This is a genomic window from Rhodanobacter sp. A1T4, from assembly GCF_014207185.1.
Taxonomy (GTDB): Bacteria; Pseudomonadota; Gammaproteobacteria; order Xanthomonadales; family Rhodanobacteraceae; genus Rhodanobacter.
On the sequence record NZ_JACHCP010000004.1, the window covers coordinates 172,095 to 229,765 of the forward strand.

Annotated in this window: 50 protein-coding genes and 1 tRNA gene (2 of these 51 cut by a window edge); 37 read left to right on the top strand and 14 right to left on the bottom strand. The window is 59.9% G+C overall.

Translation table 11 applies throughout. The features are described from left to right. The 3 genes in view from mlaD to HDE80_RS09470 are tightly spaced (at most 24 nt apart) and all read left to right on the top strand, a layout consistent with a single transcriptional unit that may run on beyond the window. Positions 1 to 740, top strand: the 3' portion of a protein-coding gene (gene mlaD / locus HDE80_RS09460) for an outer membrane lipid asymmetry maintenance protein MlaD (RefSeq protein ID WP_184670244.1). The gene continues 166 nt to the left of window position 1, outside the view; 740 of the gene's 906 nt are visible here — the last part of the coding sequence; its start codon lies beyond the left edge, outside the window; its stop codon occupies positions 738 to 740. Between the two features lie 24 nt (positions 741 to 764). Continuing rightward, positions 765 to 1,442, top strand: coding sequence for an ABC transporter substrate-binding protein (locus HDE80_RS09465; protein ID WP_184670246.1), 678 nt, complete (start codon positions 765 to 767; stop codon positions 1,440 to 1,442). Next, on the top strand, positions 1,439 to 1,750 hold the full coding sequence (locus tag HDE80_RS09470) for an STAS domain-containing protein (RefSeq protein WP_345776434.1): 312 nt from the start codon (positions 1,439 to 1,441) through the stop codon (positions 1,748 to 1,750). Before HDE80_RS09465 ends, HDE80_RS09470 begins: the two co-directional genes overlap by 4 nt. Before the next feature lie 81 nt (positions 1,751 to 1,831). On the opposite strand, the gene HDE80_RS09475 is transcribed toward HDE80_RS09470, so the two are convergent. Then, positions 1,832 to 2,662, bottom strand: a complete 831-nt coding sequence (locus HDE80_RS09475) for a VacJ family lipoprotein (RefSeq protein ID WP_255483665.1) — start codon at positions 2,660 to 2,662, stop codon at positions 1,832 to 1,834. A 214-nt stretch (positions 2,663 to 2,876) separates the two neighbouring features. Here HDE80_RS09475 and rpoZ point away from each other — a divergent pair, with 214 nt between their 5' ends. The 7 genes from rpoZ (at position 2,877) to HDE80_RS09510 (ending at position 11,150) form a co-directional block, all read left to right on the top strand. Continuing rightward, positions 2,877 to 3,167 carry a DNA-directed RNA polymerase subunit omega gene (gene rpoZ / locus HDE80_RS09480; RefSeq protein ID WP_184600549.1) on the top strand — a complete coding sequence of 97 codons (291 nt, stop codon included), beginning with the start codon at positions 2,877 to 2,879 and terminating at the stop codon, positions 3,165 to 3,167. 141 nt (positions 3,168 to 3,308) lie between these two features. Further along, positions 3,309 to 5,477, top strand: a complete 2,169-nt coding sequence (locus HDE80_RS09485; RefSeq protein ID WP_184600550.1) for a bifunctional (p)ppGpp synthetase/guanosine-3',5'-bis(diphosphate) 3'-pyrophosphohydrolase — start codon at positions 3,309 to 3,311, stop codon at positions 5,475 to 5,477. Positions 5,478 to 5,575: 98 nt separating this feature from the next. After that, positions 5,576 to 5,959, top strand: a complete 384-nt coding sequence (locus HDE80_RS09490) for a RidA family protein (RefSeq protein WP_184600551.1) — start codon at positions 5,576 to 5,578, stop codon at positions 5,957 to 5,959. Between the two features lie 94 nt (positions 5,960 to 6,053). Then, positions 6,054 to 8,174 carry an ATP-dependent DNA helicase RecG gene (recG, locus tag HDE80_RS09495; protein ID WP_184670248.1) on the top strand — a complete coding sequence of 707 codons (2,121 nt, stop codon included), beginning with the start codon at positions 6,054 to 6,056 and terminating at the stop codon, positions 8,172 to 8,174. A 137-nt stretch (positions 8,175 to 8,311) separates the two neighbouring features. After that, complete coding sequence (locus HDE80_RS09500; protein ID WP_184670253.1) at positions 8,312 to 9,247, top strand: nucleoside hydrolase; 936 nt, start codon at positions 8,312 to 8,314, stop codon at positions 9,245 to 9,247. An 81-nt stretch (positions 9,248 to 9,328) separates the two neighbouring features. After that, positions 9,329 to 9,583: a type B 50S ribosomal protein L31 gene (locus tag HDE80_RS09505; protein ID WP_184600554.1), complete on the top strand. Its 255-nt coding sequence runs from the start codon at positions 9,329 to 9,331 to the stop codon at positions 9,581 to 9,583. Positions 9,584 to 9,854: 271 nt separating this feature from the next. Beyond that, a complete protein-coding gene (locus tag HDE80_RS09510; protein ID WP_184600555.1) occupies positions 9,855 to 11,150 on the top strand; it encodes a citrate synthase in 1,296 nt (431 codons plus the stop codon). 92 nt (positions 11,151 to 11,242) lie between these two features. Here the strand turns inward: HDE80_RS09510 and HDE80_RS09515 are convergent, their stop codons facing one another. Then, a complete protein-coding gene (locus HDE80_RS09515; RefSeq protein ID WP_184600556.1) occupies positions 11,243 to 11,917 on the bottom strand; it encodes a hypothetical protein in 675 nt (224 codons plus the stop codon). A 70-nt stretch (positions 11,918 to 11,987) separates the two neighbouring features. Beyond that, complete coding sequence (locus HDE80_RS09520; protein ID WP_184670254.1) at positions 11,988 to 14,516, bottom strand: penicillin-binding protein 1A; 2,529 nt, start codon at positions 14,514 to 14,516, stop codon at positions 11,988 to 11,990. A gap of 251 nt (positions 14,517 to 14,767) precedes the next feature. Between HDE80_RS09520 and HDE80_RS09525 the strand changes: the two genes are divergently transcribed. From HDE80_RS09525 to HDE80_RS09575, 11 genes are all read left to right on the top strand, one after another. Continuing rightward, positions 14,768 to 15,826, top strand: coding sequence for a pilus assembly protein PilM (locus HDE80_RS09525; RefSeq protein WP_184670255.1), 1,059 nt, complete (start codon positions 14,768 to 14,770; stop codon positions 15,824 to 15,826). Beyond that, positions 15,826 to 16,470, top strand: coding sequence for a PilN domain-containing protein (locus HDE80_RS09530; protein ID WP_184670256.1), 645 nt, complete (start codon positions 15,826 to 15,828; stop codon positions 16,468 to 16,470). Before HDE80_RS09525 ends, HDE80_RS09530 begins: the two co-directional genes overlap by 1 nt. Next, positions 16,467 to 17,132 carry a type 4a pilus biogenesis protein PilO gene (gene pilO, locus HDE80_RS09535; protein WP_184670257.1) on the top strand — a complete coding sequence of 222 codons (666 nt, stop codon included), beginning with the start codon at positions 16,467 to 16,469 and terminating at the stop codon, positions 17,130 to 17,132. The genes HDE80_RS09530 and pilO overlap by 4 nt, the downstream gene beginning before the upstream one ends. Beyond that, positions 17,129 to 17,662 carry a pilus assembly protein PilP gene (locus tag HDE80_RS09540; protein WP_184670259.1) on the top strand — a complete coding sequence of 178 codons (534 nt, stop codon included), beginning with the start codon at positions 17,129 to 17,131 and terminating at the stop codon, positions 17,660 to 17,662. The genes pilO and HDE80_RS09540 overlap by 4 nt, the downstream gene beginning before the upstream one ends. 55 nt (positions 17,663 to 17,717) lie before the next feature. After that, positions 17,718 to 19,883 (top strand): type IV pilus secretin PilQ, encoded by a 2,166-nt coding sequence (locus HDE80_RS09545; protein WP_184670261.1) that lies wholly within the window; start codon positions 17,718 to 17,720, stop codon positions 19,881 to 19,883. Positions 19,884 to 20,062: 179 nt separating this feature from the next. After that, complete coding sequence (locus HDE80_RS09550) at positions 20,063 to 21,058, top strand: MoxR family ATPase (protein ID WP_184670263.1); 996 nt, start codon at positions 20,063 to 20,065, stop codon at positions 21,056 to 21,058. Positions 21,059 to 21,066: 8 nt separating this feature from the next. Continuing rightward, positions 21,067 to 21,987: a DUF58 domain-containing protein gene (locus HDE80_RS09555; RefSeq protein WP_184670265.1), complete on the top strand. Its 921-nt coding sequence runs from the start codon at positions 21,067 to 21,069 to the stop codon at positions 21,985 to 21,987. Then, entirely contained in the window at positions 21,984 to 22,538 is a 555-nt protein-coding gene (locus HDE80_RS09560) for a DUF4381 domain-containing protein (protein ID WP_345776435.1), read from the top strand. Before HDE80_RS09555 ends, HDE80_RS09560 begins: the two co-directional genes overlap by 4 nt. Then, the gene (locus tag HDE80_RS09565) at positions 22,535 to 23,524 is read left to right on the top strand and encodes a VWA domain-containing protein (RefSeq protein WP_184670267.1); all 990 of its coding nucleotides are present in this window, start codon (positions 22,535 to 22,537) and stop codon (positions 23,522 to 23,524) included. The genes HDE80_RS09560 and HDE80_RS09565 overlap by 4 nt, the downstream gene beginning before the upstream one ends. Further along, complete coding sequence (locus tag HDE80_RS09570; protein ID WP_184670269.1) at positions 23,517 to 25,532, top strand: tetratricopeptide repeat protein; 2,016 nt, start codon at positions 23,517 to 23,519, stop codon at positions 25,530 to 25,532. The genes HDE80_RS09565 and HDE80_RS09570 overlap by 8 nt, the downstream gene beginning before the upstream one ends. Beyond that, positions 25,529 to 27,229: a BatD family protein gene (locus HDE80_RS09575; RefSeq protein ID WP_184670271.1), complete on the top strand. Its 1,701-nt coding sequence runs from the start codon at positions 25,529 to 25,531 to the stop codon at positions 27,227 to 27,229. The genes HDE80_RS09570 and HDE80_RS09575 overlap by 4 nt, the downstream gene beginning before the upstream one ends. Here HDE80_RS09575 and HDE80_RS09580 read toward each other — a convergent pair. Then, positions 27,216 to 27,737 (bottom strand): O-acetyl-ADP-ribose deacetylase, encoded by a 522-nt coding sequence (locus tag HDE80_RS09580; protein WP_184670274.1) that lies wholly within the window; start codon positions 27,735 to 27,737, stop codon positions 27,216 to 27,218. The two genes, HDE80_RS09575 and HDE80_RS09580, sit on opposite strands and share 14 nt — an antisense overlap. Before the next feature lie 56 nt (positions 27,738 to 27,793). On the opposite strand from HDE80_RS09580, the gene HDE80_RS09585 reads away from it, so the two are divergent. Further along, on the top strand, positions 27,794 to 28,252 hold the full coding sequence (locus HDE80_RS09585; RefSeq protein WP_184670276.1) for a MarR family transcriptional regulator: 459 nt from the start codon (positions 27,794 to 27,796) through the stop codon (positions 28,250 to 28,252). A 220-nt stretch (positions 28,253 to 28,472) separates the two neighbouring features. Here the strand turns inward: HDE80_RS09585 and HDE80_RS09590 are convergent, their stop codons facing one another. The 3 genes from HDE80_RS09590 to HDE80_RS09600 all read right to left on the bottom strand — a co-directional run bounded on the left by HDE80_RS09590 (position 28,473) and on the right by HDE80_RS09600 (position 31,235). Further along, positions 28,473 to 29,909 carry a M20/M25/M40 family metallo-hydrolase gene (locus HDE80_RS09590; protein WP_184670278.1) on the bottom strand — a complete coding sequence of 479 codons (1,437 nt, stop codon included), beginning with the start codon at positions 29,907 to 29,909 and terminating at the stop codon, positions 28,473 to 28,475. Positions 29,910 to 30,055: 146 nt separating this feature from the next. Further along, on the bottom strand, positions 30,056 to 30,466 hold the full coding sequence (gene mscL / locus HDE80_RS09595; RefSeq protein ID WP_184600571.1) for a large-conductance mechanosensitive channel protein MscL: 411 nt from the start codon (positions 30,464 to 30,466) through the stop codon (positions 30,056 to 30,058). An 82-nt stretch (positions 30,467 to 30,548) separates the two neighbouring features. After that, complete coding sequence (locus HDE80_RS09600) at positions 30,549 to 31,235, bottom strand: fumarylacetoacetate hydrolase family protein (RefSeq protein WP_184670280.1); 687 nt, start codon at positions 31,233 to 31,235, stop codon at positions 30,549 to 30,551. A 291-nt stretch (positions 31,236 to 31,526) separates the two neighbouring features. On the opposite strand from HDE80_RS09600, the gene HDE80_RS09605 reads away from it, so the two are divergent. The 4 genes from HDE80_RS09605 (at position 31,527) to HDE80_RS09620 (ending at position 36,053) form a co-directional block, all read left to right on the top strand. Then, positions 31,527 to 32,789 carry an efflux RND transporter periplasmic adaptor subunit gene (locus HDE80_RS09605; protein WP_184670282.1) on the top strand — a complete coding sequence of 421 codons (1,263 nt, stop codon included), beginning with the start codon at positions 31,527 to 31,529 and terminating at the stop codon, positions 32,787 to 32,789. Between the two features lie 69 nt (positions 32,790 to 32,858). Next, complete coding sequence (locus HDE80_RS09610) at positions 32,859 to 33,545, top strand: ABC transporter ATP-binding protein (protein ID WP_184670284.1); 687 nt, start codon at positions 32,859 to 32,861, stop codon at positions 33,543 to 33,545. Between the two features lie 10 nt (positions 33,546 to 33,555). After that, positions 33,556 to 34,722: an FtsX-like permease family protein gene (locus HDE80_RS09615; RefSeq protein ID WP_184670286.1), complete on the top strand. Its 1,167-nt coding sequence runs from the start codon at positions 33,556 to 33,558 to the stop codon at positions 34,720 to 34,722. 11 nt (positions 34,723 to 34,733) lie between these two features. Next, on the top strand, positions 34,734 to 36,053 hold the full coding sequence (locus tag HDE80_RS09620) for an ABC transporter permease (protein WP_184670288.1): 1,320 nt from the start codon (positions 34,734 to 34,736) through the stop codon (positions 36,051 to 36,053). 85 nt (positions 36,054 to 36,138) lie between these two features. Here the strand turns inward: HDE80_RS09620 and HDE80_RS09625 are convergent, their stop codons facing one another. Further along, positions 36,139 to 37,578 carry an MFS transporter gene (locus tag HDE80_RS09625; protein WP_221437504.1) on the bottom strand — a complete coding sequence of 480 codons (1,440 nt, stop codon included), beginning with the start codon at positions 37,576 to 37,578 and terminating at the stop codon, positions 36,139 to 36,141. Between the two features lie 42 nt (positions 37,579 to 37,620). Continuing rightward, positions 37,621 to 38,001 carry a tautomerase family protein gene (locus HDE80_RS09630; RefSeq protein WP_184670292.1) on the bottom strand — a complete coding sequence of 127 codons (381 nt, stop codon included), beginning with the start codon at positions 37,999 to 38,001 and terminating at the stop codon, positions 37,621 to 37,623. Between the two features lie 100 nt (positions 38,002 to 38,101). Between HDE80_RS09630 and HDE80_RS09635 the strand changes: the two genes are divergently transcribed. Next, a complete protein-coding gene (locus HDE80_RS09635) occupies positions 38,102 to 38,959 on the top strand; it encodes a LysR family transcriptional regulator (protein ID WP_255483666.1) in 858 nt (285 codons plus the stop codon). A gap of 40 nt (positions 38,960 to 38,999) precedes the next feature. Here HDE80_RS09635 and yedA read toward each other — a convergent pair whose 3' ends face one another. Together yedA and HDE80_RS09645 are read right to left on the bottom strand one after the other, a co-directional pair. After that, positions 39,000 to 39,917: a drug/metabolite exporter YedA gene (yedA, locus tag HDE80_RS09640; RefSeq protein ID WP_184670296.1), complete on the bottom strand. Its 918-nt coding sequence runs from the start codon at positions 39,915 to 39,917 to the stop codon at positions 39,000 to 39,002. Between the two features lie 344 nt (positions 39,918 to 40,261). Further along, positions 40,262 to 40,537 (bottom strand): hypothetical protein, encoded by a 276-nt coding sequence (locus HDE80_RS09645; protein WP_184670298.1) that lies wholly within the window; start codon positions 40,535 to 40,537, stop codon positions 40,262 to 40,264. Between the two features lie 78 nt (positions 40,538 to 40,615). On the opposite strand from HDE80_RS09645, the gene HDE80_RS09650 reads away from it, so the two are divergent. Beyond that, positions 40,616 to 40,972 (top strand): Rieske (2Fe-2S) protein, encoded by a 357-nt coding sequence (locus HDE80_RS09650; protein WP_184670300.1) that lies wholly within the window; start codon positions 40,616 to 40,618, stop codon positions 40,970 to 40,972. A gap of 54 nt (positions 40,973 to 41,026) precedes the next feature. Here the strand turns inward: HDE80_RS09650 and HDE80_RS09655 are convergent, their stop codons facing one another. The 3 genes from HDE80_RS09655 to HDE80_RS09665 form a co-directional block, all read right to left on the bottom strand. Then, positions 41,027 to 42,844 carry an SLC13 family permease gene (locus HDE80_RS09655; RefSeq protein ID WP_184601095.1) on the bottom strand — a complete coding sequence of 606 codons (1,818 nt, stop codon included), beginning with the start codon at positions 42,842 to 42,844 and terminating at the stop codon, positions 41,027 to 41,029. A 194-nt stretch (positions 42,845 to 43,038) separates the two neighbouring features. Next, complete coding sequence (gene trmB / locus HDE80_RS09660; RefSeq protein WP_184670759.1) at positions 43,039 to 43,743, bottom strand: tRNA (guanosine(46)-N7)-methyltransferase TrmB; 705 nt, start codon at positions 43,741 to 43,743, stop codon at positions 43,039 to 43,041. Between the two features lie 293 nt (positions 43,744 to 44,036). Continuing rightward, positions 44,037 to 46,331, bottom strand: coding sequence for a DUF6600 domain-containing protein (locus HDE80_RS09665; protein WP_184670302.1), 2,295 nt, complete (start codon positions 46,329 to 46,331; stop codon positions 44,037 to 44,039). Between the two features lie 304 nt (positions 46,332 to 46,635). Here HDE80_RS09665 and HDE80_RS09670 point away from each other — a divergent pair. The 9 genes from HDE80_RS09670 to HDE80_RS09710 form a co-directional block, all read left to right on the top strand. Beyond that, positions 46,636 to 46,709, top strand: a tRNA-Gly gene (locus tag HDE80_RS09670). 34 nt (positions 46,710 to 46,743) lie between these two features. Continuing rightward, positions 46,744 to 47,211: a RimK/LysX family protein gene (locus tag HDE80_RS09675; protein WP_184670304.1), complete on the top strand. Its 468-nt coding sequence runs from the start codon at positions 46,744 to 46,746 to the stop codon at positions 47,209 to 47,211. Further along, complete coding sequence (gene rimK, locus HDE80_RS09680; RefSeq protein ID WP_184670306.1) at positions 47,208 to 48,089, top strand: 30S ribosomal protein S6--L-glutamate ligase; 882 nt, start codon at positions 47,208 to 47,210, stop codon at positions 48,087 to 48,089. Before HDE80_RS09675 ends, rimK begins: the two co-directional genes overlap by 4 nt. A gap of 152 nt (positions 48,090 to 48,241) precedes the next feature. Beyond that, the gene (locus tag HDE80_RS09685) at positions 48,242 to 48,730 is read left to right on the top strand and encodes a hypothetical protein (protein WP_184670308.1); all 489 of its coding nucleotides are present in this window, start codon (positions 48,242 to 48,244) and stop codon (positions 48,728 to 48,730) included. 65 nt (positions 48,731 to 48,795) lie between these two features. Beyond that, positions 48,796 to 49,191 (top strand): BlaI/MecI/CopY family transcriptional regulator, encoded by a 396-nt coding sequence (locus HDE80_RS09690; RefSeq protein ID WP_184670310.1) that lies wholly within the window; start codon positions 48,796 to 48,798, stop codon positions 49,189 to 49,191. Continuing rightward, positions 49,191 to 50,909: a M56 family metallopeptidase gene (locus HDE80_RS09695; RefSeq protein ID WP_184670312.1), complete on the top strand. Its 1,719-nt coding sequence runs from the start codon at positions 49,191 to 49,193 to the stop codon at positions 50,907 to 50,909. Before HDE80_RS09690 ends, HDE80_RS09695 begins: the two co-directional genes overlap by 1 nt. A gap of 345 nt (positions 50,910 to 51,254) precedes the next feature. Next, on the top strand, positions 51,255 to 51,941 hold the full coding sequence (locus HDE80_RS09700; RefSeq protein ID WP_179477853.1) for a response regulator transcription factor: 687 nt from the start codon (positions 51,255 to 51,257) through the stop codon (positions 51,939 to 51,941). Continuing rightward, positions 51,925 to 53,208, top strand: a complete 1,284-nt coding sequence (locus tag HDE80_RS09705; protein ID WP_184670314.1) for a HAMP domain-containing sensor histidine kinase — start codon at positions 51,925 to 51,927, stop codon at positions 53,206 to 53,208. Before HDE80_RS09700 ends, HDE80_RS09705 begins: the two co-directional genes overlap by 17 nt. A 563-nt stretch (positions 53,209 to 53,771) precedes the next feature. Continuing rightward, on the top strand, positions 53,772 to 57,671 hold the 5' portion of the coding sequence (locus HDE80_RS09710; protein ID WP_184670316.1) for a non-ribosomal peptide synthetase. Its footprint extends 159 nt past the window's final position; the window shows 3,900 of its 4,059 coding nt (coding positions 1-3,900); its start codon is at positions 53,772 to 53,774; its stop codon lies beyond the right edge, outside the window.

Below are 57,671 nucleotides of genomic sequence, written 5' to 3' on the forward strand. Positions count from 1 at the left end.
AGCGCGCGCCGGTGAAGATTGCCGGCGTGCGCATTGGCCAGGTGCAGTCGATCACACTGCAGCCGGGTGCCGAAGTGGCCGATGTGAAGCTGGCGATCGACAAGAACTACGACAAGATTCCGCTGGACTCGGTGGCGACGATCTTCACCAGCGGTCTGCTGGGCGATCAGTACGTCGGCATTGTCTACGGTACCTCCAAGAAAACGGTTGCCGAGGGTGGCACGCTGGCGCTTACCAAACCGGCAGAGCAACTGGAAGACATGCTGGGCAAGTTCTTCGGTGCGGGCGGTATGGCCGACAATCTTGGCGGTACCTACACGGTGACGGCAGACTTCACCAATGTCGGCACGCTCTCAGCCGGTGCGGCGGTGAAGATGGCCGGTGTGCCGATCGGCAGCGTGCAATCGGTGGTTGCCGATCCGGTGAAGCTCGACGCCAAGGTTACCCTGGCCATCGACAACCGCTACAACCAGATTCCCGATGATTCGTCGGCGGCGGTATTCACCAGCGGCTTGATCGGCGCGCAATTCGTCGCCATACAACCGGGTGGTTCACCTGACGCACTCAAGAATGGTGATGAGATGGTGCTGACGCAGTCCGCCATGCAACTGGAGGATTTAATCGGCAAATTCCTGGTCAATGGTTCGTCAAGCGATCAGAAAAATGCCGGCAATGGCACGTCGCCGGGTAAATCGTCATCCGACAAACCGTCTTCCCCTACCCCCACCGGCAAACAGTAGCCGGTCATGTCCAAGGAGTTCTCCATGTTGCGCAGACTGGCTCTTGCCACCGCTATCGCTATGGGCACCATCGTCGCCACTCCGTCGTTCGCCCAGGATCCGGCGCCGGCGGCGGCCCCTGCTTCCCAGCAGACGCCCGAACAGATCATCCAGTCGATTGCCGATCAGCTGGCCAGTGCCATCGACGGTCATCGTGACGAGCTGAAGCAGAATCAGGACAAGCTGATCAGCATCATCGACGAGGTGCTGCTGCCGCATTTCGATATCGACTACGCGTCGATCCTGGTGCTGGGTCAGCATGCCCGTGAGGCAACGCCGGCGCAGCGCGAGCGTTTTGCCAAGGCGTTCTACAACTCGATTACTCATCGCTACGCCGAAGGTCTGCTCGACTACACGCGTGGCCGCGTCAAGGTGCTGCCGTTCAGCGGTGACCTCAACGACAAGCGCACCGTGGTTCGCACGCAGGTAACGATGGATGACGGCAAGCTGGTCTCTATTGATTACGCTTTCCGCAAGAGCCGCTCGGGCGACTGGAAAGCCTATGACGTGATCATCGAGGGCATTTCCTATGTCACCAACTATCGCAATCAGGTGGATGCCGAAATCCGCAAGAGTAGTATCGATGCCCTGATTACCAACCTTGAATCCAAGGGTGGCAGCGCGCTCGATGCGATGGCAAAGGACAGCAAGGGCGGGCAGTGACAGCGATCATCACCGAACCCGGATTTGAGCTCGTCACCAGTACGCCGGGTGTTCTCGGCGTCACTGGTCTGCTCAACTTCAACACGGCGACCGCCGCCATGCAGGCGATCGAATCTGCGTTATCGGATCGCTCGATCGCGCAACTTGATCTGGCCGGCGTGAAGCACGCGGACAGCGCCGGGCTTTCCTGCCTGGTCGCGGTCATGGCTGAGGCTGCCCGGCAAGGTCGGTCGCTCAAGGTCATACATATGCCCAGCGGTATGCAGGCACTGGCCAAGGTGTCCGAGGTCGATCGGTTGATCGATTAGTCAGCATGATTTTCGCCAATAAAAAAGGGGCCGTTGGCCCCTTTTTCATGTCGCTTGATCATATGTCTCGGATCAAACGTGCTATTGCTTGCTGCCTTCATTCGTCTGGCCAGGATGGCTGTTTTCCCATTTGTGCTGCTGATCCAGCAGTTCGTCAGGGTCAAAATTCTTGTCGTCGAGTCCCTGCATATGCTGGATAACGCTGTCCGGCGGATTGCCGTCGTAAATGTCGTAAATGCGCTGCTGACGATACGCGTCGCGAAGGAATACGTACGGGTCGTAAGCCGAGTTGAGGAAATTCTCCGCATCGATGGCACGCGCGCGAAGATTGACCAGATAGATGACCTGCGGCAGATACTGCAAGCCATGATCGTGATTGTTCTGCGCGTAATAGCTGAGCGGATCCAGGAAATAGCTGTCTACAGGTATGCGCCAGATATCACGAGCCGTACTCGGACCGAACAGTGGCAACATGAGATAGTCGCCCTCCGGCAGTCCCCAGCGCGCCAACGTGATGCCGAAATCGTTGGTTTCGAGCGGGATGCCGAACTGGCTGGCTGGATCAAACAAGCCAACGAATCCAATGGTCAGATTCACCACCATGCGACCGGTGCTCTGCACCGCTTGCTTCGGGCGAGCTTGTAGCAGATCGTTCACCACGGTGATCGGCATGCGAATCGTGGTGAAAAAGTTGTTCACCGACGTTCGCACCGGCGCATTCGTCACGTCGCGGTAGCCAACAGCTACCGGACGAATAATCGCCTTGTCCAGTGTGTCGTTGAATTTGTATACCTTGCGGTTGTACTTCTCGAGCGGATCATCGGTGCGCGGCGGCGCGATGGTGGCGCAACCGGCCAGCAGCACGATCGCAAGCAAAAGCAACCAGCGGCTCAAGGACATGGATCGGGGCATGGGGGGCATCGGTGCTGATCGTTCGCGTGCAGGGAGGGGTGACATAATTGTACTGACTAGTTTTATATCTTGCACGGCTTTCAGTGTGCTTTCAGTGTCATCAAGCCTGTGTGTAGGGCAGCCGGCCATCATACGCGCTGGCCACATTGCCAGCAAAGCGCCCGCTGGCTACACTACTCAGCCATATAAGTCATTTATTTTTTGAGGATTTCGCATGGCACGTATCACCGTTGAAGACTGCCTCGAGGTGGTCAACAACCGTTTCGAGCTGGTGCTTATGGCTACCAAGCGCGCGCGCCAGCTGGAAAAGGGCGCCGAGCCTGCCGTCAATCCCGAACAGGACAAGCCGACTGTGCTGGCCCTGCGCGAGATCGCCGAGCGCCGTATTGACCAGACCATGATCGACCAGATCGACACGGCCGAGCGTGAGCGCGCCGAGCGCGAGGCGCTGGAGTGGGCTGCTGCCGAGGTTGACGACGACCTGTCCAAAGGTGGCGATGACTGATGGATGCCGGCTGTCGACAGCGAGCCTTCCGCACTGTTTTTTCTAGTGCTGCCGGTCACGCGCGTGCAGCCACCATCAAGTCATTCGTAGCCGGTTATTCCTTTGATGTCGAGGTGGGCGCCTGAGCTGGCGCCGGCTTCCATGACAGCGGCCACGCACCCCGGTCCGGTCGACATGTCCGTGTTGCCACCCTATGTGCTGGCTCTCAAAGAGCGCGTCGCTTATTTATCCGACGTGCAAATCGCCAAGGTGATTCGCGCATTCCAGGTTGGCGCCGACGCGCATGCCGGGCAGGAGCGCAAAAGCGGCGAACCGTACATCACTCATCCCGTGGCAGTGGCCGGCATTCTGGCTGAGCTCGGTCTGGACGCTGAAACGGTTATCGCTGCGATCCTGCATGACACGCTGGAAGACACCGAGCTGAGCCGTGAAGCCCTGTCTGCTGAATTTGGTGAAGTGGTCGCCGAACTGGTCGACGGCGTCACCAAGCTGGACAAGATGCAGTTCGGTACCCGGCAGGAAGCCGATGCGGAGAGTTTCCGCAAGATGCTTCTCGCCATGGCACGGGATCTGCGTGTGATCCTGATCAAGCTGGCCGACCGTCTGCACAACATGCGAACGCTGGGTGCCAAAGACGCTGCTTCGCGTCGCCGCATTGCCCGCGAGACGCTGGAAATCTACGCGCCCATTGCACAGCGCCTGGGCATGAACAAGTTCAAGGCGGAACTGCAGGACCTGGGCTTTCGCGCGCTTTATCCGGATCGCTATCGTGTGATCAGCGAGCGCATCCGCGCTGCCATCGGTAATCGCCGTGAAGCGATGGGCAAGATCGAGACCGCTCTGACAAGCCGGCTCAGCACCGAGCATATGCAGAGTACGGTGGTGGGGCGGATCAAGTCGCCGTGGAGCATCTATTCCAAGATGCACGACGAGCACAAGAGCTTCGCCCAGTTGATGGACGTCTACGGTTTTCGCGTGATCGTTGACAGTGCGATGAGTTGCTATATGGCACTTGGCGCCGCGCATGCTTTGTATAAACCGGTCGATCGACGCTTCAAGGATTTCATCGCGATTCCCAAAGCGAACGGCTACCAGTCATTGCACACCGTTCTGCTTGGCCCGTTTGGCGCCCCAATTGAAGTTCAGATACGCACGGCCGAAATGGACTCGGTAGCCGAGCGGGGTGTGGCAGCACACTGGGCTTATAAAACCGACAGCGGTCCGGCCAACAGCGCGCAGGCGCGCGCGCGCGAGTGGCTCTCCTCACTGGCTGACAGCTCGGCTAACACGTCGTCGTCGGCGGAATTTATCGAAGCGGTAAAGATCGATCTGTTTCCGGACGAGGTTTACCTTTTCACACCACGTGGCGACATTCTTTCACTGCCACGGAACGCCACGGCGCTGGACTTCGCCTACGCGGTGCATACCGATGTCGGCGACCACGCGGTGGCAGCGCGGGTCGACAAGAAGCTGCTGCCATTGCGCACGCGACTGGCATCGGGGCAACTGGTGGAAATCATCACCGCGCCATCAGCGATGCCGAATCCGGGGTGGCTGGAGTCTGTCGTTACCAGCAAGGCGCGCACCGCGATTCGTCAGTATCTGAAAAATCTTCAGCACGAAGATGCGGTGGACTTTGGCCATCGCATGCTCGATCGCGCGCTGGGCGCGCAGGGCAGCAGCCTGGATGGCGTGCCAACGGCGGTGCTGGATCTGTTTCTCGAAGCGTCCAAATTCAATCGGCTGGAAGAATTGCTATCCGATATTGCGCTGGGTAACCGCATGCCCGATGTGGTTGCCGGTCAGTTGCTTGCGCTGCGTGGTGAGCGTGCCGACGGCGCGCCACAGGCCTCCAAGCGTGTGCACGAAAAAATTCGTATCACCGGTGCCGAGCGCGGCGTTCTGAGTTTCGCCAATTGCTGCCATCCGCTGCCTGGTGATGACATCGTTGGTTATCTGTCGTCGGGCAAGGGCATCGTGGTACACCGTGAGGAATGCCCCAACGTGATCGAGCTGCGCAAGTCGCCCGAACGCTACGTGCCGATCGAGTGGGATCGTGGCGTACAGGGTGATTTTCGCGCGCAGTTACGCATCGAAGTCATCAACCGTCCCGGCGTGCTGGCGACCGTGGCGGCGGCGATCGCAGCGGCGGATTCGAACATCGACAACGTGGAATACGTCGAGCGCGATGCCGCTGCGGCAACGCTGCTGTTCTCGATGGAAGTGAAGAGCCGCAAGCATCTGGCCGAAGTGATCCGCCGTGTGCGGCGCACCGGCGTGATCAGCGGCGCGCATCGTTATCCTTTGTAAGGCGAGTAGCGAGAAAGTCGCTACATCTTTGCGAACTTGCGCCGTCGCTATTCGCCTCTAAGCTTTACACTCGCGTTTTCAATCTCGCGAGGTTCCCCATGTCCCGCAGCATCATCGCTACTGAGCTTGCGCCTGCCGCTATCGGTCCGTATTCGCAGGCCGTGCGTGCCGGCAATACGGTGTACTTCTCCGGTCAGATTCCGCTCGATCCTGCCACTGGAGCGCTGGTCGATGGCGACATCGCGGCACAGACGCGGCGGGTGTTCGACAACCTCACAGCGGTGGCGAGCGCAGCGGGCGGTTCTCTGGCTCAAATCGTACGCGTCGGCATCTATGTGACCGATCTGGCGAATTTCGCTACGGTCAATGCGGTGATGGCCGAGTACTTCCAGACGCCGTATCCCGCGCGCTCCACGATCGAGGTTTCCGGGTTGCCGAAAGCCGCGCAGGTCGAAATCGATGCGGTGATGGTGCTGGACTGATCGTTCATCGCGGCGTATGCCGACGGCTGTTGTCGGGATTGTGTAAGGATTCCGGCTTACGGCGATGGGGTGTGCTCGGTTAGGCTTGGGCGTCATGAGCGCGCGCATTCCTCGTCCTTCTTCCACGGTAACCACTGATCCCGGTATTGCGCCCGTCAGTGCGCTGAGCGGTGTGGGTCCGGCGTTGGTCACCACGCTGGCGAAGCTCGGATTGGAACGCGTACAGGATCTGTGGTTTCACCTGCCGCTGCGCTATGAAGACAAGACCCGCGTTACCGCGATTGCGGATTTGCGCGTCGGTGAGCGAGCCCAAGTCGAGGGCGTCATCGAAGCGGTCGAACGCGGCTTCCGTTTTCGCCCGCAGCTTAAGGTGGCCATTGGCGATGTAAGCGGTCAGACCTTGATGCTCCGCTTTTTCCATTTCAGTCGCGCCCAGGCCGAGCAGTTGCGAGTTGGTGCGCGCGTGCTCTGCTATGGCGAGGTTCGCCACGCCGCGCAAGGTCTGGAGATGGTACACCCGAGCTATCAGCGGCTGAGCGTTGACGAGCTGGCTGCGGTGGATGAATTGCTGAGTCCGGTCTATCCGACGACCGAAGGACTGGGCACGAAGCGGCTCGCTGGCGTGATCGCGAAGTCACTGGCGTTGCTGCCGCCTGCCGCGCAGTTGGAGCTGATTCCGCCGGAACTGTGCGCAGAGCACGGACTTGCCTCGTTGCGCGATGCATTGCTTTACGTGCATCGACCGCCGCCGGATGCCCACCTCGGCCAGTTGATGCTTGGCCGTCACCCTGCGCAGCAGCGGCTGGCCTTTGAAGAGTTGTTGACCCAGCATCTGAGCCTGAAGCGCATGCGTGCGGCCGTGCGCCGTCGGCATGCGCCGGTGCTGGGCGGCGATGGGAACTTGCGCCAACAACTGCTGAAAGAACTGCCGTTCTCATTGACCGCCGCGCAGCAACGTGTAACTGCAGAGGTGGCGCGCGATCTCGCCCAGCCGAAGCCGATGCTGAGACTGGTGCAAGGCGACGTCGGCAGCGGCAAAACCGTGGTGGCTGCACTGGCTGCGCTGGCTGCCATTGAGGCCGGTCAGCAGGTCGCACTGATGGCGCCGACCGAGTTGCTGGCCGAACAGCATCTGCGCAATTTCCGACACTGGCTGCAGCCGCTCGGTGTCGCTGTCGAATGGCTGGTTGGCAAGCAGCAGGGCAAGGCGCGGCAGCAGGCTATGCAGCGGATCGCCGAGGGTGCGTCGATGGCGATCGGCACGCATGCGTTGATGCAGGAAGGCGTGGCCTTTGCGCAACTGGGACTGGTGATCGTCGACGAACAGCATCGTTTCGGCGTGCAGCAGCGGCTTGCCTTACGTGACAAGGGTGCCGATCACATCAGCGGTCTGGTGCCGCATCAGCTGGTGCTGACCGCCACGCCCATTCCACGCACGCTGGCGATGAGCGCCTACGCCGACCTGGATGTTTCTTCCATTGATGAGCTGCCGCCCGGTCGCACGCCGGTGCAAACGATTGCGATCTCCAACGCGCGCCGGTTCGAGGTGATCGAGCGCATCCACGCCGCGTGCGGAGAAGGGCGACAGGTCTATTGGGTGTGCACGCTGATCGAGGAATCCGAGCAATTGCGCGCACAAGCGGCCGAAGTAGCACACGCTGAGCTGTCGGCTGCGCTGGTTGGCTTCAAAGTTGGCTTGATTCACGGTCGCATGAAGCCGAAAGAAAAGCAGGCGGCGATGGATGCATTCAAGGCCGGGGAATTGTCTGTGCTGGTGGCTACCACGGTGATCGAGGTGGGCGTCGATGTACCCAATGCCAGTCTGATGGTGATCGAGAACAGTGAGCGGCTTGGCTTGGCGCAGTTGCATCAGTTGCGTGGGCGCGTCGGGCGTGGAGCGGTCGCGTCCAATTGCGTGCTGCTGTATCAACCGCCGCTCGGACAGCTGGCGCGGGAGCGACTGCAGGTCATGCGCGAAACCAACGACGGTTTTCGCATCGCCGAGAAGGATCTGGAGCTGCGTGGCCCGGGTGAAGTACTCGGCACGCGTCAGACCGGACAGCTCAGCTTCCGCATCGCCGATCTGGCTCGCGACGCGCATCTGTTGCCAGCGGTGCAGCAGGTTGGCGAGCGCATGCTGGCCCAACATCCAGCACAGACCGAGCGGTTGATAGAGCGCTGGATCGGTGGCGCCGCGCTGTATGTGCATGCGTGAGCGTGGAGAATAGGGAGCCCTGAAAAAGGATTCCTTTCGGTCACGGGTAACAGGAATCAAGGCTTGAGAGCGTTCGCGAGATCTGGCCTGCCTGTTACCTCTAAACTACGAAGCTCTTTCATCCTCGACTTGTCCCCATGACCAAGCCCCAGCTTCTAATCGACACCGACCCCGGCGTGGACGACGCGCTCGCTATCCTCATGGCGCACGCACATGCCGATGTTGCGGGCCTGAGCATCGCTGCAGGCAATGTCGGCCTGGGCCATACCGTGCGTAACGCACGCACCCTTGTTGATCTGCTGGATGCCGCGACACCCATCTTTGCCGGTTGCGCCACACCGTTGGTCCGTGCACCGGAAGAAGACGCGGCATTTGTGCACGGTCAGGATGGTTTTGGTGATGTGGGATTTGCGTCGCCACGAGCCATGCCTGCGGATGAGCCCGCCGCGCTCGCATTGCTGCGTCTCACCCGCGAACGGCCGGGTGAGCTGACACTCGTCGCGCTGGCGCCGTTGACGAACCTGGCGTTGGCGCTGCGGATCGATCCCAGCTTGCCCGAGCGGGTTGCCCGGCTGGTGATCATGGGTGGCGCGGTCACCGGTCACGGCAATACCGGCAAGGTGCCGGCCGAGTTCAATATTGGCTTCGACCCGGAGGCGGCGCATGTGGTGTTCGAGGCGTTTCCACAGTTCGAGCTGGTCGACTGGGAGGCCACGTTGCGGCATGCGTTTGACGACGCAGAGTTTGAGGACTGGTTGAAGGCCGGTGATCAGCGCGCAAAGTTTTACGACAGCATTGTGGGTACCGCACGTGCCTACAACCTGACGCACGGGCGGCAAGGCGTCATTGCCGCCGACGCGCTGGCGATGGCTGTGGCCATCGATCCGTCGATCGTCACCCGTCGCGAAAAGCGTGCGGTTTCGGTTGAGCTCGACGGGCGTCTGACCCGCGGCGCTACCGTGGTTGATTGGGCTGGCCGACTTGGCCGGCCGATCAACGCCGACATCGTGCTGGAGGTCGATCAGGCCCGCTTTGCCGCTATGGTACGGCGTGCCTTGGGCGTCGTCGTTTGAGGCGGACAAGCTCCGGGGTTGCAGTGACGGGCAAACGACCGTTACAATACCGCTCTTGTTTCCATCGCTTTAGAGTCTGTCATGAAGCCTGATATCCATCCGAACAACAAAGCGGTCGTTTTCCAGGACCTGTCGTCCGACTTCGCGTTTCTGACCAAGTCGACCATGTCCAGCAAGGAAACCATCAAGTGGGAAGACGGCAACGAGTACCCGCTGATCAAGGTGGATATCTCCAGCCACTCGCACCCGTTTTACACCGGCAAGCAGAAGACGCTTGACGTTGGCGGCCGCGTGGACAAGTTCCGTCGCCGCTATGCGGGTTCGACAAAAGAATAATTCGCTGTCGGGCCGTCTCCATTGAAAGGCCTGCAGATACGATTCGAGATACGGGGTGAGCGCAGGCTTGCCCCGTATTTTTTTGTGCTCGCTGAGCTCCCATTCGCGATCGAATGTTCACAAGGCCTTATGCGATAATTCGCGTTGAACAACGCCCAGGCGTTCGAAGCACCGCATGCTTTCCCCGGCATGCAAACCAAGCATTCCCCTCGCCGACCGGTGTCGCCCCAGCGGCTGCTCCTGGTGGTGATCCACATGTAAGGAGATTCCCGTGTCCGATACCAAGATCGTCAAGCTGGTGGATGAGTCGAACCAGCGCAGTAGTGAGCTGCCATTGATCAGCGGCACGCTTGGGCCCGCGTGCATCGACATCGGTACGCTTTACAAGGACACCGGGCACTTCACCTACGATCCCGGCTACGGCAGTACCGCCAGCACCAAGAGCGCGATCACGTATATCGATGGTGACGAGGGCGTGCTGTTGTATCGCGGTTATCCGATCGACCAGCTGGCAGAAAAATCCAGCTTCCTCGAAGTGTCCTATCTGCTGCTCAACGGCGAGCTGCCGACCAAGGCCGAGTTCGACGCGTTCGACCACGAGATCACGCATCACACGATGATGCACGAGTCGCAGAAGAATTTTTTCCAGGGTTTCCACCACGATGCGCATCCGATGGCCATGCTGGCGGCTTCGGTGGCGTCGCTGTCGGCGTTCTATCATGACGATCTGGATGTCGATGACCCGGCCGATCGCAAACTCGCGGCGATTCGCCTGATTGCGAAGATGCCGACCATTGCCGCGTCCTGCTATCGCTATTCGATCGGCTGGCCTGCCCGCTACCCGCGCAACAACCTCGCCTACGTCGACCGCTTCCTGCACATGATGTTCGAAGTGCCAAGTGAGCCGCTGGAGATGAGTCCGGTGGCAGCGAAAGCACTCGATCTACTGTTTATCCTGCATGCCGACCACGAGCAGAATGCCTCGACGTCGACTGTTCGACTGGTCGGTTCCACCGGTGCGAATCCTTACGCCTCCATTGCCGCTGGCATTACCGCTTTGTGGGGTCCAGCGCATGGTGGCGCCAACGAAGCGGTGCTGAAGCAGCTGAAGGAAATCGGCACACCAGACAAGGTCGAGACTGCCGTCAAACGCGCCAAGGACAAGAATGACAGCTTCCGCCTGATGGGCTTCGGCCATCGCGTTTACAAGAACTTCGACCCGCGCGCGAAGATCATCCGCGAAATGTGCCACAAGGTGCTCGAGGAACTGGGCGTCAACGATCCCCTGCTCGATGTGGCGATGAAGCTGGAAGAAGCGGCGCTGAAGGACGATTATTTCGTCGAGCGCAAGCTCTACCCGAACGTTGATTTCTATTCCGGCATCATCTACAAGGCGCTGGGCATTCCGACCGAAATGTTTACGGTGATGTTCGCCATCGCGCGGACCTCCGGCTGGATTGCTCACTGGATCGAGCAGCACGAAACACCCGGATCGCGTATCGGTCGTCCGCGCCAGATCTATACCGGTGCCGACGTGCGTGACTATCTGCCGGAAGCGAAGCGCTAAGCCTGTCTGTTGCGCTCAATCGATAGGAAAGAAAAAGCCCGGGTTTATCCCGGGCTTTTTCTTTAGCGTCGCCAGATACGGCACGTCGACGGTCAGCGCAAGGCCGCCGACAGTCTCTGCTCGAACGCATCGTCATCGTTTTCCGCGAGCAGAATTTCCACCTGGGTAAGCGTCGCCCGCCGCATGGGCGTGTCATCGGCGCGCCGATCGAGCGGTGCCTGACGCAGGCTGTCGCGCGGCAGAACGGTGAGATCGAACGGCAACTCGTCGGCGGCAAATAGCAACACGGGATATTCCGATTGCTCATCGCGTTTGGTTCGCAGCCGGCGGGTCTGTGTTTCGATCGGCACACCGTTGTCGAGCAGATATCGACCTACCGCATCGGGGTCATCGCTGAACACATGCAGACAAACGGCCGAGTGGGTATCAGCCGTACCTTCGAGCACGGCGCCGACCAGGCGCGGTTCGTACGCGGAGAGAAAACGCATAGCTTCGACCGCCGCTTCCCGACGCTGACGCAATGATCTTGGCTGACTATCGGCAAGAAACAGACGCTGATGCTCACGTAGCGCTTCTTCGATTTCCAGGTTACGTGGCAAGGCCTGTGTATCGAGAATGCCCAAGCGCTCGGCGGCCTTGAGCTTGGCATGGTGAAAGTCGCGGATGCCGTGCTCGCTCATCAAGCGAGCGGCTTCCTGGGCAATGCGCAAACGGCTGCGCTGTAGCCGGTCGTGCGCGTGGATGCGGTGGTGTTCGCCTCGGGACATGACACGCTCCTCATCGGTAGATTGCCTGCAGTGCGGCGCTATCTGGATGGCGACACGCTGCATGGGCGATTTAGAAAATATCGTAGGCGTGCTGCTGGTCCTGTTCCTTCTGCTGAGTGGCCTGGGTACGCAGGCGGTCGACGTCCTCCACCTTGAAGATTTCGTTCATGCTGTTGGGGTCATCCGACGAGGTCGGCAAACCGCTGTCGCGGTTGATCAATACCGTACTGATCCCGGGCGGCATTGGCAACGTGTTCATGGGCAGGCCTTTCAGCACCTCGCCCATATAGTCCATCCAGATCGGCAGTGCGGCTTTGGCGCCAAACTCGCCATGACCCAGCGACGCGTAATCGTCGAAGCCAACCCATACCGCCGTGGAAAGATCGCCGTTGAAGCCGACGAACCAGGCATCGCGATGGTCGTTGGTGGAGCCGGTCTTGCCGGCCAGATCGGTCCGGTTGAGTGACTTCGCGGCTGAACCGGTGCCGCGCAGGATCACGTCCTTCATCAGTGAAGTGAGCAGATAGTCGTTACGAATGTCGATGACAAGCGGCGCCAGCACCGGAGGATGCGCATTCTGATTGTGCACGTCGGCAGGCAAGACAGCGATGCCGACGCCATCGACGCTGCTGGCCGATGCAGGGGCTGCCGTGGTGGCTACCGGAACATCGTTGGCCGGCGTCTTGATCATGTCGGCTGGCGGTGGTCCCGGGGGGCTCGTATCCAGCAGACGCTCCTGGCAGTCGCGACAGGCGCGGGCGGGATTGGCCACGTAAACCGGCTTGCCGCTGCGGTCGTCGATCTCACTGATGAAGTACGGCGTGACTAGGTAGCCGCCGTTGGCGAACACCGCGTAGCCACGCGCCATGCTCATCGGCGAAACCGACGCGGTGCCGAGTGCCATTGACAGGTTGGGTGGGATGGAGTCGAGCGAGAAGCCGAAGCGGGTGACGTAATCGCGTGCATAGCGAACGCCGATGGCATCGAGCAGACGTACAGAAACCAGATTCTTGGACTGCACCAACGCCTCGCGCAGACGCATCGGGCCAGCGAACTTTCCATCGTCGTTGGACGGCGTCCAGATGCCACCGGGTCGCGATGGATCAGGCAATGCCAGCGGCGCGTCGTTGATGATCGATGCCGGCGTGAACCCGCGTTCGAACGCGGCCGAGTAGAAGTACGGCTTGAAACTCGAGCCAGGCTGGCGTGCGGCCATCACGGCACGGTTGAATTTGCTCAGCGAGAAATTGAAGCCGCCGACCAGTGCACGGATTGAGCCGTCCTCCGGATCGATCGAGGTCAATGCGGCCTGCGCACGGGGAATCTGGTCGAGCTGCCATTCGCCCTTTTCATCGCGAGAAAGGCGGATCACGTCACCGCGCTTGAGTACCTTGCTGACCGTGGTCGGCGCCGCGCCAACACGATCGTCGTCGATATGCGGGCGTGCCCAGCTCATTGCGGCCAGTTCGAGTTTCGCGCTCTGGTGATCGGCCAGATAAACCGTGGCCTCGGTCGCGTCGGCAGCAGTGACCAGCCCCGGCTGCATGCCCGAGATGCTGAAATAGCTGGAGAGCACGCGGTCGTAATCGGCTTCTCCGGCATCGGCCGCCAGATCCTGATGCGCCTCCGGGCCGCGCCAACCATGACGGTGGTCATAGATGCCTAGCCCGTTGCGCAGTGCTTCCACGGCCGCCTTCTGACGATCGCTTTGCAGGGTGGTCTTGACGACATAGCCCTCGGTCAGCGCCTCGTTGCCCAGTCGATCCAGCGCCTGCCGACGTACCATTTCGGCGAGATAAGGGGCGTCGACCTCGATGGTTTGCTCGTGCGGGAAAGCGTGGTTCGGCTCATCGATCGCCTGTTGATAGACCGGCTGGGTGATGTAACCGTGCTTGAGCATCTCACCCAGCACCCAGTTCCTTCGGGCGATGCCGCGTGCGGGGCTGTTGATGGGGTTCACCACTGACGGCAGCTGGAAGGTCGAGGCCAGCATGGCGCACTCGGCCACCGTCAGCTGATCCAGCGTCTTGCCGTAGTAATACTCCGCGGCTGCACCAACGCCATAAGCGCGATGTCCGAGAAACATCTTGTTGAGATAGAGCTCGAGGATCTGGTCCTTGCTCAGCTCGTGCTCGATGCGCAGGGCGATGAAAATCTCGGTGAGCTTGCGCGAGTAGAGCTTTTCCGGACTGAGGAAGATGTTGCGCGCCACCTGCTGGGTAATCGTCGAGCCGCCAGGGCCCTTGTCACCGCCGGTTGCGATGACGTGCCAGCCGGCACGGGCAAGACCGTGCCAATCCACGCCAGGATGATGGTAAAAGTCGGCATCTTCAGCCGACAGCACCGCGTGCTTGAGCTGATCGGGAACATTGGCGATCGCTACCGGGATGCGCCGGGTCTCGCCGAAACTGGCGATCAATTTGCCGTCTGCGCTCAGCACACGCAGCGGTACCTGCATGTGGTAGTCCTTCAGAACGGCTACGGCTGGAAGCCTTGGCGCGATCAACCAATACGCCACGCCAACCGCGATAACAGCAAGCAGCAGACCGGAAAAAGCCAGGATCAGAGCCCAGCGCAACAATCGCTTGAGAATTCGCATGGTGTGGGGATAGCGAGACCTGAGTCAAAACATGCCAGAGTATAGATGTAGCAATATCCCCGAATGAGCACGTCGCCGCCAAGCAAGGCGCGCGCCAAACAAGGCAAGGTCGCAATTGTGGCGGACATCACGACAATTAGTTGAGAAAGTGCACGTAGACCGTTGCTATTGCGTTAATTTTTCGATTTAATGCCATTGCGCATCCCTCCAGGATTCTGGTTAGGGGCGCCAAGTGGCAAGGGGGAAACACCGTGGGGCTTTTTACACCCAAGAAGCCGGCACTGATTGGTGTCGACATCAGTTCGACTGCCGTCAAGCTGCTGCAGCTCAGTCAGGCGGGCGGCCGTTTTCGCGTGGAACATTACGCGGTCGAGCCCCTGCCACCCAATGCCGTGGTCGAGAAAAACATCGTCGAGGTCGAAGCGGTAGGCGATGCGATCCGTCGCGCACTGGCTCGTTCCGGCTCCAAGCTCAAGCACGGTTCGGCAGCGGTGGCCGGCTCAGCGGTGATCACCCGCGTCATTCCGATGTCCAGCGATCTCTCTGAAGATGACCTCGAAGGTCAGATCCAGATCGAGGCAAACCAGTACATTCCTTACCCCATCGACGAAGTCAGTCTCGATTACGAGGTGGTGGGTCCGGTGCGTGACAACCCGGACATGAACAATGTGCTGCTGGCTGCCTCGCGTACCGAGAACGTTGACATGCGCGTGGCGGCCCTCGATCTCGGCGGCCTGATTGCCGGTGTGATTGATGTTGAAGCATTCGCGATGGAAAACGCGTTTGCGATGATGGCTGATCAGCTGAGCGTGGGGCGCGATGCGCTGGTGGCGGTGGTGGACATCGGCGCCACCATGACTACGCTGTCGGTACTGCGGAATCAACGCACCATCTATTCGCGCGAACAGGTTTTTGGCGGCAAGCAGCTTACCGACGAGATCATGCGTCGCTTCGGCCTGTCTTACGAGGAAGCCGGTCGTGCCAAGCGCAAGGGCGGCTTGCCCGAATCCTACGAAAGCGAGGCACTGGAGCCGTTCAAGGAATCGCTGATCCAGCAGATCAGCCGTCTGCTGCAGTTCTTCTTTGCAGGCAGCGAGTACAGCAAGGTCGACCAGGTCGTGCTGGCCGGTGGTTGTGCCTCGATCGAAGGGTTGGGTGCGATGCTGGAAGAACAGCTCGGCGTGCCATGCATCGTTGCCAATCCGCTGGCGCGGATGTCGCTATCGCCGCGGGTACAGGCGCAGTCGCTGGCTCAGGATGCGCCCGCGTTGATGATTGCGGTCGGCCTCGCCCTGAGGAGCTTCGACTGATGGCACACGTCAACCTACTTCCGCATCGTGCTGCTCGACGCAAGCAGCGCGAACGCGAGTTCTACATTCAATTGGGCGTCTCCTTTGCAGCGGCAATTGCATTTTTGCTGCTCTGGGGATGGTGGATGGGTGAGCGCATCGATAACCAGAACGATCGCAACACCATGCTGCAGAACGAGATAACCCAGGTCGACGTGCGCATTGCCAAGATCAAGGATTTGGAAAAAGTGCGTGACCATCTGTTGGCGCGTAAGCAGATCATCGAACAGCTGCAGGCCGATCGCTCGCAGATGGTCCACCTGTTCGACGAGCTGGTCAAAACGATCCCGTCCAGTGGGCGGCTCACGGGCATGAAGCAGGATGGCCAGTCGATGTCGCTCGATGGCGTGGCGCAGTCCAATGCCAGCGTCGCTGAGTACATGCGCAATATCGAAGCCTCTCCATGGCTGGGTCATACCGACCTTCGCAAGACCGAGAAAAGTGTGGAGGCAACGCGCATGCCTTACACATTTGGCTTGGATGTCGCGCTGAGTCGACCGAAACCCGATCAGGTGGATGACTCCAGTGCACCAGCTTCCGCAGGCTCTGCCGCCGCACCGGCCAAGTCAGCCAGTGTCCCTGCGACGGGAGGGGCGAAGCCATGAAGTTCTTCAATGACCTGCGTAATCTCGATCGCAACAACGTCGGTGGCTGGCCGCAGTCGATCAAGATGTTCTTTACCGGACTGGTGTTTGCCGTCATCGTACTCATCGGCTGGTATACGTATATAAGCGGCCAGCAGGATACTTTGACGACGCTAGCCGGCAAGGAAGATCAGTTAAAGCAGGAGTTTTCGACCAAACAGGCCAAGGCCGTCAATCTGGAAGCGCTGCAACAGCAGCTCGACGAGATGCAGGACATGCTTCGTCAGCTGCTTCGTCAGCTGCCCGGCAAGACCGAAATGCCGGAATTGCTCGTCGATATCTCGCAGACCGCGCAGAGCGCCGGCTTGCAAACGGAACTATTTCAGCCGGGTCCGGAAACACCGAAGGATTTTTACGCGGAAAAGCCAATCACCTTGCGTATGACCGGCACCTATCATCAGTTCGGTACCTTTATCAGCGGTGTGGCTTCGTTGCCACGGGTAGTGATTCTGACCTTGCACGATGTTTCGCTGACGCCGAAGGCAGCGTCGAAAGGGGGCGTAGCCAGCGATGGCCAGCTCGTCCTGCAGGGTACGGTCAAAACCTATCGTTACCTCGACGATGAAGAGAGCACCAGCACCATCAAGGCATCGGGCAACACCCAGGCGGGAGGGCAGAAATGAAAATGTTTGCTGCCATCAATCCGCTACGTGTTGTGCTGATGCTCGGGCTCGCCTTGGTTCTCAGTGGCTGCACGCGCGGCACCTCGGATTTACGCGACTGGATCGCGCAGGAAAAGGCCAAGAAGGGCGCGCCGATCACGCCGCTGCCGGTCATCAAGACTTTCGAGACATTCAAGTACGACGATCAGGACAAGCGCGATCCGTTCAGCCCGAGCTTGGCCGAAACCGAGCCGAGTTCCGGCAATAGTGGTCCGCGCCCAGATGCAAACCGCGCCAAGGAGCCGCTGGAAATGTTTTCGCTGGACAGCTTGAAGATGGTCGGTACGGTAGGCACCGGCGTCGGTACCGAAGTGCTTATCAAGGATCCGGGTGGAGTGATCCATCGTATCCACAAGGGTGAATACATGGGCCAGAACTACGGGCACGTCATCACCATAAGCGATGATCACATCGATCTGGTCGAGCTGGTATCTAACGGTAATGGTGGCTGGATGGAACGTCCCGCCAGCATCGCCCTTGCCGGGCAATAGGAATACAGGGGCTGATGCTATGACCAATCCAATCCAATCCTTTCGGGGCCGTGTCATGCGCCATGCGAGTCACTACGTATTGATAGGCTTGCTGCTTGCCAGCTCCGGCTGGGCCAGCACCGCTGTGGCAGCGGGCACCACGTTAAAGAACATCAGCTACCAAGCTTTGCCAGGTGGCAACGTCGAGCTGAAGATGGACTTCGGTAACGGACCTGTGCCGCAACCAAAGATATTTACGACAGGCAATCCGCCCCGTATAGCGGTTGACTTTGCCGACACTGATAACGCATCCGCACGGCATCTGAACATCGGGCAGGGTTCGACTTCGGGCGTCTCGGCGGTAACCGCTGGCGGCCGCACTCGCGTCGTGGTCGAGCTGATGCGTGAATCGACCTACCGCACTCGCGTCGAAGGTCACAGCCTGCTGCTGACCATCAATAACGGCGCTGCGGATCAATCCGTCACCACGGTTGCCACCATCGATCCGTCCAAGGCGCTTCCTTCGTCGATGAATGGTCCGGCGATTTCCAATATCGATTTTCGCCGAGGCCCCAACGGTGAAGGTCGCGTACTGATCAGCTTCAGCGGTTCCGGTGCCAACGCCCAGATGACGCACAAGGGCGGCATGGTGCTGGTCAATATCGATCACGCCAATCTGCCGGCCAACTTGGCGCAACGTCTGGATACGCTGGATTTTGCGACACCGGTGCAATCCATTGTCACCAAGGCGGCCATAGGTGGTGGCGCGCATATCGAAATCGCCGTAAAGGGTGACGCTGATACATCGGGTTATCAGACTTCCGATCAGTATGTGGTTGAGGTGTCGCCCAAGAAAACCGATGCCAAAACCGAAGCGTTGGCCAAGGCGGGTCAGGAGCCGGTTTATACCGGCAAACGGGCGACATTCAATTTTCAGGACATTCCCGTACGTTCGGCGCTGCAACTGATCGCCGATGAATCCGGTCTCAATCTGGTCGCTTCGGATAGCGTCAGCGGTGGTGTCACGCTTCGCCTGGATAATGTGCCGTGGGATCAGGCTCTGGATGTGATCTTGCGTGCCAAGAGCCTGGATAAGCGTCGCGATGGCAATGTCATCTGGATCGCGCCACAGGCTGAACTCGCAAAGTACGAGCAGGACATCGCCGATGCGAAGCTGAAGGCACAGGATACAGCTGAGCTGGTCACCGATTACGTGCCAATTAGCTACGGCAAAGCGTCTGATATAGCCAAGCTCTTGACTAGCGGCAGCTTGCAGTCAACCAGTGGCAGCGGCACCAGCAGCAGTCAGCATGGCTTTTTGTCGACGCGCGGCAGCGTCTCATTTGATATCCGTACCAATACGCTTTTGCTTAACGACACGCCCGAAAAAATCAAGCAATTGCGTGAACTGATTGCTGTTCTGGACAAGCCGGTTCAGCAAGTGCTCATCGAATCACGTCTCGTGGTCGCCAACGACTCATTCACCAGAGACCTTGGTGCCCAGTTGGGTGTAAGCGGCTCGCGTGCTATCGGTAACAAAAGTGTGATTGTGGGAGGAGGTATTCCAACCGTCACTGGCAACAGCAGTGAATACTTCAACAACGCGGCTGGCACGACTTATACAACGAATGGCCTCAACGTCAATTTGCCACTCACCAGCGCGGCGGGCAGCATTGGCGTGGGTATCATCGGCAAGAATTTTGCACTCGATCTGGAGCTGCAAGCAGCGCAGACCGAGGGCCGCAGCGAAGTGATTTCAAGCCCGCGTGTGATTACGGCAAACCAGCAAGAGGCAGTGATACGTCAGGGTCAGGAAATTGGCTATGTCACCTATCAGAATTCCGCAAGTGGCGGCGCTAGCACCGGCACGGCAACTGTGGCCTTCAAGGATGCCGTGTTGGAGCTCAAGGTGACTCCGACGATCACCGCGGATAACCGCATCTACCTGCTGATCAACGTGACCAAGGATGCACTCGCCGGCTACATTACGGTGCCTGGCAGTGGTCAAGTTCCTACCATCAATACAAGTTCAGTCAATACCTCCGCGCTGGTCGATAATGGACAGACGGTGGTCTTGGGCGGCATCTATGAGATCAACAATTCCAACACGGTCACCAAAGTGCCGGGTTTGGGCGATATCCCTGGGATTGGTATTTTGTTTCGAACTACGTCGCGCAGCAACACCAAGGCAGAACTGCTGATCTTTGTGACGCCGCGCATTCTTAGTGAGACCTTGCAGTAAGGCCTCAATGCGTTTGAAAAAGAGGCGGCTTAGGCCGCCTCTTTTTTTGCTGGAACCGTTACTTTTGTCGGTCGATTAAACTTACGACGAAGATGATGGTCTGAAGGGCACCGCTCAATGATGCATTCAATACCTCTCTATTGATTGACTATCGGGCCCGTTTTGGAAATGGAGTGAACATGGCTACAGTTGAAACTTCGTCGATTAGCCCACTGCAGCAAGCGTTTACGGTACTGCGCGAGGACTTGCAGCGGAGCATCATCGGGCAGCCGCATTTGATCGACTGTCTGCTCGTTGCCTTGCTGGCGGATGGGCATCTGCTGGTCGAGGGAGCCCCCGGTCTGGCCAAGACGACGGCAGTAAAAGCACTGGCGGCGCGGATCGAGGCGGATTTTCATCGAGTACAGTTCACCCCCGATCTGCTGCCTGCCGATCTCACCGGCACTGACGTGTTCCGCCCGCAAAGTGGCAGTTTCGAGTTCGAACGTGGCCCGCTGTTTCACAACATCGTGCTGGCGGATGAGATCAATCGTGCGCCGGCCAAGGTGCAGTCGGCGTTGCTTGAGGCAATGGCAGAGCAGCAGATCACCGTGGGTCGCAGCACCTGGCATTTACCTGAATTATTCATGGTGATGGCAACCCAGAATCCCATCGAACAGGAGGGGACATTCGCTTTGCCCGAGGCCCAACTCGATCGTTTTCTGATGCACGTGACCATCGGCTATCCCGATGCAGCGGCTGAACTGGCCATTCTCAGATTGGTGCGCGGGCAGGCCAGCCGTCGCGGTCAGGCGCCGGCAACGTCGCCTGCATTGCTGAGCCAGGCAGATGTCTTCGCCGCGAGGGAAGCGTCCATGGCGGTACACATGGCGCCGGCGTTGGAGGAATACCTGACACAGCTGGTGTTGGCGACGCGCGACGCTGGTCGTTATGGTCCGGAGCTGAAGCGCTGGATCGCCTGGGGCGGTAGCCCACGCGCTACCATTGCACTCGATCGCTGCTCGCGTGCCCGCGCTTGGTTGGCTGGTCGCGATTACGTTCTTCCAGAGGACGTGCACGGCATCGCACATGAGGTTTTGCGGCACCGTGTCTTGCTCAGTTATGAAGCCGAAGCCGAGGGCGTGCGTCCTGATCGCGTGATCGATCGTCTGTTGGATCTCGTGCCGCTGCCGTGAGTGCTGTGATGTTGCAATCGAACGATGGCGATGGTCGCACTCGGGTTTCACTGGCTGAGCTGATCGCGCTGCGCACACGAGTAGGACGTGCGAAGCTGGCAACACTGGTCAGTCGTTCAGCGCGAAGCGGTCAGCAGTCCAGCCGTTTATACGGCCGCGGCATGGATTACGCCGAATCCCGTGTTTATCAGGCGGGTGACGATGTGCGTCGACTCGACTGGCGTCTCACTGCCCGAAGCGGAAAGCTGCACACCAAACTTTTTCAGGAAGATCGCGAGGGGTCATTGCTGATCCTCGTCGATACCCACGCCAGCATGCGCTTCGGCACACGGGTGCGATTCAAATCGGTGCAGGCGGCCAGATCAGCGGCATGTGCAGCGTGGTATGCAGCGCGTGCCGGTGAGTGGGTTGGCGTGATGGCGTTTGGTCAGGCTGATTCGCTACTGCGTCCACAGGCTGGACCTCGCGGCGCATTGGCCGTGTGTGGAGCGCTGGCAGAGTGGGATGCAAGGCCGACGTCCGATCGAACAGAATCACTGGCCGATGCATTGATGCGTGCAAACCGTCTGCGCTGTGGTGCCAGTCGCGTGCTGTTGATCAGCGACGGATTCAGTGGCGACGTGTCCACGCGGCAGCGACTTCTGGATCTCAGCCGGCACACTGCTGTAAGTGTTCTGGTGGTTGCCGACGCGCTGGAACTTGCACTGGTGCCACCCGGTCGTTATCCGTTGGAACAGACGGGTGAGCGTACTGAAGTGATCCTGCAATCCGAGCGTCAGCGTCGCGATTTTCAGCGTGCCATCGGTGCCGGACCAGCGCGACTCGGCGAGTTGGCGCATTCGCTTGGCCTGCGCTGGGGCAATGTCGACACTACCGCTGATCCGTTCGATGTAGTGGTCGGTGTGCTTGGCGCCAGGAGATCGGCGTGATAACTCTTCCATCCGCATCATCATCATCGACAGCAGCGGCAGCGCCGGGCCCGGTCTTGCGTGATATCCATTTGCCACCCGATCCATCATGGTGGCCACCTGCACCGGGCTGGTGGATGCTGGCGGGGCTTCTGCTCATGATAGCGGCGCTCTGCGCTTGGTTGTGGCGGCGATATCGTAGCCAGGCTCAAAAACGTGAGCGCGTGTTGGCTGAACTCGATCAGCTGATGCAGCAGTACCAGCGAGACGGCGATCCGTCGGCGCTCGCGAGCGGTATGCATCAGCTGCTGCGTCGCGTCGCGCGCCGGCACGATGTACTCGCCGCGCAACAGCGAGGCAACGCATGGCGGCAAACGTTGGCGCGCGTTCCGGTCGATGCAGGGACGCTGGATCGGCTGATGGCGCTGGAGCAAGTGATTTACCGCGCGCCCGTACCGTTTGATCAAGCGGCTGCATCCGCGGCGGTTCGGCAATGGTTGCGACTGGCATTGAAGCCCACCAAATGGAAGCACGCTACGAGTGCACCGAGCAATGACGGAGCGCGGTCATGACGACGTTCGCGTGGCCGTGGATCATCGTGCTGTTGCCGTTGCCCTGGTTGTTATGGCGCTGGCTGCGGCCGGTGGCGCCGGGGCAGGCCTTGCATCTGCCACAGCCGGGCATCCGGTTGGCGCAGGCGAACAGCCAGTCGGCAAAAAGTATCGGTCCGTGGCTGCTGGTGTTGGCCTGGTTGAGCCTGCTTGTTGCTGCCGCTCGGCCGCAGTGGATCGGGCCGCCAGAGGCACAGCAGCACAGCGGGCGCGCGTTGATGTTGGCAGTGGATTTGTCCGGGAGCATGCGTACCGAGGATATGCAGTTGGCAGGCCAGGCGGTCAGCCGTTTCGGTGCGGTCGAGGCGATTGCCGGCGACTTCATCAGTCGTCGGCGCGGCGATGAAATGGGTTTAATCTTGTTCGGCAGTCAGGCCTTTCTGGTGACGCCACTGACGTTTGATCTTTCCGCCGTGCGGGCGCAGCTCGAGGGTGCGACGGTAGGGCTGGCTGGCACGGAGACGGCTATTGGTGACGCGATCGCCGTGACCGTAAAGCGCCTGTCGGCATTGCCGCAGCAGGCGCGTGTGCTGGTGTTGCTTACCGATGGCGTGAACAATGCGGGTAGCATTGCGCCGCGCGAAGCGGCGCGTGCTGCCAAGGCCGCCGGTGTGCGTATTTACACTATCGGCATCGGCGCCACCCAGATGCGCGTCGCGGGACTTTTTGGCAGTCAACTGGTCAACCCGTCGGCCGATCTGGATGCCGACATGCTGACCACCATCGCCAACGAAACCGGCGGGCGATTTTTTCGCGCTACCGACAGCAATGCGCTGGCCGATGCCTATCGCGCCATCAACGCACTGGAGCCGATGCCTCAACACGGACCGCCACTGCGACCACGGCATGAGTTGTTCCGCTGGCCGCTAGGCGTTGCAATTGCGCTTTTACTGATCGTGATCTTGCCCCGCCGGCTCAATGTAATGCGAGGCATCGCGCATGAATGAAGCGTTGCAACAGTTTCATTTTTTGCGACCACTGTGGCTCGTCGCGCTTGTCGCGCTGCCGCTGCTGTTCTGGTTCGGTATGCGGCGGAGTTCGGTGCCGCTTGAACTTTCCCGGTTGGTCGATGCCGAACTGTTGCCGCATCTGTTGCGTGGTCGCGCAGCCAATCGTTATATGCCAGCTGGTCTGTTCGCCGTGGGTTGGACACTATGCGCATTGGCGTTGGCCGGCCCGACCTGGAATCGTGTGGCGCAGCCGCTTTACGCCAGTCGAGCAGCCCAGGTCGTGGCGATATCGCTGTCGCAGCACATGCTGTCGCGCGACGTGGCACCGAGCCGGCTGGATCGAGCGCGCTACAAGGTGCATGACTTGCTGGCCAGCAATCGAGATGGCCTTAACGCGTTGATCGGTTACGCGGGCGAGGCTTTCGTGGTGGCACCATTGACCGCCGATGCCAACAGCCTCGGCGATTTGCTCAATGCCATGAGCCCCGACACCATGCCGGTGGACGGCAACGATGCGGCGCTGGCGATCCAGCGTGGCGCGGCGTTGATTCACGATGCCAATGTACCCGGCGGTTCGCTGGTATTGATTACCGATCAGGCCGATGCCGCCGCCGACGCGGCGGCTCGCGTGGCTGATGCCGCGGGTGTGCGGGTGTCGGTGCTCGGTGTGGGAACAGCGCAGGGTGGCCCGATACCCCAGGCCAGCGGCGGTTTTTTGCGCGATGAGCAGGATCGCATCGTTATGGCCGATCGCGATGATGCAGCGTTGGCGGCACTGGCTGCTGCGGGCGGTGGCCGCTACGCGCCGATGACGACGGATGCCGGCGACATCGATGCGTTGAAAAGCGAGCTGCGTGCCGGTCCGTCAATAGCCGCAGCCGGGCAAGTGGGTGACGAATGGCAGGATCGCGGTCCGTGGTTGCTGCTGCCGCTGCTGCTGGTTGTGGCGATGGCTTTCCGACGCGGTTGGCTGCTGTTGCTGCCGCTGATCCTGCTACCCATGCTGCCTGGTCGCGCCGAGGCTACCGACTGGCGCGACCTGTGGCAACGCCCAGATCAGCAGGCTGCGCAGACATTACGTCAGGGTGGCCCGGCCAAACAGGCGCAGCAGCTTGCACGTGATCCCGCCTGGCGCGGTGCGGCCGACTATCGCGCAGCCGACTATGCTGCTGCCGCCAAAACTCTGCAGCCGCTGCCTGGCACAAACGCGGCGTACAACCGCGGCAACGCATTGGCCAAGCAGGGGCAATACAACGAGGCGATCGATGCCTACCAACAGGCGTTGAAAATCGATCCGGCCAACGCCGATGCAGCCGCGAATAAAAAGGCCGTCGAGGACTGGCTGAAACAGCAAAAGCAGCAGGACCAGAACCAGAAAAACGAGAATCAGCAGAATAAAAACCAGCAGCAGAAGCAGGATTCGTCAAATTCGAAAAAGCCTGACAGTGATGGCAACCAAGGTCAGTCGAAGCCAGATCAAGAGGGAAAGGACGGCAAGTCCGATGCCTCACAAAAACCGGATCAAAAGCCAGCACCGGATGCCGGAAAGCCATCGGATAAATCGGGACAGAATGGCCAGCCTGATTCGCAGAAGCAGCCGTCGCAAGACCCATCCAAACTGGATCAGTCCAAGCCGGATCAATCCAAACCAGATCAAACGGGCGAGGATTCATCTGCAAAGAGCCAGTCCGCTGAGCAACCCAAGCCATTGACTCCACAGCAGCAAGCCGAGCAGAAGGCCAGTGCTGACAAGGCGCAGCAGGCTTTGCAGAAGCAGATGGATCAGGCGCTGGCTGGCCAGTCCAAAGATCAGCAGAGCAAGTCGCCGCCAACCCATCAGCTCGGCGAGATGTCGAAAGACGATCCGGATTCCAAGTTGCCGGCCGATCTGCGACAGGCCATACAGCGTGTGCCGGATGATCCTGGCGCGTTGTTGCGACGGAAGTTTCAACTGGAATACGAGCAGCGCCACGGCGGCGTGCCGAACGAGGATGATCAACCGTGATCTATCGACGACTCATTGCATGGTGCTTGCTCGCCTTGATGCTGATTCCGGCATTCGTCCATGCGGCCGACGTGCAGGCTACGCTGGATCGCAACAGTGTGGCGTTGGGTGAAACGGTGACGTTGAATCTGCGCATCCAAGGCGATGCCAGCAATCTCGCCATGCCCGATCTCGGCGTTTTGGGCAGCGACTTCGACATGCTAGGTACATCGCAAAACAGCAGCGTCAGCGTGATCAACGGTGCTGCGACGTCCGAGCTGACGTTGGGTGTGGTATTGCGACCCCGCCATACCGGCACTTTGCAGATTCCCTCGCTTGATATTGCCGGAAGTCGAACGGCGCCCCTGCAACTGGAAGTAACGGCGGCGGATGCTTCGGATAATGTGGCCGCGCATCGTGATGTTTTCATGGAGTCGCAGGTCGAGCCGAATCAGGGCTATGTCGGCCAGCAGCTGAGCTACGTGGTGCGGTTGTTTTTCGCCACCACCATCAGCGATGGCTCGCTCGAAGCACCGCAACTCAATGGCATCCAGTTCAACAAGATCGGCGACGATACCAACTACTCGGTTGAGCGTGGTGGGCGTCAGTACCATGTACTGGAGCGGCGTTATGCGTTGATTCCACAGCATGCCGGTCGTGTCGAGATTCCCGCGCTGAATTTTCAGGGCGTGGCAATCGATCCGGCGGACCCGGACAGTTTCTTCGGCGCGCGCAAACCGGTGTCGGCCAGGGCGCCCGCAGTAACGATCGACATCAAGCCGACGCCCGTCGACTGGGGCGGTACGGCGTGGCTGCCGGCACGCCAAATGAGTCTTACGCTGGATGGTTTGCCGGATGCGCAGACTCCGGTGCGCGTGGGCCAGCCGCTGAATCTCACGATGAACCTGCAGGCGACCGGCTTGCCAGCGGAGGCGCTGCCAACGCTCAGCATGCCGCCGCTGGATGGAGCAACGGCATATCCGGACAAACCGACCACCACCAGCCGCAACGATGGCCCGTGGATCGTCGGCCAACGGCAGCAAGCCTTTGCGATCGTTCCCAACCGTATCGGTACGCTGACGATCCCCGCAACAACGCTCAAGTGGTGGAACGTGTTGGCCGATCGCATGGAGGTTGCGCAGATTCCGGCGCACAGTTTTTCCGTGTTGCCAGCGAGTAGTGGTTCGGACGTCCATACGGCCAATCCGACGACCGCAGCGATGCCAGCTTCAGCTCTCGCGCCAGTTACGTTAGCGAATGCACCAACGACACCATGGCGCTGGATCGCCATCGGCAGTATTACCTTGTGGTTGCTCAGCGTGATGGCATGGCTGATCTGGCGTCGCTATCAGCGTGAGCGTCCTGCATCGGTGGCGATTCCAAACGCGCCCAATGCATCGGCGCGCGAGCGTCAGCAAGCATTCCTCGTCGCCGCGCGCGGCAGCAATACGTCAGAGCAGGTGCGTAGCCTGCTGGCATGGGCACGCATCGAACGACCGGCAATCCAGCACTTGGGCGACTTGACCGCATTGCTGGGCGATGAACAACAACGCGCGGCCATTGCAAGCTTGCAGCGGCAGCATTATGCCAGTGCATCGATGTCGGGTAGTGATGCGCCATTGGCTGAAGTCTTCAAGCGTGGCTTTATCTGGCGTGTGGCCGACAAGGGCGATGAAGGCTCTGATCTGCCGCCGCTCTATCCCTTCAAACTGCATTGAGCGCGCCTTGGAAAATCGCTCGCATGGCATCGCTGAAGCAGCACAAAGTAATGTCAATGGAAGCATCATGGGTCGGCTCATCGCACAGCGTGGCAGCGGCCACTGCCGCCGCCAACGTTGCCGGATAACCGTAAACACCGCAGCTGATTGCCGGGAACGCAATCGTGTGCAGCCGATGTTCGCGCAGCAGACGCAGTGAGTTGCGATAGCAGTGGCTCAACAGCTCTGCTTCGTCGTGATCGCCGCCCTGCCAGATCGGTCCCACGGTGTGAATCACGTAGCGCACTGGCAAATCGAAGCCCGGTGTGATGCGTACCTCGCCCGTCGGGCAACGCACACCCGGCGCGCTTTCCGGTAGTGCACGACAAGCGTTCAGTAATGCGGGTCCAGCCGCCCGGTGAATCGCGCCATCCACGCCACCTCCGCCGAGCAAGCCGGGATTGGCGGCGTTGACGATGGTGTCCACGCGTAGTTGGGTGATATCGGCGGTGACAACGGTGATGGGCATGGCTTCGGTCCTAGCTGCGCCGTATGCTTCAATCTCTGCAGAGGTTTTAAAAGCTCATGGCGAAGACGGAAGATATCTCCTTCGGCTACCTGCTCAACGATGTGACCTTGCTGATTCGCAAGCATTTCGATCGGCGTGCCGTGAAGTTTGGACTTACCCGTGCCCAATGGCGCGCGGTCAAAGTGCTGTATCACCGTGAGGGTCTGCGGCAAACCGAGTTGGCTGAATTTCTCGAAATGGAACCTATTGCCGTAGGTCGGGTGATCGATCGACTGCAGGCCGCTGGCTTCGTCGAACGTCGACCCGATCCGAAGGACCGCCGGGCCTGGCGCCTGCATACGACCGAACAGGCGCGTGGCGTTGTTGATGATATGGAAGTTATCGGACGCGGCCTGCGCAAGGATGCCACCCGCAATATCGATTACGACGAGCTACAGCAGGCGCTGGCGGTGATCACCCGAATCAAGGACAACCTGCTGGCGTTGGACCAGCTCACGGCCGACGCTGAAAAATGATTCTATGCGGAGCCTGGGCATGAATCCTTGTGCATTGGCGGACTGATTCGGGCTCATTGGTCGCAATGGCGATGACACATGCTGACGCCAGGCCCGTACTGTCTGCGGCATTGACTGCCTCTATGTGGATCTTGCGCCGCCCAGCCCGATGAAGACGCTCGGATATCCAAAAGGAAACGGCCCGAAGGCCATTTCCTTTTGTGTGACTAGCGCCGCTGCATTATTCGCCGGCGCCGTCTTTATTGAACGCATCAGGTGCCGAACCAAAATCGCCTTTGGCATTGGCTGCCATATATGCAAAGGACGCATACACGGCGACATTCTGCGCCAGTTCCCTGGGGTCGATTTTGTCCAGCGTGTCGTTGGCGTTGTGGTGATAGTCGAAGTACATGGTGCCGTCCTGTGTCAGCGAGAGCGCAGCCATGCCCTTGTCGTGCATCTGCGACAGATCCGAGCCGCCGCCACCGGGACGATTTTCATCGTACGCCACGCCAAGAGGAGCCAGCACGCCGGCGATCTGTGCAGTCGCTGCACGCGCTTCGGGCTTGACGCTGGCGCTCATCCGCCAGACCGGGCCGGAACCGAAATCGGATTCGGTGCCGAGCTGATGTTTCGCGACTTCGCTGGCATGCCTTGTTGCGTATTCTATGCCGCCATACAGGCCCATCTCCTCGTTGGCAAACGCAATCACGCGCACGGTGCGATCCGGCCGCTGCGGCATGTCATGGATCAGCTTGCCAGCGGCCATCGCGATGGCCACGCCAGCGCCGTCGTCGATTGCGCCGGTGCCCAGATCCCACGAATCCAGATGACCACCGATATCGACGATCTGCTCGGGATGCTTCCGACCGGTGATCTCGCCGATGACGTTGGCGCCAGTGAAGGTGCCGACGATGCCGCAATCCAGATCCAGCTTCACGCTGACCGGCTTGCCGTAGCCGAGCACGCGCTCAAGCTGGTCGGCATCGGGATTCGACAGCGCAGCCGCAGGAATCGCCTGTGCGGGATCTTTGAACATGGTGACGCCGGTATGCGGCGTGCGGCTATTCGCATCGGTGCCGGCCGAGCGCAGGATGAAAGCGGCTGCACCCTTGCGGGAAGCGATGGCCGGGCCGCCGGTGCGGATCGCCGAACCCATGCCGTAATCGTGGCCGTCCTTCTGCCGCGTCATGCGGAAACCGATGTAAACGATCTTGCCTTTCACACTGGCCGGATCGGCCGCCTTCAGTGCATCGAGGCTGTCAAATTTCACGACTTCGGCAGTGAGGCCACCCTGCGGCGTTCCCGCGGAGAAGCCCAGCGCGGTCAGCGCCAGCGGCTGCGGGAACGGCGCGACGATGGCGCCGTGTTCGCTGCGGCGCTGCCATAGAGGATAGGTGACCGCCTCGGTATAGACCTTGTCGTAACCCAGCTCCTTGAACTTGGCGATCGCCCAGGCGCGTCCGCGCGCGTCGTTGACGCCGCCAGCAATGCGTGGACCGACCTCAGTGGTCAGCGAGGTGACAATCTTGTAGCCGGTGTCGTCGGTGAGCGCCTTGTCACGCAATTGTTCGGCCGCCTTTACAGTGGCGTCGGGAATTCGGGTATCGGTGGCGCTGGCATGACCAGCGTTTGCCAGCAGCAGGCTGGCAGCGAGAAAAGTGAGCGGAACGCGCATGGTGAGTTTCCTGACGACAAACCCTGATTATGGGCCTAGACAGCTCCTGCGCTTGAGCCATAAGTCATACTGGCGATCGCAAATGAAGATGGCCGCGCATCCCTGCGAATGCGCGGCCATCGAGAAGCTTTTGAAATCAGTTCGGGTCAGGGTTTGCTTTTCAGCAAATCGCGAATCTCGGTGAGCAAGACAACGTCGGCTGTCGGTGCGGCTGGAGCCGCTTCCTCTTTCTTCTGCATCTTGTTGATCGCCTTGACCACCAGAAAAATCGCCGCGGCGATGATGAGGAAGGTGATGACGGTGTTGATGAAGTCACCGTAGCCAATCGCCACTTCGGCAATCTTGTGCTTCGGATCGCTGTCATCGCCCGGTTTGAGCACCCATTTCAGCTGGCTGAAATCGATACCTCCAGTAATCAACCCGATGGGCGGCATGATGATTTTTTCGACCAGTGACGTGACGATCTTGCCGAACGCGGCACCGATCACCACACCAACCGCCAGGTCAACGACACTGCCGCGCATGGCAAAAGCTTTGAATTCCTGCAACATACTCATGCTTTTTCCCCAGGTTTCGGCCGAATGGCCAGTGGACTCTAACGCAACATGGTGAGTCCGCCCAGTGCAGCTGCGGAAGAGCTTAAACGACCCGGCTTACCAGCTCGGCAACGCCGACCAGCTCGGCATGAAAACTGTCGCCAGGCTGCAGTGCGGCAACACCCGCCGGCGTGCCGGTAAAGATCAGGTCGCCAGCTTTCAACTCGAACAGGGTGGAAAGCACGGCGATAATTTCCGGCACGTTGTGCACCATTTCACCCAGCGTGGTGTGCTGACGCCGGGTGCCGTTGACGTGCAACTGCAACGTCGTCTGGCCGTCGATGGTGACGTCGGCTGCCGCACGTAGAGCGGACACGGGGGCGGAGTGATCGAATGCCTTGGCCGTATCCCATGGGTTGCCCTTGGCTTTGGCTTGGGCCTGCAAATCGCGGCGGGTGAGGTCCAGGCCGACGCCGTAACCCCAGATCAGGGATGAAGACTGCGCGGGTGTCAGGTTGATACCACCAGCGCCAAGGGCCACCACCATTTCGACTTCGTGATGCAAGTCGTTGGTGGCTTGCGGGTACGGTACGTCGGCGCCATCGCTGACGACTGCATCGGCCGGTTTGCAGAAAAAGATCGGCGTCGACTTGTCCACCGTTGAGCCCATTTCGCGTGCATGCTCGGCGTAGTTGCGACCGATGCAGAACACGCGGCGTACGGGGAAGCGTTGATTGCTGCCGATGATCGGCAGGGTGGTTATCGCGGGAGCGGGAATGATGGTATTCATGCCGCCAAGCGTAGCAAACCGGATCGGCGTCGTCGTGCAATAGCCGCACCGTATAGTGATTTTGACAGCAAGCGGGATATTCTGAACGAGCGTGACGTCGGCATGTCGATCCGCGGGCTTGCCATTCGTCGATCTAGCTATAGGCCTAGCGTATGACATCTGTCATCGATGATGGCTGATGCTGCACCCTGATCGCGCTGGGGGCGATCAGGCAATCTTGCATGCCACAGGTTTGCTGTCGCGAGCCTGCGTTCAACGCATCACCGGCAACGCCGGGTTTGAGGAGTCAGGGTGAGCAACGCCGATCTGTTGAAGGAACTGCGCATCGATCGCAGTCAGCGCGAGGACCATGGAAACAAGGGTTCAGGCCGCTGGCTGTGGATCATCGGTGCGATCGTCATCGTGCTGGTGTTTATCGCCGCCGCGGGCTGGATGTTGCTGGGTCATCGCGCCATCGCGGTGCAAACGGCGGTCGCGGTCTTGCCCAGCAGCGAGAGCGAAGCGGGCGCGGTGTTGCAGGCCACCGGTTATGTCACCGCGCGGCGGCAGGCCACGGTGTCGGCACAGATCACTGGCACGCTCACCGAGGTGCTGATCGAGGAAGGCGATCGGGTCAGGAAGGATCAGGTGCTGGCGCGACTGGACGACAGCGGCTATCGCGCGGCGTTGGATTCGGCCAAGGCGGCTGCGGGTGCGGCGCATGCGCTGGTCGCGCAGTACCAGTCGCAGCTGGCGCAGAATCTCCGCGATGCCGATCGCGAGAAGAATCTTGCTGCGCAGGGCCTGGTTGCGACCCAGCTGGCCGAGCAGGCGCGCACGCTCGCGGATAGCACCCGCTCGCAGCTCGTCTCGCAGCAGCGGCAGGCAGTTTCGGCCGATGCGCAGGTGACCGAAGCGCAGGTCAATTTCGACTATTGCGTGGTACGCGCGCCGTTCGATGGCGTCATCACCACCAAGGATGCGCAGGTCGGTGAGATCATCTCGCCGTTCTCCGCCGGCGGCGGCTTCACCCGCACCGGCATCGGCACGATCGTGGACATGGAGTCACTGGAAGTCGATGTGGACGTCAACGAAGCCTATATCGGCAAAGTGAAGGCGAACATGCCGGCCGAAGCGGTGCTGGACGCATACCCCGACTGGAAGATTCCCGCCCACGTGATCGCCATCGTGCCCACAGCCGATCGTGGCAAGGCGACCATCAAGGTGCGCGTGGCGCTGGAGCACAAGGATGCCCGCATCGTGCCCGATATGGGCGTGCGCGTGTCCTTTCTCGATGTAAAACCGCAAGCCACTACACAGGCACCACAAGGCGTGCTGGTGCCGGCCACGGCGATTGTGCAGCGCGATGGTCGCAGCGTGGTGTTCGTGCTTGACCGGGTGGCCTCGGGCCAGCGCGACAAAGTGCGGCAGCGCGCGGTGACCCCCGCGACGCAAGCCTATGGTGATCTGCGCCTGCTGCCGGCAGCGGTGGCGTCGGGCGACAGCGTGGTGATCGCGCCGCCGCCAGAGTTGCACGATGGTTCGGACATCGAGATCAAACCCGCATCACCCTGACACTTATCGAAACGGCGCAGTTCGCCACAACGACCAAACATCACTACGGCATTCATCGGGAGAACGACCATGGGCACATTGATCGACATCAAGGATCTGGCCAAGGTTTACGAGCGCGGCAAGCAGAAAGTCGAGGTGCTGCATCACGTCAACCTGGCGATTGCCGAGGGTGATTTTCTGGCGTTGATGGGGCCATCCGGTTCCGGCAAGACGACTCTGCTCAACCTGATCGGTGGGCTCGATACGCCGACTGCCGGAAGCATCACGGTTGGCGGTCAGCGCATCGATCAACTGGGTGGCGGCGCGCTGGCAAAATGGCGCGCGTCGAACGTCGGTTTCATTTTCCAGTTCTACAACCTTATGCCGATGCTGTCGGCACAACGCAATGTCGAATTGCCGCTACTGCTGACCAAGCTCTCCGGAGCACAACGGCGCAAAAATGCGGCGATTGCCTTGCAACTGGTGGGGCTGGCCGAGCGCGGTACACACAAGCCTGGCGAACTGTCTGGCGGACAACAGCAACGTGTGGCGATCGCGCGTGCGATCGTGTCCGATCCCACCTTGCTGGTCTGCGACGAGCCGACCGGTGATCTGGATCGTCAATCGGCCGAGGATGTACTCGGTCTGCTGCAGCAGCTCAATCGCGAACACGGCAAGACCATCGTGATGGTCACGCACGATCCGAAAGCTGCCGAATACGCCAGACATACCCTGCATCTGGACAAGGGCACGCTGGTCGCACCGGCCATGGCGTAAGGAGAGGACGATGAAATACTTTCATCTGATCTGGGCTGCGTTGTTCCGGCGCAAGACCCGCACGATACTCACACTGGTGTCGATCATCGCTGCGTTTCTGCTGTTTGGCATGCTTGATGCGGTGCGTGTCTCATTCGCGGAAGCAGGCCAGTCGGCGAACGGTGCCGAGCGCCTGCAGACTGGCGCGCGGCTGTCTTTCATTCAGCCGCTGCCGCAATCACTTGGTGCGCAGATCGCCAAGGTCAATGGCGTCAAGGACGTGGCTTACGCAAACTGGTTCGGTGGGGCTTACCAGGATCCGCACAACCAGGTGTTCACCTTTGCGGTGAGCCCTAATTATCTCGACATCTATCCAGAAGTCGAAGTGGATCCCGCTCAGCGCAAGGCGTTCGATTCGACTCAGAACGGCATCCTCGCCGGCGAGACCATCGTCAAGAAATACGGTTGGAAAGTTGGTGACAAGATTCCGCTGCAGTCGCAGATTTTCCCGAACAAGGACGGCACCAAGAACTGGAATTTCGATCTGGTCGGCGTCATGCGGTCCAAGGATGCGAAAGCCTTCCAGAGTCAGATGATCGTCATGCACTGGAAGACCTTCGACGAGACCACTCCGAAGGGCTACAACGGCGGTATGGTTGGCTGGTATATAAGCCGCGTCAATGACATGAATCAGTCCGATCGTATCGCCAAGGCGATCGATGCGTTGTCGGCCAACTCCGATCACGAGACGAAAACCCAGACCGAGCAGGCAGCGACCGCAAACTGGATCAAGCAGATGGCCGACATCGGCCTGATCGTGACCTCGATCATGGGTGCCGTGTTCTTCACCCTGGTGCTGTTGACCGGCAACACGATGATGCAGGCGGTGCGTGAACGCACTTCCGAGCTGGCGGTGCTCAAGACGATCGGTTTCTCCAGCACCAGCGTGCTGATGATGGTGCTGGCCGAGTCGGTAATGCTGCTGTTGCTCGGTGGTGTGATCGGGCTTGGCCTGGTCAGCCTGTTCGCCCCGATCATGTCCTCGCAAAGCGGCGGAATGATCACTCACACAAGTGTTGGCGCCGGCAGCTGGGCGCTGGGTATCACCCTGGCCGTGGCGATCGGGCTGGTGATTGGAATCTTGCCCGCGTGGCGTGCGATGCGCCTCAACATTGTCGATGCACTGGCCGGACGCTGAGGAGAAGCACAATGAATTTTTTGATCGGTCTGGTGACCTTCGTTGCTGTCATCATCGGCGTGGTGGTGTTTCTGGGCTTGCCCTGGCCGGGCATGCTGGTCCTGCTGGTTCTGCTGGCCTTGTGGATGGTGCTGACTCGGCGCGGCCAGCAGACATGGTCCGTGACCGCTGTCGGGGTCAGCACGCTGCCGCAGCGGCTGGGTTCCTCCGCCGTGATCGTGATCGGCATTGCCGGTGTGGTCGCCGTGCTGGTCGCGATGCTGGCAATGGCTGATGGTTACCGCGAAACCCTGCGCCGCACGGGTTCCGACGATACCGCGATCGTGCTTCGTGGCGGGTCGGCGGCGGAAGTTTCGTCGGTGCTTGATCGCGACAGCACGCTGGTGATCGCGCAGGCGCCTGGCATCGCCAGGGACGACCGAGGTAAGCCGATTGCCTCGCCGGAACTTGTAGTTGCCGCCAATCTGCCGATGAAGGGTGGCGACCCGGAGAAGGATGTCGGTAGCGTGCAATTGCGCGGCGTCGGCGACGAGGCATGGAAGCTGCGCACCAACGCGAAAATCATCGCGGGGCGCAAATTCGAGCCGGGCAAGTACGAACTGGTTGCCGGCAAGGGCGCAGAGCACCAGTTTGCCGGTCTCGAACCGGGAAAGCAGATCAAGCTGGGCAATCAGACTTGGACGGTCACCGGCATCTTCGCCTCGAACGATGCAATGGATTCCGAGTTGTGGGCGGATGCGGGCATTGTCGGTCCAGCCTATCGGCGCGGCTCCAGCATGACGACCGTGTTCGTGAGGCTTACCGGACCGGCTGCTTTCGATCAGTTCAAGGCTGCGCTGTCCTCCGATCCGCGGCTGCAGACGGATGTGTCGACGACGCTTGACTATTTCAGCAAGCAGTCCGAAGGCACCACGAAGGCCATCACCATCATCGGCATCGTGGTCGGCGCGATCATGGCAATCGGTGCGGTATTCGGTGCACTGAACACGATGTTCGCTGCAGTAGCCACCCGTGCCCGTGAGATTGCGACACTGCGGGCGATCGGCTTCCGCGGCCTGCCGGTAGTCATGGCGATCATGCTCGAAACGATGCTGCTCGCGTTGATTGGCGGCGCGCTCGGCGGACTCATTGCGTGGCTGATATTCAACGGCTACACCGCGTCCACGCTGGCTGCCGGTACCACCGGTCAGCTCACCTTCGAGTTCAATGTCGCGCCGCAGGTGCTCTGGACCGGGCTGAAATGGGCATTGGCCATCGGTTTCGTTGGCGGCCTGTTTCCGGCCGTACGTGCCGCCCGTTTGCCCGTGACGACGGCCTTGCGCGAGCTGTGATCGAGTCGTGCTGTGATTGAATTATCGAAGCATGGATAAATAGCTTATCCGTGCTTCATGCTGGGCATGGATAAGCCGCATCGGATCAACGGCGGCTCACTGCCGGCGCGCCGACAGCGGTGGTCGTCTTGGTGCTGCCCAGCGCCAGCGATAGCAGGGCTGTCAAAAGCAATACAGCGATATTGCAGTACAGACCTGTGCTGAAGGCATGGGTGTAGGCATGGGCGTCGTCATGACCGCCCAAGGCACTGTAGAAAACCCCGCCGATGATGGCCACGCCAAGTGCGGCACTGATTTGCAGCACGGTAATCACCATGCCGGAGGCCAGCCCGGCATGACGGCTGTCCATGCCGCCGATGACGATCTTGATCAGCGATGGCAAACCGATGCCGTAGCCTAGCCCGGCAATAAGCAGGCCGGATATCAGCCCCAGCGTTGGCGATCCGTTTTGTACGGAGGTCACCGTCAAGCCGAATCCAAGCGCTTGCGCGACGAGGGACATGGTCAGTGCGCGTGTACCGAATCGTTCTACTGCCCTGGCCGAGCCCAGCGACGCCAGAAAAAAGCCAACGGTAAATGGCACGGTGGCGATGCCGGTCTGTAACGCATTGTGATGCAGTCCATCTTCCAGATAAGCGGCGAATGTCAGGAAGAACGCCGAGATCATGTAGAAGCACAGTGTGATGACCAGCCCGAGCACGAAATCGTTGCCACGCAACAAGCTCACATCGACCAGCGGTGCACCGCCATGGCTTGCGATCCGAATCTCGTAGCGAACGAACGCTACAAAGGCCAGCAGCGACGTGCCAAGCATGACAAACGTCCACATCGGCCAGCCCTGTTCGCGGCCTTCGACCAGCGGATAGACCAGCAGACCAAGCGCCAGCGACAGCAGTGCAACGCCGCCCAGATCCAGGCGTTGCGCCTGGGTAGCGCGCGACTCGCGTAACAGCAGGCTGCCGCCGATGATCGCGGCAATACCTACCGGCAGGTTGACCAGGAAAATCAATTGCCAGCCGAAGCCCCAGAGATGGCTGGATACCAGTACGCCGCCGAGCAGCTGGCCGAGCGTCGCAGCGATGCCGAAGGTAGCGGTATACAGGCCCAGTGCGCGCGGTTGCTCGGCGGTGGGAAACATCACCCGGATCGAGGCGAGCACCTGAGGCGCCATGGCTGCGGCGGTAATGCCTTGCAGCATGCGTCCGGCGATCAGTGCTGTGGGTGACCAAGCCAGTCCGCACAGCATCGAGGCCAGGGTGAAGCCGCTGATGCCACTCAGGAACAGACGTCGCCGTCCGAACAGATCGCCCAATCGTCCGCCACTGATCAGGAAAACGGCATAGGTCGCCGCATAGGCGGAAATTACAAACTGCACTTGCGCGGGTGTCGCATGCAGATCAGTACGTATCGCCGGCAGCGCCACATTCACGATGAAAAAATCGAGCGACGGCAGAAAGGCACCGGCGAGGAGTATGGGGAGCGCCAGCCAGCGACGTGGATCGCCCGTCGCGTCTTGCGTCGTCATTGCGTTTGCCTCAATTGACATGGCCTGAAGTGACATGAGAGATCAGGCGTATTGCGCCACGCCGTGACCGAATGACCAGTTTTCCCTGGCCACTTCGACCAGGTTGATGAAGACATCATCCGGACGTACGCCAGGCACCTGTTCAAGCAAGTTCACTATGCGGCGGTACAGCGCCTGCTTCTGTTCGAGCTTCCGCGTCTGGCTCACGACGAGCTGGATGATCAGCAGTTCGTCACTGCGCGCCATATCGAGATAGTCGGGGCTATAGACGAAGTTTTCCTCGTCGTGCTCGCTGATCGTCATGAAAAAATCGCGCGGCGGCACGTCGAATGTTTCGCGCAGGGCGAGCTGGACTGCATTGAGTATTGCCTTGCGATAAGCGGCTGATTTGCCGCGGCGCATCGAGATTCGGGTCAGGGGCATGGGCGCGAGGCATCAATAGGGGGTGGCAGCCATGCTAGTCCTGCTATATGATAAGTAAAACTCATTAATAGATATTTCAGTCATGATTAATGAAAATAGTTTGACAGCGCGACCACTCGACCTCGATGCAGTGCAGGCTTTCGTCCTGGTGGCGGATCTCAGCAGCTTTACCCGGGCTGCCGAAGCACTGGACACAACCCAGTCCGCCGTCAGCCTGAAGCTGAAGCGATTGGAGGAGCGGTTGGGGCAGCGCCTGCTTGAACGCACTCCGCGACGGGTGCGGCTGTCTGCCGAAGGCGCGGAGTTTCTCGATGCCGCACGTGATTTGCTCAGTGCACACACGCGAGCGCTGAGTGGCCGTGCCGGCGCGCGCATGAGTCTGCGGATCGGTATCAGCGATCAATCTGCCGGTACGGATTTGCCGATCTTGCTGGCAAAGGTCGGCGCCTATGACCGTTCGCTGCGCATCGAGGTGCGCATCGGAGCATCTCATGGTTTGTTGACCGCGTACGACGGCGGTGAGTTGGACGCGGTCATCGCCTGTCGCGATGGCGAGCGTCGTGATGGGGAACGTTTGTTCATTGAGCCGTATGACTGGTTTGCGTTACCGGACTGGGAGCAGCCAGCGGGTGAGCCGCTGCGTATTGCGTCGTTGTCCTCACCGTGCACGGTACGCGCGCAGGCGTTGAAGTCGCTTGACGACGCAGGTGTGGCCTGGAGCGAGGTCTTTGTCGGTGGCGGCTTATCTGCGGTCAGCGCAGCCGTTTCTGCAGGTCTGGCGGTGGCACCGCTTACCCGCCGCATGTGCCCACCACGTGCGGTCGAAATCGGTAGCCGGCTTGGTCTGCCGTTGCTGCCACCGATCGAGATCGCGCTGTATACCCGCGCGAGCGAACCGCGTACATGCGAGGCGATCCGGATTCTGGTGGCGGCATTGCGGGCGGCTATCGTGGGTTAGTTGTCGGGCAACGCCCTACTTCAACACGAGCCATGGCACTTCATGCGTGCCGACGTTGACGAGCGAAGGTGATGACTCCGACGCCCAGCAGAATGATCGCCATGCCGGCGAGGTCGTACGGTCCTACGTGTTCACCGACCAGCAGCAGGCCGAACAGCACCGCAACCGGTGGGTTGACGTAGGCATAGCTGGTCGCCAGTGCCGGCCGCACGTGCTTGAGCACATACAGGTAAGCACTGAAGGCGATGATCGAGCCGAATACGATCAGGTAGCCCGTTGCCAGCGTTGCGCGTTCGGTGGGATGTGCCGGTAGCCGTTCGCCAGCCAGCAATGCCACGATGATCAAGGCCACGCTCGCGCACAACATCTGCGCGGCGGTGTTCATCGGACCTTGTGGCATGTCCTGCCGCTTGCTCCATACCGAGCCGAACGCCCAGCACATGGCCGCCAACAGCAACGCCGCCGCACCCAGACGCGAGGCTGACAATCCATTGCCCAGGTTCAGCACGACGACGCCAATAAAGCCGATCGCCAAGCCAAGGCCTTCGCGTCGCGTCGGGTGTTCGCCATAAAGGCTCGAAAACAGAGCGGCAAATAGCGGCATGCTGGCCACCGCAACCGCCGCGATACCGGAACTTACGCGTTGCTCGGCGAAACACACCATGCCGTTGCCAAAGCCCAGCAACAGTACGCCGGTGATCGCTGCATTGCGCCACTGTCGCGCGCTGGGGGCCGTGATGCCGCGCAACCGCAGAAAGCCGAAAAGCAGCACGCCCGCAATCAGAAAACGCACGCCGGCGAGCAGAAACGGCGGATAGCTTTCCAACGCGTAACGGATCCCCAGATAGGTCGATCCCCAGATGATGTACAGCGCAAACAGCGATAGCGGAATCAGCAGGCGCGGGTTGGTCAGCGGCCGCGGCATATCGGCCGCGGCGGGGGCGGAGCTATCGGACATGGATGAATGCACAAACCGGAAAAGGGGTAGCGGAATTATCCGCGAGTCGACTGGCCGCGGCGAGTACTCGCGCTGACTTTTCCCGGTGTAGGCACGGCGCGTTCGCGGGCTAGTGGCTCGCACCAGCGTCTGGCGCCACAGCGCCAGCGGCCATTAATCCGTCCGGCATGATCACTGTGGGATTGCTGCGTACGTTGTCGTATCGCGCGCAACTTTTGGATGGCTCAGTTGGATGCCCTAATTCCGCGGCCACGTCGCTTTAGATTCGGCCGGTAGCGTCGATTATCCGGATCATGCGAAGGGAACACGTACGATCACAGCAGATATCGCCGGGGCAGGTGTGTTCAATGCGTAACAGGACGGCCGCGCTGTACGACCACGAACTCGCCTTCCAGTACTTCCGGTTTGTGGCTGGCATGCGTCGTGGTCGAGTTCACGCGCGCACTGCCTTGCTTCCAGCGACGCAAGGCGAGAAGCAGGACGCCGCCGACCAACAACACGCTGACAACGACTAGTCCAAAGACCAGCAGCACGCCGATCACCGCCACGCCGATCAGTAACGAAAGGGCGCGGGCCAGCGGGTTGCGCGGATGACGCATGGTGGGCAGGGAGACGTGCATGTGTTAAAAATCCGTGTGGTAAAATCAATGACTTACGAGCATAACGATGGGGCCAATGCGCCCACGAGGCAAGTGCCGATGGATACAGTGACTTCCGCCATTTCCCCGTCCATGCAGGCGATATGCCGGTTGGATGACATTCCCGATGGTGGCGCCATGGCGGTTGAGGTCATGCTGGCCCATGGCGAGGACAGTGTCATCCTGATGCGGCAAGGTAGCCAGGTCCAGTGCTACCTCAATATCTGCCCGCACGCTGGACGCCAGCTCGATTACGCGCCTGGCAAATTTCTACTCCAGGATCAGACGTTGATCTGTGCGGTGCATGGCGCCAGCTTCAACAAGACCGACGGGCTATGCATTGCCGGTCCCTGCAAAGGTGATTCGCTGCGATCAGTGGTGGTGCGTATGCAGGGTGACGAGATCTTTCTCGCATAGAGCGCTGGAACCGAGCGCACGCATTCGTCCGGCGGCATCAATCGGCGAGCGTACTCATCGAAACATCAGGTTTATCACCACCAGCGTAACCACCAGCACCAGCAGGGTCAGCGGAATGCCAACGCGCAGGAAGTCCTTGCCACGATAACCGCCGGGACCGGTAACCATCATCAGCGCAGGATGGCCAGAGCTGAGCAGAAAAGTATTCGACGACGACACCGCGACGATCAGCGCGTAAGCCGACGGGTTGCCGCCGGTAGCAACGGCTACGCTGATCGCCACCGGGACCATCATCACCGTGGCACCGACGTTGGACATCACCTGCGAAAACAGCAGGGTGAGGATTGCCAGCGATGCCTGCAAAATGTAAGGCGAAGCGTTGCCCAGGTGTTGCAGAACGACCTGTGCCACCCATGCCGCGGTGCCGGTGGAATCCATCGACCAGCCCAGAGGGATCAGGCAGGCGGTGACGAAAATCGTTTTCCAGTTGACTGCCTTGTACGCCTCGTCCATGTTCAGCACGCCGGTCAGCAGCATGCCGATCGCGCCGGTCATCATGGCCACTGACAGATCGAGCTGGGTGAACAGCGCCAGGCACTTGGCCAGCACGAAGAAGCCGACCGCCTGCCAGATCTTGCCCGGTCGCTGCTCCTCTTTCGGGATGTCGGTGACGACGACCAGATCCTTGTCTTCCGATGCCAGCGACAGATCGCGCCAGTTGCTGTGCAAGACCATGGTGTCGCCGGCGCGCAGCGTGACGGTGCGCACGTCCTCGCGAAACACCTGCTCGCCACGCGTCACCGCCAGCACCGAAATACCAAAGCGCTTGCGCAGGCGCAGATCACCGATGGTCTGCTTGATGAAACGCGAGCTGGGTGGAATCACCACCTCGGAAATGCCAGCACGGGTCGGGTTGAACAACTCGCCCAGCTGGCGCATCCGCGTCGACAAGCGGCACAGCTGATTGTTGGCAAACTGGGTCAGCTGTTCGCGCGGGCCAAGCACGCCAAGCACCGAGCCAACCCAGATCACGTGATCCACCGGCGGCGCCATGCGCGCATCGTTACCGCTCTTGATCGCCAGGATCATCGGCGAGTCGTGCAGCTGTTCGACTTCGCCGATGCTCATGCCCACGAGAGGGCTTTCCGCGGTGACAGTGAGCTCGGCGGTTTCGCCACCGATGCCATAGGTCTCGGCAAAGTAGCTTTCGGTGCGGCCGGGCGTCACCTTCAGCCGTTCGTCCTCGTGACCGGGCAGCAGCTTGCGGCCGAAGAAATAGAAATACAGCACGCCGATCACGGCCAGCGTAAGGCCCACCGGCGTCACGCTGAAGAGGCCGAACTTCGGGATTGTATGCGCGCCTGGCAGCAGGTTGGCGTTGGCGCTGGCGATCAGATCGTTCAGCACAATCAGCGGCGAGTTGGCGATCAGCGTGGTGTTGGTGGCCGTCAAAATGCAGAACGCCATCGGCAGCAGCAGGCGCGACAACGGCACGCCGGTGCGCGCGGATAGCCGGCTGCTCACCGGGATCATCAGTGCTGCCAACGCCTGGCTGGGGATGATCGCGCTGAACAGGCTGGCGACCATGTTGATGACCAGGCCCAGGCGCGATTCCACGCCGCGCGCCATGCGCATCACGAAGCGCGCGGTAAGGTTCAGCACACCGGCACGGTCGAGGCCTTCGCCCATGATCATGATGGCAATGATCGCGATCACCGCGTTGCCGGCGAAGCCGTTGAACACGCGCTCAGAAGGGATCAGGCCGGTCAGGCCGATGGTTACCACGACCAGCAGCGCCACCATGTCGGCACGAATCCACTCGAGTACCAGCATCAGCATGGTGAAACCCACCAGGCCGAGCACCAGCATCATGTCGGGGGTAAGCGTGAGCCCCACTAGCTGACGTTCCGCAAGGGTGGCTGGCAACGGTCGATAGGAGTGGGCAGTGGAAGCTTCACGCTGCGTCGATTCGTCCCTGTCTGGATCGCGCAAGTATAAGCGGGCCAGCCTGACTGCTGTGCATTGATATCATCGCTAGATTCGTTGCAACGAATCTTTCCGCGCGCTTAGCGTGTGCGGTACAGTAGATCCCACACGCCATGGCCTAGCTTCAGGCCGCGTCGCTCGAAATGGGTTTCGATGCGCCACGCCGGTTTCTCGGCGTACTCACCGGGCGCAATGGCGTTGCGCCAGTCGGGCGCGGCCTCCATCACTTCGAGCATGTGCTCGGCGTAGGCCTGCCAGTCGGTGGCCAGATGCAGCAGTCCGTTGGGTGCCATGCGCGAGGCGAGCAGGGCAACGAACCCGGGCTGGATCAGCCGGCGCTTGTTATGACGTTTCTTGTGCCATGGGTCGGGAAACCAGATACGCGCCTCGGCCAACGTGCCGGGTGCGATCGCGTGCTCGAGCACTTCCACCGCATCGTGCTTGTACAGGCGCACATTGTTGGCATCGCGCGCGGCCAATGCATTCATCAGTCGACCGACGCCGGGGCCGTGTACTTCAATGCCGATGAAGTCGCGCGTCTGGTCGTGCTCGCTGGCCCAGGCCAGCGCCTCGCCGTTGCCGAAACCGATTTCCAGCACGAGTGGGGCTTCGCGGCTGAAGTTCGCGTGGAAGTCATGGGGTACGGTGCGATAGTCGATCCCGTAACGCGACCAGTGGGCCTCGAATGCATGCTGCTGCGCGGGCGTCATGCGGCCTTCGCGCAATACAAAGCTGCGGATACGGCGCATGTAGTCGGGGCTTTGTGCATCGTCCTGTTTTTGCATGTCGCTCATGACGGCGTGTCTCGGTAAGGCGAAGATGGAGAATGGTGGAGCAGATCGATATCGGTGTGGCTGATGACGGCAGCGCAATGGTTGTCTGGGCGGGTTCATCGCGCTCATCGCGAAGACACATGCGTGATCCGAGCGTGTCTATTGTAGTGGTCGACATGAGATTCGCCGATGCCGTGCACTCTCGCGGCAGACGACTCGGGATTGAGCGCCCCGTCGAATAGACAATCTTTGCAACAACAGAGGCCCGGCATGCTCGGGCTTTTGAGGGGCGTCACGTATGGCCGTCAGTGCTGGTCTTCCCTGCTGGGTGCTTGTCTGGGTTCGGCATGTTGTGGTGCCGCACGCTGCGGCGGTGCAGTCGTCTGTGGCTGCGGTCTTTGCTGCTGTTGTTGCATTTGCTGCATCTGCATCTGGCGTTGCTGCATCTGTTGTTGCATTTGTGCCTGCATTTGTTGGCGCTGTTCCATCTGCTGCATTTGCTGCTGTTCCTGTGGGCGGTTGAACTCACGCGGAGCAACGTTGTTTTCCGGGCGTTGAAACTGCGGCGGCGGGTTGTTGCTTGGCACCGGTTGATTGATTAACGATGCTTGCCGGATCTGCGGCACCTGCGGCAGGGTTGATGTACGTCGATCGTTTGCGCGCGACGGATTGTCGTTGCTGTTGGAGATGCTGCTTCCTCGCGGATGCGCAAAGCGTGCAGAGGGCAGCTCCCCCTGACGGGTCTGGATAACGTTGTTGGGCACAGTGCCGTTTTGAACCTGGCCAGCTTGCGTGGCCGGGTTATTTCCATATGGAACGTTCTGCGGGGCATTGTCCCGGCTTGTTATCGCCGGTACGTTCTGGATGACGTTGGACGTCGGCGGAAGATGGCGCAGCGCATTGCCGAACGATCGTGGATTACTTTGCACGTCGCGGCCGTTGGCTGCCGGTGTAACGTCGCTCTGATCCACAACAGGTCCGTTGCCAAAGTGTTGGCTCAGTACTTTGACATTCGAACCAGGCCGGGCGTTGACGGTAGGCGAACCAGCACGCTGTGAACCTGCCAGGTTTTTAGGTGCCCCGGTACCGCGGCTAAATGCTGCCGCGGGTGGTGCCTGCCGCGCCACTACATTGCGCTGAAATCCGCCGAGCGGCAGCGAACGCGCATGTTCACTGCGCGGTCCTGCCGCGTCTACGGCAGGACGCAGAACCGATCCGCTCGTCAAAACCGGTACGTCGGCTACCCGGCGTGGGTCGACGTGCAGCAGTTGGCTCCGCACATTTAGGCCACCGGCAAAGACCGTGCTCGGAACCGCCGTCAATCCACGTGGCGCGGCGCGGTTCACGTACTGCTCGCCGCGCAGCGGTGTGCCGTTGCGGTAGTGACCATACTGATTACTTATGTTGTTGAGGATCGTGGTGCGGTTGTTATTGATCACGCGGATATTGGTGATGTTGATGTTGCTGTAATAGCGCCGACTGCTGCGGTACCACGGGTTGTAAATTTCACCCGGACCGAGCGGAAACCAGCCGATCGGATGGATAGGTCCGGCACCGCCCGGGCTCACATAGCCGGGGTGCCCACCGCCCCAGCTACCGTCACCGACGAAGGCGACCAGTGCGGGTGCATAGATCGGGCGCACGCCGATCGGTCCGGGGATCCAGCCCCAGCCGCGGTGTGTATGCGCCCAGCGGCCGTAGTGATAAGGCGCGAAGCCCCAACGCGAATTATCGATCCAGCTCCAGCCCCACGGCATGATGTAAGCCCAGCTGCCATCTTGATAAGGAGCCCAGTTGCTGTCGACGTTGGACGGATACCAGACGGCGCCGTAGTCGCTATCCGAATTCCAGTCGCCGTATTGGGCGAGGTCTTGATAACCGACAACGTCATCGGAAACATACTGGGTGGCGGAAGGTTGCGCGTACTGGCGATCACGATCGCTGCACCATGCATCAAAGGCATCGCCACCGCTGATGTCGGTGATCGTTCCGTTGATGAGGCCGGAATCGTAAAAACGATAGCTGTGTCCAGCGTTGATGGGACGCTGCGCGCTGTTTTCGCCATAGACGGTAGCATCGCCATCCAGCGCAGTGACTTCGGTGCTCTGGCCACTGCCATCTATGTCTACCCGGAAAATGCCGGGCTGATCGAGCACGAGCGCTACGGTCGGCGTGTCGATCTCGTAGCTTTGGCCTGGATCGAGCGAGCGTACGCTGATGTTGAGCGAGCCCTGGGTCAGTTCAATCTGCGCCAGCTGGTCGTTCAAATTCAGCAGGCCGAAGTCGGTCTGGCTGGCGATGCGCAGTGTGCCACCACCCAGCTCCAGTTCGGCACGGGTGTCCTGCCCGGTCGACAAACGATCACCTGTCGTCAGTGGGCGGTTGATGCTGGCATCGCTCCACTCCTTGGCGCCGGCCGGCAAAAAGCCCAGGTCGCCTTCCATATACGACAATCGCGCCACGCGGCTGGGTGGATCGACCGCCGTGTAGTCGCTCGCCGACTGGGCTTGCGCCAAGGCGACGGATGCGCCCAGCAGCAAAACGGCCAGCGGCTGCCAATAGGGACGCAAGGAAAACCGTTCTTTCGTATACACACGCATGGTGCTCTCCGAACACAGTAGGTGCGACGATAGCCGCGTAACGAATACAACGGCCGGTCCTGTTTCAACGCAACGAGCACTGATCGCCCGATTAATGTGCACGGCCGGATTATGTGCACGGCAGGGCCTAGCCTGTACGTGGCTTTATCCACGGCGCCTCATGCTCGTTCAGCCAGCCGCTACCTGCGATTTACCCGCCGTTTGGCCGCGGGTGGTTGCACGCCATTTTGTCGTTGCGGAAATAAATTCGTCGTGCCATGCAGTTCCCACCGTTCGTATCCCGGGTTACCATCGCCCGGCCGACGCGGGTGTAGCTCAATGGTAGAGCTGTAGCTTCCCAAGCTACTGACGAGGGTTCGATTCCCTTCACCCGCTCCACTCCCTCGATTCTCACGAGCAGCGCCGCCGCCAGATGACCGATCTGATCAAGTCCAGCCCCATTATTCTGGGCTGGCGCGAGCGGCTGGCATTGCCCGAGCTGGGCATCGGTCTGCTCAAGGCCAAGCTCGATACCGGCGCGCGCAGTAGCTCGCTGCATGTCGACACGCTGGAGACGTTTCAGCGAAGCGGTGAGACATGGCTGCGCTTCACGCTGAATGTCCGGCGTCGACATCCGTTCGAAATCAGCTGCGAAGCACCTGCACTGGATCGTCGTATCGTGACCGATACTGGCGGGCGACGCACCGAGCGCTGGTTTATTCGCACGCAGGTCACATTGGCCGGGCAGTCTTTCAGCGTCGACGTCAACCTCACCGACCGTCGACATATGCTGTTTCCTCTGTTGCTCGGTCGCAGCGCCCTGGTGGGGCGGTTTGCGGTAGATCCGGCGCTTTCCTATACCCAGTCACGACCATCCTTGGTCGCTACGGACTCTCCATGAAAATTGCGATTCTGTCGCGCAACTCCCGTCTCTATTCGACCCGGCGACTGATCGAGGCAGCGCGCGAGCGTGGCCATGTGGTGCGCGTGCTCGACCCGCTGCGCTGCTATGTGCGTATCGCCCCCAACGACGTTGCCATTCGCTACAAGGGCAAGGACGTGCGCGACATCGACGCAGTGATTCCACGCATCGGCACGTCCAGCACGTTTTACGGCACAGCGGTGCTGCGCCAGTTCGAGATGATGGGGGTCTATACGCCCAATCCGTCCGACGCCGTGTTGCGCGCCCGGGACAAATTGCGCTGTCTGCAGATACTCTCGTCGCAGGGGCTCGACATGCCGGTGACGGTGTTCGGGGACAACCCCGACGATACCAACGACGTGCTGGCGATGCTGGGCGATCCGCCGCACGTCATCAAGCTCAATGAAGGCAGCCAGGGCACCGGCGTGGTGCTGGCTGAAAAGCGCAGCGCTTCGCAGAGTGTGGTGGAGGCATTCCGCGGCCTATATGCCAATTTCCTGGTGCAGGAATTCATCGCCGAAGCCAAAGGCAGTGACCTGCGCTGTTTCGTCGTTGGCAAAAAAGTCGTGGCTGCCATGCAACGCGTCGCCAGCCCCGGCGAATTCCGCGCCAACCTGCACCGTGGTGGTAGCGCGATCAAGGCGAGCCTGAGTGCGGAAGAAAAGCGTATCGCCATCCGCGCAGCCGGTGCCTTGGGGCTTGGAATCGCCGGCGTCGATCTGCTGCGTTCGAACCGCGGTCCGCTACTGCTGGAAGTGAATGCGTCGCCCGGACTTGAGGGTATCGAAGCAGCCTCGGGCATCGATGTATCCGGCGAGATCATTCGGCATTTGGAAAAGCAAATGCGCAAACATTGAACTGAAGTTAGTCGGTATCGGGTCATTACGAAAGGCATAGTACGAACATCTTCGTTGACAGAGCCTCGTGATCAGCTATAGCATCATTTACAGGGAGATCTTGCGGCATGTATCCCGTTGCGGGATACGGCATGATCTGCAGGGAGCAGGGGATGAAATTCAACGCACTTGTATTGACAGCAGTTGTGGGTGCACTGTTGCTTCCGGCTTGGGCTACCCGTGTGGACGCAACAGAGCCTGCGGTGAAGGCGGCTAACAAGGACGACTTGATTGCAGCGTCTGCGGCGGTACACAAGCAGATGGTTCCTGGTGGGCGCTACGAGTTTGTGACGCCTGCAGAGCGCGATGTGGTGGATGCCAAACTGGGTGACATGCAGTCGCTGTTCGACAAGTACGGGACAGTGGCTACCATGAATCAGGATTCGAAAATTCAACTATTCAATGATCAGGAATCGGTCAATGCGATTCTGACCAATCGCGATGGAGATCGACGGATCTGCAAATCGGTAGCCCCGACCGGCTCTCTCATTCCGAAGACAACCTGTCATACCTATGGGGAAATCGAGAGGTCTCATCGTGATAGCCAGAAATACTTGCAAGATAATCTTCTGCATATGCCGCAGCTGAAACATGGCGGCTGAACGTTTTTACTGTCTCACTATGATCTTGAAGAGGGTCGCGCTGACTGTATCGACGGAGTAACGACATGAAAGTACGATCCTCCGGGCCTCTCAGGCCCAGTGAAGCGGAATTGCGAATCCTGCATGTTTTATGGGCACGCGACGCATGCACGGTTCGCGATGTGCATGATGTTCTTCACGCAGATGACGGCACCGGTTACACCACGGCGTTGAAGTTGCTGCAAGTCATGCATGGCAAGGGACTGGTGGAGCGCGATGACTCTCAGCGTGCACATGTCTATCGTGCTGCTATCAGTAAAGAACGGACCCAGAAAAAATTTCTGATTGACTTGGTGCAGCGAGTGTTCGATGGCTCGTCTTCGCAGTTGGTATTACATGCGTTAGGCAGCCAGCGCACCAGCCGTGAGGAGTTGCGCGAAATACGGGCTTTGCTAAACAAACTCGACAAGGACGCGCCGTAATGGAAATGCCGTCTTTTGTAGCCGCGGGTATGGAGATTATCGGCTGGGCACTCGTGCACTTTATCTGGCAATGCAGTCTTCTTGGTTTGCTGTACGCGATAGCAAGAAAAGTTGTGTCTCGCGGCGAAGCGCGTTATCGCTTGGGAATGATGACGCTATTCATGCTGGCTATATGTCCCTTGCTGACGATATGGCAGATGCTGCGAGTGCTGCTACCTTCGGTAGATACAACGACGGGGTCGGTTACATCGGATCTGGTAGGTGCGGGCTTGGTAGCAAATGCCACTCCATCTGCAGGCATTGCAATGAATGCGCTATTGCCTTGGCTTGTATTGGTGTGGCTTTTAGGCGTCTGTATTTTGTCACTGCGCGCCTGGCGCCAGTGGCGAGGACTCAATGCGCTAGTAGGTAAGGCCGAATCACTGCCCTTTTGGCAGTCTTGCGTCACTGACATGGCAAAACGCTTCGGGTTGAGTCGTCATGTGAGAGTGCTCTGCAGTCATGACATCGACACGCCAGCGCTGATTGGTTGGTTAAAGCCAGTTATCGTATTGCCGATGGCTGTGACATTGAATTTTCCGGCTACGCAGATCGAGTTGATCTTTGCTCACGAACTCTCGCACTTGCGGCGATGGGATCCCCTCGCCAATTTGTTTCAGGTGATGCTGGAGACACTACATTTTTACCATCCCGTGGTGCACTGGATTTCGCAAGACGTTCGGAACGAGCGCGAAATTTGCTGCGATCGACTTGCAATCGCGATCACTGGAGGTAGCCGTCATCAATTCGCTACGGCACTGGCTGAGCTGGGAGGGTTGCAGGAACAACGCGGAATGCTGCTACTTCCAGCCAACGGTGGCGTATTGCTGGATCGCGTGCAGCATATAATGCTCCCAGATCATGGGGGCGCTCGTGTGGGCAAGTCTGCCCGGTTTGCGGCCATGCTCCTTGCTGCTGTGCTTGTTGCAACGATGGTCCGGCTTGAATGGACACAGGCGCAGATCCAGCAAAGCCTTTCAGCATCTTTGCAGCGATTGAATACGATATTCGAACATCAGAGACTGCCACTTGAAAGATCGGTCGGTGCATTTCACTTGTCTGACCTTGTTCCTCAACGTGTCAAGGTCCTGCGGCCTGTGGCACCAGGCACGCCACACCTGGCCCAAATTGATTCTGCGAGTTTGTTGCCAGCCGTCACGATTGCTGTTGGCGCAATCGCGTTACCACGTCCGGTCCAGGTGCAGATTCTCGATCTGGTGCACAGCCATAACGAATTGCCCATTCGTATAGCCAATCAGGCCTCTGCTCTTGCGGCACCAAGTCCTGTACTTATTCGCCGTCCGATTTACCCTCAAGATGCAGTTATAGGGGGCGTGGAAGGGAAGGTAACGGTTGAATTCAATATTGCCAGCGATGGGAGTGTGCAGAACCTCAGCGTGATCAACGCCAAGCCCGCGGGGGTGTTCGATCAAGCGGCGGAACGGGCAATGCGTGGATGGAAATACGCAGTCAGTGAAGGTGTGTCGCCTCAGCGTCTGTACCGTCAGGTCTTCGCATTTTCGCTGAATGCATCGCGCGCCATGGGACCCGTATCAACAAATATGCCAGTGGGTACTGAAGTCCTCGCGCGAGTGGGTTGTCAAACTCCTACTGGCACTCATATCTGTCGTTGGCCGGAAAGCAACGAATCAAAGAGGTTGGCAGAGCCGCAGCCTTGATTTAAAGGGAAAAATGGACGTTCTATCCAGATCTTGCCAAGGCTTCCGGGTCGGAACACTCGACCACGCGCCGGTTAACCCCTCCATAACTCTCTACCATTTATAACATCTCCACCGGTTATCGGCTTGATGTTACGGCTTGCCAAGGCTCGTGATTGCTGATGATGGTGTCGGGACGATAGCTTGGGCTCAGGTGTGGCGACGGCGAGTCGTGCATCTGGGCCTTTTTCTTGTCCGTACGACGTCCGATTCAGTTTCGCGTGGTAATTGGCGGGATTCCCCGCACCAAGCTTGTTAAGCTTGCAGCCTCAGCCGTTCCGTGCAACGGCTGCGTAGGAGTGATACATGCGCGTTCTGGTGATCGAAGACAACAGCGATATCGCGACCAACATCGGCGATTATCTGGAAGACCGCGGCCATGTGGTCGATTTCGCCGGCGACGGTGTCACCGGCTTGCATCTGGCAGTGGTGCACGATTTCGACGTCATCGTGCTGGACCTCACCTTGCCCGGCATGGACGGGTTGGAAGTGGCGCGCAAGCTGCGCCATGAAGCGCACAAGCAGACGCCGATCCTGATGCTGACGGCGCGTGATGCGCTGGAACAGAAGCTGATCGGTTTCGAATCCGGCGCCGACGACTACATGACCAAGCCGTTTGCGCTGCAGGAAATCGCGGCGCGACTCGAAGTGCTGGCGCGTCGCGGTAAAGGCCCGCAGAGCCGTGTGCTTAAAGTGGCTGACCTCACGTTCAACCTCGATACGCTGACGGTGAATCGCGAAGGCAAGTCGATCCAGCTCAACCCGATCGGCCTGAAGTTGCTGCAGGCGCTGATGGAGGCCAGTCCGTCGGTGGTAACAAGACAGGATTTGGAGCAACGTGTGTGGGGTGAGGAGTTGCCCGATAGCGACTCTTTGCGCGTGCATATCCATGGCTTACGCGCGGCGATCGACAAGCCGTTCGAGAAGCCTTTGATTCACACGCGGCACGGCATTGGCTATCGGATGGTCGAGCCGGATGCAGTCCAGGCGTAAGCTTCGCTTTCGATTGATTGTCTCGTTCGCGCTGTTTGGCTTCGGCCTCAGCGCGCTCTTTGCCGTGGCGGCGTTGTACGTGCGCGCCAAGGTAGAAAATCAGCTTATCAACGACAGTTTGCAGAACGATACGGATCAGGCAGTTGATCAGATCATCGCGCATCCTGATCAGCAAGCGCACTCCGAATTGCTCGAAGCCTGGTTCAAAAGCGATCGTACGATCTACAAGATGCCACTGGCCTGGCAGGACCTGGGTACGGGAGTTCATGACATCCAGGAAACGGATACTAGTGGCAAGGCCAGACACTACAAGCTCGCCGTCCGGCGCAAGAACGGCATCATCGGTTTTACCCGATATGACATCAGTCGCGAAGATCTAGGTAAGCGGCAGCTGATCACGTCCCTCATCGGTGCGGTGATTATTTTCAGCCTGCTCTCGTTGGGCATTGGCCTGTGGCTCTCGCGCAAAGTTCTCAAACCTGTCACTGAACTCGCGCATCGCCTGCGCGGTTTTCGCAAGGCCGGCAAGGCCGAGCCACTGGCAGTGCATTTCGCCGATGACGAAGTGGGCGAGCTGGCGCATGCGTTGGACGAATACTCCGAACGACTTACCGCGATGGTCGAGCGCGATCGCGAATTCAATTCGGACGTAAGCCATGAGCTGCGTACGCCGTTGGCAGTGATCGCCAGCACGACGGAACTGCTGCAGGGCTCGCCTGACCTCAGTGAAAAAATCAGCGAACGCCTGAAGCGCATTGAACGTGCATCTCGTCAGGCGACCGAGCTGATCGAAGCCCTGCTTTTGCTGTCCCGTGCCGAACGGCGCGGGCCGACGCGTGGCGAAACCACCGAGGTGGGCAAGGTGGCCTCTGACGTGATCGAGAGCCAGCGGCCGCAGATGCGCGGCAAGCCGATTGAGATTGAATTGATCGTCAATGCCCCTGTGACCGTCAATGCGCCGGCGTCGGTGTTATCGGTGGCGCTCACCAACCTGATTGGCAATGCGATCAAGTACACGCTGGAAGGCAGCGTGCGCGTCGAGGTCGGCAAAGGCCGTATCGAAGTGATCGATACCGGTCCCGGCATCAAGCCGGAGGACGCCGAGCGGCTTTTCCAGCGCGGCGTACGTGGCGAAGGCGCAGGCGGCAGCGGTGCGGGTCTCGGTCTGGCGATTGTGCGCCGGTTGTGCGAACTCTACGGTTGGGACGTATCGATGCGTCCGCGCAGTGATGCCAACGGCGCGATTGCCTGCATCGTTTTCAAATAGTGTTTCACGCTGCCGGCCGCGCAAGGCGGTCGGGGTTCGTAATGTCGAGTGCCGCACAAGAACGGTACGAAATATTGCTGCATCGCACAATATGTGACCGACCGCACGTAGTGCGGGTGGACATGAGTGGAGTGAGTGTTGACACTCGCTATCAAAGACGGATGGTTTCTTGTCCCGGCATAGCATCGAAAGTGGGTGTTCATTTGCTATCAGGCTTTCGGTGAGATGTCTTTCCATTTAGGTGATTTGATCGGCAGATCCACTGCTGGTGATGGTTCTCCTTTAAATATCCGGATTTCCTGAAGATCCGGAAATAAAACAACGTTAGAGACGATTTAAGTGTCGCCACACCGGCCACGCGATGGATTCGTGCGCCTTGTTGAATCAGCAGCACAAGGAACTACGAAGGCAGGTGCAGTGGCGAATACCGGGATTCCATATAACCAGATCGCAACGAGATAACCGAGGGCCGATGCAGGTGATGTGCAGCGATACAGGATCGTCGTGACTGCACGTTCGATCGAATGGGTACGGCTGAGCAGACATCGAAGGAAGGATGTGAGATGAATGAGTACGAGGATGTTTCGTTACCGTTGACCACAGCGCAACGTGGTCTGTGGGTCGGCCAGAAAATTGCGGCCGCCGATACCACCATGAATATTGCCGAGGCGGTCGAAATCTGCGGTCCGGTGGATCCTGCACTATTCCAGCGGGCGCTGTCGCAGGTGACCTGCGAAGCGGACACCCTGCGTGTTTGCATCGTCGAACAGAACGGCAAGCCGAGGCAGATCATCCGGCCGATCTACCAAGGTGAGTTTCCGTTCATTGACGCCAGTCACGAGGCCGATCCGGAGGCCGCCGCAAAAGCCTGGATGAACGACGAAATCATCCGGCCGGTCGACCTCGCGCACGATGCGTTGTGGGTGAGTGCGCTGATCAAGCTCGCCGATGACCGTTACTACTGGTACCAGCGCGCGCATCATGCGGTGTACGACGGTTATAGCGGCGGCATGGTTGCGCGCCGGGTGGCCGAGCTCTATACGGCCTACGCGGAGGGGTGCGAGCCAGCGCCGAGTGGATTCGGTTCGCTGCATACCCTGATCGAGGGCGAGGCCGTTTATCGAGACTCAGATCGCTTCCGTCGCGACCGCGAATACTGGAAAGAGCAGCTCGCCCAGTTGCCCGAGGCGGTTACCTTGTCGCGTAACACTCGTCGGCGCAGCATGGGTGGTCTGCTGCGCAGTATCGGTCATCTCTCAGTCGAGACGACACAGCGTCTGGGTGAGCTGGGCAAGCTTACGGCGGCGAGCTTGCCGCAAGTACTGATCGGCCTGGTCGCTGCCTACTATCACCGCGCTACCGGTGCCAACGACCTGGTCATGGGCATGCCGGTTTCCGGACGCATCAATGCCACTCTGCGTAGTGCACCCGGAATGGTTGCAAACGCGGTAAGCATTCGCCTGTTCTTTACGCCAGAAATGACGGCGGCAGAGCTATTTGCGCAAGTGTCGAAGACCGTGCGGCAGTCGTTGCGGCACCAGCAGTACCGCTATGAGGATTTGCGCCGCGACCTTGGCCTGATCAGCGAAGGCCAGCACATTGCCTGGCTCGGTGTGAACATCGAACCGTTCGACTATCAGCTCAACTTCGCCGGTGCAAGTTCCATCGCGCACAACATGTCCAATGGCTCGGCGGAAGATCTCACGGTCTTCGTCTACGACCGTGGCAACGATAGCCCGTTGCGCTTCGATTTCGACGCCAACCCCGCTCTGTATTCGATGGCCGAACTTGACGAACACCGGCGTCGACTGGTGCGCCTGATCGAAGCCGTGTTGGCCGATCCGACACAGCCGCTGCGGCAGATCGACATACTTGGCGAAGAAGAGCGCCAGCGCCTGCTGGTCGACTGGAACGACACGGCGGCGCCGTTGTCCGACCAGCGCCTGCCAGCACTGGTCGCGCGTCATGCGCGGCTGACCCCGCAAGCGCCGGCGGTGGTATTCGAAAACAACGTCATCAGCTATCGCGAACTGCATGCACGCAGCGTCAGTCAGGCCCGCCAGTTGCTCGCCGATGGCGTGGAGCCGGGTGACGTAGTAGCGGTGGCCTTGCCGCGCAGCGAGCAACTGCTGGTTGTGCTGCTGGCGATCATGCGGACCGGCGCGGCGTATCTGCCGATCGATCTGGACAGCCCGGCTGAGCGTACGGCGCTGGTGCTGGCCGATGCGTCGCCGATCGTGCTGATCGCCCAGCCCGAAATGCACGCGCGTTTTGCTCTCGGTGGCTTGCTGCTGCTGGTGCCGGAAGAACTGGATACATCGTCAGGCGAAACGCTATCTGGCGAGACCTTGTACGAGCCTGATCTCAGCGTAGCGGAAAGCACGGCGTATGTGCTCTACACCTCAGGTTCCACCGGCCGGCCCAAGGGTGTGGAAGTCACTCATCGCAATCTGGGCAATTTCCTGCAAGGTATGCAGGATCAGCTTAGGCCGGTGGCAAGCGATCGCTTTTTGGCTGTGACTACGGTGATCTTCGATATTGCCGGACTCGAACTGTATCTGCCGCTCACCGTTGGCGCGCAAGTGGTGATGGCCAGTTGCGAAGCAGTGCGCAATCCACCACTGCTGGCGCAGCTTATTCAACGCAGCGGTGCCACCCACGTGCAGGCCACGCCATCGTTGTGGCGCGTGCTTCTGACGAGTGCGGAAACGAAACTGGACGGCGTGCATGCACTGGTGGGTGGTGAAGCGCTCAGTGCGGAACTGGCTGGCCGCCTGCAGCGTCATGCTGCGCGTGTCACGCAGTTCTACGGCCCGACTGAAACCACCGTATGGTCGACGGCATTCGAACTGGGCAGCCTCGACCAGGCGCCGCCATCGATTGGCCGGCCCATCCTCAACACCCGGCTCTATGTGCTCAATGAAGATCGCCAGCCCGTGCTGACCGGTGCGATTGGCGAGCTGTATATCGGCGGCGCCGGTGTCGCCAAGGGTTATCTCAATCGTCCACAACTTACCGAGGAGCGTTTCCCGGCAGACCCATTCGTGGCCGATGGCAGCCGGATGTATCGCACCGGCGATCTGGTGCGCTGGAGCGATGATGGCTTGCTGAGTTTCATCGGGCGCGCGGATGGTCAGGTGAAAGTCCGCGGCCATCGCGTCGAGTTGGGTGAAATCGAAGCCCAACTGCTCGAGCACGTCGCCATCACGGCGGCCGCCGTTGCCGCGCATTGCGATGCGGAAGGCATCGTCACGCTAGCCGGTTATCTGGTGGTGGCGGCTGGCGCCACCATCGATACCGATGCTGTGCGTGTCTATCTGTCCAGCCGATTGCCGGAATACATGATGCCGGCCAGCTTCATGCTGCTTGATGCGTTACCCCTGACACCGAACGGCAAGTTGGACCGCAAGGCATTGCCGCAGCCCGAGCGGCAATCCCGCGCGGCTTATGTCGAGCCGGTGACCCAGATCGAGCAGAAACTGGCGGCGTTGTGGCAGCAGATTCTTGGGCTGGAGCGAGTGGGTCTGCACGATAATTTTTTCGAGATCGGTGGCGATTCACTGAGCGCGGCAGAAATGCTTGCGCGCTTCCCCGAGCATTTTTCCATGGAGTTGCCGCTAAGCAGCTTGTTCGAGGCCTCCACCATTGCTGGTTTGGCCGGCTATCTGCAGCGTGCGGATAGCCTGAGTGACCCGCTGGGTTCATTGCTGCCGCTGCGTCTGTCGCAACAGCAGCGGCCGCTGTTCTGTATCCACCCGGTGGTCGGTATCAGCTGGGGCTACGCCAACATGCTGCGCCATCTGGACGGCAAGCTGCCAGTCTATGGTCTGCAATCGCATGGCCTGCGTGGCAAGACGTCGTTGCCTGAAAGCATCGAGGAAATGGCGGCGGATTATCTGGTGCAGATACGGCGCAAACAGCCGCATGGGCCGTATCGTCTGCTGGGCTGGTCGCTGGGCGGCCTGATTGCGCACGCCATCGCGGCACAGCTGCAAGCTCAGGGCGAGCACGTGGAATGCCTGGCGATGATGGATTCGTATCCCTTCGTTACCGATGATGCGCAGGCGTGCAGTGACGAAGCGCTCGAGGTCCAGGCGATTCTGCACTTCCTCGGCTTCCATCAATTGGCCAGAGACAATCCGCCCGCAAACATGGATGCGTTGAGCGATGCGCTATGCCGCGAATACGACGTGTTTTCGGTGCCGCTGGTGCAGGAGATCATGAAGAGTGACCCGCAGCTGATTGATCACGTATCGGCGGTGACCCGCAATAATCTGCGGCTGGCCCGGCAATACGTGCCACAGCTGATCGATGCCGACTTGCTGTTCTTCCATGCCACCGCCAATGAACCGGTTGAGCTGGACGGATTGCTGCAATACCACCCGCGGGCGTGGCGGTCGTTTGTGGGCGGCCGGATCGAGACACACGAGATCGATTGCCATCATCAGAACATGCTGGAAGCC

What these genes read in the sequence shown, in the direction of transcription:
- HDE80_RS09465 (WP_184670246.1), top strand. Translation starts at nt 765, where the DNA reads ATGTTGCGCAGACTGGCTCTTGCCACCGCTATCGCTATGGGCACCATC.
- HDE80_RS09475 (WP_255483665.1), bottom strand. Translation starts at nt 2,662, where the DNA reads ATGCCCCGATCCATGTCCTTGAGCCGCTGGTTGCTTTTGCTTGCGATC.
- rpoZ (WP_184600549.1), top strand. Translation starts at nt 2,877, where the DNA reads ATGGCACGTATCACCGTTGAAGACTGCCTCGAGGTGGTCAACAACCGT.
- HDE80_RS09485 (WP_184600550.1), top strand. Translation starts at nt 3,309, where the DNA reads ATGACAGCGGCCACGCACCCCGGTCCGGTCGACATGTCCGTGTTGCCA.
- HDE80_RS09490 (WP_184600551.1), top strand. Translation starts at nt 5,576, where the DNA reads ATGTCCCGCAGCATCATCGCTACTGAGCTTGCGCCTGCCGCTATCGGT.
- recG (WP_184670248.1), top strand. Translation starts at nt 6,054, where the DNA reads ATGAGCGCGCGCATTCCTCGTCCTTCTTCCACGGTAACCACTGATCCC.
- HDE80_RS09500 (WP_184670253.1), top strand. Translation starts at nt 8,312, where the DNA reads ATGACCAAGCCCCAGCTTCTAATCGACACCGACCCCGGCGTGGACGAC.
- HDE80_RS09505 (WP_184600554.1), top strand. Translation starts at nt 9,329, where the DNA reads ATGAAGCCTGATATCCATCCGAACAACAAAGCGGTCGTTTTCCAGGAC.
- HDE80_RS09515 (WP_184600556.1), bottom strand. Translation starts at nt 11,917, where the DNA reads ATGTCCCGAGGCGAACACCACCGCATCCACGCGCACGACCGGCTACAG.
- HDE80_RS09520 (WP_184670254.1), bottom strand. Translation starts at nt 14,516, where the DNA reads ATGCGAATTCTCAAGCGATTGTTGCGCTGGGCTCTGATCCTGGCTTTT.
- HDE80_RS09530 (WP_184670256.1), top strand. Translation starts at nt 15,826, where the DNA reads ATGGCACACGTCAACCTACTTCCGCATCGTGCTGCTCGACGCAAGCAG.
- pilO (WP_184670257.1), top strand. Translation starts at nt 16,467, where the DNA reads ATGAAGTTCTTCAATGACCTGCGTAATCTCGATCGCAACAACGTCGGT.
- HDE80_RS09540 (WP_184670259.1), top strand. Translation starts at nt 17,129, where the DNA reads ATGAAAATGTTTGCTGCCATCAATCCGCTACGTGTTGTGCTGATGCTC.
- HDE80_RS09545 (WP_184670261.1), top strand. Translation starts at nt 17,718, where the DNA reads ATGCGCCATGCGAGTCACTACGTATTGATAGGCTTGCTGCTTGCCAGC.
- HDE80_RS09550 (WP_184670263.1), top strand. Translation starts at nt 20,063, where the DNA reads ATGGCTACAGTTGAAACTTCGTCGATTAGCCCACTGCAGCAAGCGTTT.
- HDE80_RS09555 (WP_184670265.1), top strand. Translation starts at nt 21,067, where the DNA reads ATGTTGCAATCGAACGATGGCGATGGTCGCACTCGGGTTTCACTGGCT.
- HDE80_RS09565 (WP_184670267.1), top strand. Translation starts at nt 22,535, where the DNA reads ATGACGACGTTCGCGTGGCCGTGGATCATCGTGCTGTTGCCGTTGCCC.
- HDE80_RS09570 (WP_184670269.1), top strand. Translation starts at nt 23,517, where the DNA reads ATGAATGAAGCGTTGCAACAGTTTCATTTTTTGCGACCACTGTGGCTC.
- HDE80_RS09580 (WP_184670274.1), bottom strand. Translation starts at nt 27,737, where the DNA reads ATGCCCATCACCGTTGTCACCGCCGATATCACCCAACTACGCGTGGAC.
- HDE80_RS09585 (WP_184670276.1), top strand. Translation starts at nt 27,794, where the DNA reads ATGGCGAAGACGGAAGATATCTCCTTCGGCTACCTGCTCAACGATGTG.
- HDE80_RS09590 (WP_184670278.1), bottom strand. Translation starts at nt 29,909, where the DNA reads ATGCGCGTTCCGCTCACTTTTCTCGCTGCCAGCCTGCTGCTGGCAAAC.
- mscL (WP_184600571.1), bottom strand. Translation starts at nt 30,466, where the DNA reads ATGAGTATGTTGCAGGAATTCAAAGCTTTTGCCATGCGCGGCAGTGTC.
- HDE80_RS09600 (WP_184670280.1), bottom strand. Translation starts at nt 31,235, where the DNA reads ATGAATACCATCATTCCCGCTCCCGCGATAACCACCCTGCCGATCATC.
- HDE80_RS09610 (WP_184670284.1), top strand. Translation starts at nt 32,859, where the DNA reads ATGGGCACATTGATCGACATCAAGGATCTGGCCAAGGTTTACGAGCGC.
- HDE80_RS09615 (WP_184670286.1), top strand. Translation starts at nt 33,556, where the DNA reads ATGAAATACTTTCATCTGATCTGGGCTGCGTTGTTCCGGCGCAAGACC.
- HDE80_RS09620 (WP_184670288.1), top strand. Translation starts at nt 34,734, where the DNA reads ATGAATTTTTTGATCGGTCTGGTGACCTTCGTTGCTGTCATCATCGGC.
- HDE80_RS09625 (WP_221437504.1), bottom strand. Translation starts at nt 37,578, where the DNA reads ATGACGACGCAAGACGCGACGGGCGATCCACGTCGCTGGCTGGCGCTC.
- HDE80_RS09630 (WP_184670292.1), bottom strand. Translation starts at nt 38,001, where the DNA reads ATGCCCCTGACCCGAATCTCGATGCGCCGCGGCAAATCAGCCGCTTAT.
- yedA (WP_184670296.1), bottom strand. Translation starts at nt 39,917, where the DNA reads ATGTCCGATAGCTCCGCCCCCGCCGCGGCCGATATGCCGCGGCCGCTG.
- HDE80_RS09645 (WP_184670298.1), bottom strand. Translation starts at nt 40,537, where the DNA reads ATGCACGTCTCCCTGCCCACCATGCGTCATCCGCGCAACCCGCTGGCC.
- HDE80_RS09650 (WP_184670300.1), top strand. Translation starts at nt 40,616, where the DNA reads ATGGATACAGTGACTTCCGCCATTTCCCCGTCCATGCAGGCGATATGC.
- HDE80_RS09655 (WP_184601095.1), bottom strand. Translation starts at nt 42,844, where the DNA reads ATGATGCTGGTGCTCGGCCTGGTGGGTTTCACCATGCTGATGCTGGTA.
- trmB (WP_184670759.1), bottom strand. Translation starts at nt 43,743, where the DNA reads ATGCAAAAACAGGACGATGCACAAAGCCCCGACTACATGCGCCGTATC.
- HDE80_RS09665 (WP_184670302.1), bottom strand. Translation starts at nt 46,331, where the DNA reads ATGCGTGTGTATACGAAAGAACGGTTTTCCTTGCGTCCCTATTGGCAG.
- HDE80_RS09675 (WP_184670304.1), top strand. Translation starts at nt 46,744, where the DNA reads ATGACCGATCTGATCAAGTCCAGCCCCATTATTCTGGGCTGGCGCGAG.
- rimK (WP_184670306.1), top strand. Translation starts at nt 47,208, where the DNA reads ATGAAAATTGCGATTCTGTCGCGCAACTCCCGTCTCTATTCGACCCGG.
- HDE80_RS09685 (WP_184670308.1), top strand. Translation starts at nt 48,242, where the DNA reads ATGAAATTCAACGCACTTGTATTGACAGCAGTTGTGGGTGCACTGTTG.
- HDE80_RS09690 (WP_184670310.1), top strand. Translation starts at nt 48,796, where the DNA reads ATGAAAGTACGATCCTCCGGGCCTCTCAGGCCCAGTGAAGCGGAATTG.
- HDE80_RS09695 (WP_184670312.1), top strand. Translation starts at nt 49,191, where the DNA reads ATGGAAATGCCGTCTTTTGTAGCCGCGGGTATGGAGATTATCGGCTGG.
- HDE80_RS09700 (WP_179477853.1), top strand. Translation starts at nt 51,255, where the DNA reads ATGCGCGTTCTGGTGATCGAAGACAACAGCGATATCGCGACCAACATC.
- HDE80_RS09705 (WP_184670314.1), top strand. Translation starts at nt 51,925, where the DNA reads ATGCAGTCCAGGCGTAAGCTTCGCTTTCGATTGATTGTCTCGTTCGCG.